Consider the following 57,671-nt stretch of genomic DNA (forward strand, 5'->3'; position numbering starts at 1 on the left):
AATTAAAGTAGATTTTCCAACATTAGGATATCCAACTAATCCAACATCAGCAATTAATTTTAATTCAAGTCTTACTTCTAGACTTTCTCCTTTTTTGCCAGGTTGAGCGTATGTAGGTCTTTGATTAACAGAACTTTTAAAGTGTCTATTTCCAAGGCCACCTAAACCACCATTTAGTAAGACTATTTGCTCTCCTAAACTCGTAAAGTCATGTAAGATTTCATTGGTATTAATATCAATAATTTGAGTACCTATTGGAACCTTTATTTCTAAATTCTCACCTTTTTTACCACTTTTATTTCTAGGTAATCCACAATCACCATTACTAGCCTTTAAATGTGTTTTGCCTTTAAAATGTGCTAAAGTATGAAGATTATTATCACAAATAACCACTACATCGCCACCTCGACCGCCATCGCCGCCATCAGGACCACCTAGTGGTACATGTTTTTCACGGCGAAATGAGCTAGCACCCGCTCCGCCGTTACCAGAGCTCAGCCTAATTTTTATACTATCAACAAACATTACCTAAGCTCCTTTTAATTTAAATTATACTGCAGGATATACAGAAACTTTTTTGCGGTTTTTGTCTTTTCTTTCAAATTTAACAAAACCATCAACTAAAGCAAAAATAGTATGATCTCTTCCCATACCAACATTTGCTCCTGCGTGAGTTGCTGTTCCTCTTTGGCGAATAATAATATTTCCAGCTCTTACAAATTCTCCACCAAATTTTTTAACACCTAAACGTCTACCTATAGAATCTCTATTATTTTGAGTTGAACCTTGACCTTTCTTGTGTGCCATTGTATTTCTCCTTACGCTTTAATTTCTTTTACTACTACGCGAGTAAATTGTCTTCTAAAACCTCTTTTTAATTTAGAGTCTTTTCTTCTTCTTTTCTTAAAAATTACAACTTTTTTATCTTTTCCTTCGTTGATAACTTCAAGAACAACTTTCGCTCCACTAACAAAAGGGGTACCGATTTTTAATTCTTTATCGTTAACAGCTAAAACATCTGTAACTTCTACGATAGACTTTTTCTCTGCTTCAAAGCGATCTAACTTTAATTCGTCGCCAACACTTACTTTGTACTGCTTACCGCTATGTTTAAAAATAGCATACATAATTCATCCTTTGTAATTTAGTAAGTCCCATCAAGCACTTTAAATATTAGAAATTTAAAGATTTAAATAAGCTTAAATGAGTTGTAAAAAGCGAATACTATCAAAAAATCATTAATTTTTATTTAAAAATTTATTTTTTTTGCTACACTAATGCTATTTTTAGTTTAAAAGGAAACAAAAACATGAGTTTTGAAGGAAGAGACGAACTAGTTAATTCTAGTATTAATTATTTTGAAAAATATACACACAAATTTATTAATAACATACAAGCTTATTATAGAAGCGAAGGCAAAATTTTATCAAAAAATTGTGAAGATGCTTACGAAGAATTATTTTCTATGTTACTAACAAAAGATTTTAGTATAGAAAGAGGTAAGGAATTAGCCAAGACAAAAGACTTTGATAGAGCTTGCTTTTTTGAATTTTTATTAAAAACTTATATAGATTTTTCTAAGCATATTATGAATAATGGATTAAACAATAAATTAGTTGTTAATCTCGCCTTTGCATTAGAAAGATATGGTTCAATTTTTTGCACAATTTGTCACGATTCTACGACTGCACAAAGTTCAATTAATGTATTTTCAGCAAGTAGTTCTGGTGGATTTTTTATACACGAGAATTTTATAGATACATTTAAAAAAATGTATTCTGTAGGAGAAAAATTAGAATTTTTAAATCTTTATAATGGTGTTCCTGTTAGAACTTACGGAGAAATTTTACAAGTTGAAGATGCGAGTATAGTTGTAAAAGTTGATTTAATGCAAATTTTAGCTATGAAAGAAGAAGATTGCGCTTATATAGTTCAAAATCAATATTTGCAAAAAAATATTAAAGCAAATATTTTATCTGTTAATATTGTAAATTGCACGGTAACTTTAAATAATTTTGAAAGCCAACCATATATGCACGCATTAAAAAGAGCATATCCTAGAGTGCATCCTAATGAATTTACTAAAATAGCACTAACTCATGAAGATGGAAGGGTTGCTAATGGAAAATTATTTGATATTTCAGAGGGTGGAATTGGTGTTGTTTCTAATGAAGATGTAGGATTTAAAAGAGGTGATATTTTATCATCTTATATTTGTTTACATATGCCTCATTCAAATGAAGCAGTTGAGTTTAATTTAAAATTTAAATTAGTTGTTTTAATTGTGTATCAAAATGCTTACAGATATTGTTTAGAGATTTTACCAGACCAAGAAGATGCTAAAAAAATTCAAGAATTTGCAAGCAGAAGAGTAGAAGAAACTTTAGTAGAGCTTAAAAATCAATTAAGCCTATATAAAAGAGATTAAGATATGAATTTTATTACATTCATAATTGATTTGTTTACAAATAATAATTTAATTTGTATGCTAATAGCCTATTTAATAGGCTCAATTCCTTTTGGATTAATATATGCTAAAAAATTTGCGAATGTTGATATTAAATCTCAAGGTTCAAAAAGCATAGGAGCTACAAATGTATTAAGAGTTGTAAAACAAGTTAATCCAAAATTAGCTAAAAAATTAGCAATAGCTACTATGTTAAGTGATTTTTTAAAAGCTATGCTTCCAATTTGTATTGCTATGTTTTTAGATATAAGTGAAGCAACAATTTGGGCTATGGCAGTTCTTAGTGTTATAGGACATTGCTATAGCATATTTTTAAGCTTTAATGGCGGTAAAGGCGTAGCTAGTGGGGCTGGAGCTTTAATACTATTAGTTCCTTATTCTGTAATTATAGGTCTTATTTTTTGGCTAATAATCGGAAAAGTATTTAAAATATCTAGCTTAGCATCATTAATAGGATTTAGTATTGGAGTAATTAGTGCAGAATTTTTATACCCTAATATTAGTATTAATTCTCACGCACCAATATATTTAATATTATTTTTTGTGTTCTATAAACATATACCAAATATTATTAGATTGATTTTTAAAGACGAATGCAAAGTCATATAAAAATAAAAACAAAATTTAAATGTATAATAGGCTTATTGGAATTTGAAAGATTAGAAAAACAAACAATAAGCCTAAAAATAAATGCAAAAGCTGATAGTTTTTTAGACTATGCTAAAGTAACTAAATTATCAAAAAAATATTTAAAATCAAAAAAATTCTTTACCTTAGAAAAAGCTAATAAAAAACTAGCAAAAAAAATAAAAATCAAATTTCCACAACTAAAAAAAATAAAAATTGAGATTATTAAATTAGAGATTATGAAAAATACAAAACTTAGTGCTAAATACAAAAAAAAATATTAAAATAACTTTAAAAAAACTTGAATATTTGCTTAAATTGTGTTAGCATAACCTTAATTTTACTTTAAGGAAAAAAAATGCGTATTTTAGTAGTGGAAGATGAAATATCTTTAAACAAGACACTAGCCGAAGGTTTAACTGAATATGGCTATCAAATAGATGCGTGCGAAAATTGTAAAGATGCTGAATATTATATCGGTATTAGAAACTACGATTTAGTATTGACAGATTGGATGCTTCCTGATGGTGATGGCACTGACTTAATACATGTTGTAAAACATAAATCTTCAAGAACTTCAATCATAATTTTATCTGCAAAAGATGATAAAGAAAGTGAAATAAGCGCTTTAAAAGCAGGTGCTGATGATTACATTAAAAAACCTTTTGATTTTAATGTATTATTAGCTAGAATTGAAGCAAGACTTAGATTTGGTGGGTCAAATACAATTAAAATTGATAATTTAGAAATAGACCCAGATGAAGAAAAAATTACTTATAAAGGTAAAGAAATTGAATTAAAAGGTAAACCTTTTGAAGTATTAACCCATCTTGCAAGACACTCTGATCAAATAGTATCAAAAGAACAATTATTAGATGCAATTTGGGAAGAACCTGAACTTGTAACTCCTAATGTAATTGAAGTTGCAATCAATCAAATTAGGCAAAAAATGGATAAGCCTTTAGGTATCTCAACTATTGAAACAATAAGAAGAAGAGGCTATAGATTTTGCTTTCCCAAAAAAGCATAAGAAATAAATTTTTCTTGCAACTAGCATCTACTATTACGGTGCTAGTTGTTATTTTTTCAGTTCTGTCGTATCAAATTCTAAAAATTAATATAATGCAAAATGAATTTGATAATTTAATCAAAAATGCTATTAGTATTATTGAAGTGAATAATAGTTCAAACTTTATTATTTTTAAAGACTATAAAATAATTCATTTAGATAAAAAAACTATGAAACCAAACTTTCAAATAATCAATGAAAATGATAAAAAAGTCTTGATTTTAACATATCCTTACAATGAATTTGGGGATTATATAATATTAAAAAAAGATATAAGTCAATCAATTAAAATTCTTGATACTATTTTTATATCTTTATTTTTAATAATTATTATTGCTATTAGTTTAATTATTTTTTATTCATTATTTTTATCAAGAATATTATCAATGCACCTAAAAGAATTAAGCGTTAAAGTTAGTAGGTTTGATGATAACTTTACAAATAGATTAGATTATAAAAACTATCCATTAGAGTTTAAAGAAATCATAAGTAGTATTAATCACTTAATTACTAGAATTCAAAACTATAATATGTCTCAAAAAGAACTATTTATAGGAATTGCTCACGAATTAAAAACTCCTTTAGCAGTTATAAAAGCTAAAAACGATGTAACGCTAATTAAATCAAGAGATAGTGAATATTATATTCAAACCATTAAAAACTCTAATGATAGCATAGATAATATCAATAAAATCATAAATGAAATTCTTAAAATTGGCAGATTAGAAGGTGCGCAATTTGAAGAGCCAAATGAAATAGACTTAATTGATTTTATTAGACAAGAAAGCAAAAATTTTAGCCTATTAGGCTCAAAAACAGGACAAAAAATAGAACTTAATCTAAACCCAAATGAATTAAAGATAAAAATACAAAAAACCTTATTCTCACAAATTTTACAAAATTTTATTCAAAACGCATTTAAATTTTCTCAACCAAATACAACAATAACAATTACAACTTTCATCAATAATATGACTTTTTATCTATATGTAGATGATATGGGTTGTGGAATTAGTGAAGATAAAGATTATTTTGCACCATTTAAAAGATTTGGAGATAAAGAAGGCGTTGGATTAGGACTTTATTTATCAAAATCAGCTGCAACCGCACTAAAAGCTGAAGTATCATTAGAAAATAGAAAAGATATGCAAGGAACAAGGGCTATTTTTTCTATGAAAATCAAAAAAAATTAAGAGAAGAAATATGGCAAAAAAAACTGCAATTATTGATTTAGGTTCAAACGGAATTAGAATGGCAATATATGAAAAAACTTCAAGATATGGTTTTTATATATTAAACGAACAAAAAGTTAAATTTCGTTTGGCACAAGGTGCTTATGAACAAGATAATGTATTGGTAGAAAAACAAATCAAAAAAGCTTACGAAATAATAAAATATTTTAAAACTCAAGCACTTAATTTTAAGTGTAATAAAATATTTTGCATAGGAACATCAGCTCTAAGAGATGCAAAAAATAAAGCTGATTTAATTAACCTATTAAAAAAAGATTTAAAACTCAATATCAAAACTTTAAGTGGAATGGAAGAAGCATATTTAAGTGGTTTTGGAGCTATTAATTTACTACCTAAATTAGATGAAAAATCAATTTGTTTAGATATTGGTGGTGGTAGTGCTGAATTGTGTTTGTGTGAAAATACAAAAGTAGTTAAAACTTTCTCGCTTGACCTTGGAACGGTGAGATTAAAAGACTTATTTAAAGACAAATTTAATAAATTAGAAAAATATATAGATAATTATTTAGAGCAAATCCCTGATGATTTTAAAGCTTCTATCTTAATTACAATAGGTGGCTCATTAAGAGCTATTAGTAATGCTATTATGGAAAAAAATAATTATCCTTTAAGTCAGGTTCATGCTTTTTCTTATCAAGTAGATGAAGAAAGTGAATTTATAGAAAAAATTATAAATTGCAAAAATTCAGAACTTAGCTCGCTAGGAATTAAAAAAGAAAGACACGATACCATTAAAATGGGTGCTTTAGTCTTTTATAAAATAATTAAAAAATTAAAAATTAAGCAAATAATTACAAGTGGTGCTGGAGTTAGAGAAGGAATATTTTTAAAAGACTTATTTAAACACCACAAAGGATTTCCAGCCAATTTTAATCCGAGCTTAAAAAGTCTTGAAGATAGACTAATTAAATACAAATCAGGCTCACTGGTTAGTAATGTTACAAGATTATTTAATACTTTAAATGAAATTCATTATGTTGATAAAAAATATCTAAAACACTTAACTTATGCAGCAAAACTCATTGAAACAGGTTTATTGCTTAGTTATTATTCAAACCATAAACATAGTGCTTATTGTGTTTTAAGTGGTCTAAATTTTTGTATAAAACACGAAGATAAAGCACTAATAGCAACTATAATAGAACAACACGGCAAAAAAATAAATTATGAGAATTTAAAATTAAAAAAATTATTGCCAGATGAAAATACCATATCTTGGCTTAATTTTATTCTAGCATTTTGTAATGCTTTAAATAAGGCTAAAGAAAACGAAATTTGTGATTTTTCTTATAAAAATAAAACTTTATATATAACAAAAAATACAAATAATTTCATTATGCAAGAAGCTATTAAAAAGATTAGCAAGCCAAAAAGTTTTAATGTATATATAAACAATGAAGAGATTTAACTCTTCACTAATTATTTAATAGAATTAATAGTCTTTAAAATATAATTTTTTGAGATTTCAAGTTTTTCTTTTTCATCTTTATTTAAGTCTAATTCAAGAACTTTTTTAATACCACCCTTACCCACTACAACCAATCTTGAATAAGCTAAATTATCTTGAGTAAAACTAATAGGTGTGATTAAATTCTCATCATCTTTAATAGCTTTAATAATTCTTGCAATTACACTTCCTATTCCAAATTCTGTTTTACCTTTTACTTTAAAAATTTCTCCACCCTTAAAGCGAACTCTGTTTTCAATCTCATCTAAATTAAGGTTAAACTCATTAATATTTTTACCGCCCACAAAGGCATTGCTCTTATAAAAAAACTGCGTATCTCCATGCTCTGCTAGCATAAAAGCATTTATATTTTTATAAGAAATTCCTAATTTATTAGCAATTTCAATCTTAAGCCTTGCACTATCAAGCGTTGTGCCTGTGCCAATTACTTTAAAAGCATCTAAGCCGCTTAATTTTTGAGCGTAATAAACAATGCTATCATTTGGATTTGTAGCTATTAAATATATACCATTAAAGCCCTTTAAGGCATTAATAATTTCTTTTAAAGGTTCATAATTAGCCTTAAGTTCAAGCGTTCTATCAGGCTCGATACAAGTTGTATATGCTAAGACAATAAGGTCACATTTTACTAATTCTTCTATCTTGCTAACAGCAAAAATTTTAGAATTTGAATTGGTATTTTCAAGACTATCTTCTAAATCAATCTTACTTGCGTTTGCTAAGCCATCTTTAATATCGTATAAATAAAGCTCGTTTGCTATATTTTGACTACTTAGCATAAAACTTGCAGCCGAACCAACGGCTCCAAGTCCAATAATTCCTATTTTCATTTTAATAAACTCTTAAATAATTCAACGCTATCAAGCTGCTCCCAAGGATAACTTGCAACTCCAACTTGCCCGTAAGTCGCAACATCAGCATAAGAAAATCCAGCTTTACTAGGCTCATCTAATCTAAATTTTTCTTTAATCCATCTAGGAGTTAATGCAAAATTTCTTTCAACAAATGCACTTAAAATATTATCATCAACACTTGCATTTGTCCCCATACAATCAACATTTACGCTAATTGGTTTTGCAATTCCTATTGCATAGCTAATTTGCACTATACATTTTTTAGCTAAGCCACTTGCAACTATATTTTTTGCTACATATCTAGCTGCATAAAGCCCACTTCTATCAACTTTTGTGTAATCTTTTGAGCTTTGTGCACCTCCTCCTATTGGGCTATATCCACCAAAACTATCTACTATTAATTTCCTTCCCGTTAAGCCACTATCGTGAAGGCTTGAGTGATTTACATATCTTCCTGTTGGATTAATATAAATAATGCAATCATCTTTATTAAATAGCTCTTTTGGTAAGCCTGAATTACAAATTAAATTCATAATTTTTGAGCGAACTTCATCAAGACTTAGGCTACTTACGCTTGGAGCTGAAACTACTATTGTATGGATTTTTTTAGGCTTACAATTTTCATAATTTTCCTTGCTCTCATAGTCAATTGTAACTTGAGTTTTAATATCAACTCCAAATTCATGTGGATTATTTAGAGCATATTCATATACTTTATTACAAATCATTCTCGCATAAAAAATCGCAGCAGGCATAAATTCAGGTGCTTCGCTACTTGCAAAGCCAAACATCATACCTTGATCACCCGCTCCCATTTCTCCATCACTTTTATCAACGCCTTGATTAATATCATTACTTTGCTCGTTTAATAACACTTGCACTTTAACATCACTTGGGTGTAAGCATTCAGCCTTGCTAAAATGAGAATTTTCTTTATAACCTATTTTAATTAAAGCGTTTTTAACTACTTCTTCATATTCACTTTCACTAACCTTTAAATTAGATTTAATCTCTCCACCAATTATTACATTCTTTCCAGCGACAAAAACCTCACTAGCAACGCGAGCATTTTTATCATAATTTATATGCAAATCAACAATGCTATCAGCAATGATATCAGCACATTTATCAGGGTGTCCTGCACTTACTACTTCACTTGTAAATAAATACATTTATTATCCTTTAATAATTAAATTTTGCCTAATTTTAGCCTTTATAGTTAATGTTTTGTAAGATAGATTTGCTATATTTTTGCCTTTTTAAGGAGATATTATGAGCGTCTTAAGTTCAATGATTAAAAGATATAAAAGTACTAATTTAATTATAAAAATTATGATTGGTATTGTTGTAGGTGTTTTTGTTGGAATTTGTATTCCTAGTTTTACTGATTATACTTCTTTATTAGGAGATTTTTTTATAGGTGCTCTAAAAGCAATTGCTCCGATATTAGTATTTATTTTAGTTCTTAGTGCAATCTCTACTAGAGAATATGGAAATGGAACTAAAAAAATAAAACAAGTAATAATTTTATATTTAATAGGAACTTTCCTAGCTTCTGTTTGTGGTGTTGTTGCTAGCTTTTTATTTCCTACAAAACTTATATTAGAAATACCAAATAATATTGATTTAACCCCGCCAAGTAGTGTTGCTATGGTATTTAAAGATTTATTATTTAAAATGATAGAAAATCCAGTAAGTGCATTAGCTAATGGAAATTATATTGGAATTTTAACTTGGGCTATAGCTGCTGGAATTGCACTTAAAACTTGCTCAAAAGAAGTAAAAAAAGTATTTATAGATATTAATGAAGGCACTATTAAAATTGTTGCTTTCATAGTTCGTCTAGCTCCTATTGGTATTTTTGGTCTAGTAAGCACAAGTGTTGCTAAAACTGGTGTAGAAACTTTAGCTGATTATGTTTTATTACTATTAGTATTAGTTGGGACTATGCTATTTGTAACATTTATAATCAATCCATTAATAGTATTTGTAGTTACTAAGAAAAATCCTTATCCATTAGTTTGGGTTTGTATAAAACACTCTGCAATTTATGCGTTTTTTACAAGAAGTTCAGCTGCAAATATTCCTGTAAATATGGCACTATGTTCAAAAATTAATGTTGATAAAGAATTATATGGAGTATCAATTCCACTAGGTGCTACAATTAATATGGCTGGAGCTGCTGTTACTATTTCTGTTTTAGCACTTGCTGCAGTTCATACATTAGGACTTAATATTACTTTTACAAACGCTATACTACTTAGCTTTTTAGCTGCATTTGCTGCTTGTGGAGCTAGTGGGGTTGCTGGTGGCTCACTTTTACTTGTTCCTTTAGCGTGTTCGTTATTTGGGATAAATGATGATATTGCTATGCAAGTAGTTGGGGTTGGCTTTATAATTGGAGTTATTCAAGATAGCGTTGAGACTGCTTTAAATAGCTCTACTGATGTGCTATTTTCTGCAATTTGTTCTGATACTAAAATAGATTTAAGTAGGGTATAAAATGGAATGGAATTTAAGCATAATTTATAAAAATAAAGAAGAATTGTATAAAATTTTAAAAGATTTAGAAAATCAAGCAAACGATTTTGCTTTAAAATACGAAAATAATTTAAAAAATGAAAAAGAATTTGAAAATATCATTTCAAAATTAGAAAGCATTTATAATGAGTTAAGCCGTGCCGGAGCTTATGCGTATTTACATTTTGCAAAAGATAGTGCAAATGGAGCGTTTTTACAAGAAATAAGCACAATTTGCACTAATATTGAAAGTAAATTGGTGTTTTTTGAAATTGAGTTTTGCGAATTAGAAAACGCACAAGAAATTGCAAATAATTGTAAAAAATATTCATATATGCTAAATAATTGGCTAAAAGCTAAAAAATATCAATTAAGCAAAAGCAACGAGCAAGTATTTATGAAAATGAATATAAATGGTAAAGAAGCATTTTCAAGATTATTTGATGAATACTTAAGTAATATTACCTTTAAACTTGACTTAAAAAAAATCAGCGAAGAAGAACTATTAAGCAAACTTTATAGCCCTGATAGAGCTTTAAGAAAAAGAGCAGCCGATGCACTTACAAAAGGACTTAAGAAAAATATAAAAACTCTATGCTTTATTTTTAATATGATTAAAAATAATCACTTAAGTGAATGCGAGCTAAGGGGCTATGAAAATCCTATGCAAGCAAGGAATTTGAGTAATCAAATTGAAGATGAAAGTGTAAAAAGCCTAATAAAAGCAGCCGAAAATAATTATCATTTAGTAGAAAATTATTACAATAAAAAGCGTGAAATTCTAGGTCTTAAAGAATTAAAAGACTATGATAGATACGCTCCACTTTATGATGATATTAGCAATGATTGGGATTTTGAGAAATCTTGTAAAGTTGTAAAAGATACTTTTAATAAATTTAGCCCAAAATTTGCTGAACTTATGCAAAAAGCACTTGATAATAAAGCTCTTGATGTATACCCTGCTAAAAATAAGCGTAGTGGAGCATTTAGCTATGGCATCAATCCTCAACCATTTGTAATGCTAAATCATACAAATAATAGAAGAGATTTATTCACTTTAGCACACGAATTAGGGCATTTAATCCATCAAAGTCTAGCAGGAGAAAATCTAGGGTATTTTAATGCAAATACTCCGCTAACTACAGCTGAAACTGCTAGTGTTTTTGCTGAAATGCTAGTTTATGACGCTATTAAAGATACGCTTAGTCCTAAGGATAAAAAAGCACTTTTAGCAAGTAAAATTGAAGATATATTCGCAACATTTTTTAGACAAATTAATTTTACAAATTACGAAATCGCTCTACATAATCACGAAGGCGAATTAAGTGTTGATGAGTTTTGCGACTTATGGCTAGCTGAAGGGCAAAAAATGTTTGGTAGTAGCGTAAAATTACGCAAAAAATACAAATATTGGTTTAGCTATATCCCACATTTTATCCATTCGCCGTTTTACTGCTACGCGTATTCTTACGCACAATTATTAGTTTTAGCATTATTTGGGCTTTATAAGAGTGGAAAATGTGCTAATTTCGTAGAGCTTTATACAGAATTTTTAGCAAGTGGTGGAAGTCGCTCTCCGGCTGAATTGGTAGGACTTTTTGGACTTGATTTAAATAGTGATGAGTTTTGGCAATTAGGAATTAATGAAATTGCTAAAATGGTTAAGGAATTTTGCGAATGAATTATTTAGATAGACTAAATCCTGCTCAAAAACAAGCCGCTACATTTGTAGATGGAAGTTTATTAATCTTAGCTGGTGCTGGAACTGGCAAAACCCAAACAATGATTAGCAGATTAGTCTATTTAATAAGTGAAGTTGGAATTAGCCCTGAATCAATTTTAAGCCTTACATTTACAAATAAAGCCGCAGCTTCAATGAAAGAAAGAGCTATAAAAATGCTAAATGAAATAGGCTATAGTAATAATTTACCAATTTTAAGCACATTTCATAGCTTTGGAATGGAGTTTTTAAGTGAATATATAGAATTATTAGATGGAAGAAGAAGGAAAAATTATAGACTAATTGATACTGATGATAAAAAGGCTATGATTAAAGAATTTGTTTTAGAAAAAATTAGAAAAACTGATATAAATTTTTTAAGTAAGGATAAAAAAGATAAAGAAATCTTAAAAGATGAAAAAGAGTTTTTAAGAAATAAAACCAACGAAGCTATGGCTTATATAGATAGGGTTAAAAATACCTTAGAATTTGAATTAGAAAATGAAAATCACGAAATATATTTAGATTATGAAAAAGCTTTAGAATACAATAATTTAATAGATTTTGATGATTTAATAATTCTGCCACACGATATTTTAAAAAACAATCCAACAACAGCTACAAAAATTAGCAATCAATATTCATACATAATGGTAGATGAGTATCAAGATACTAATTTAGCTCAATTAAAATTATTAAAATTATTATGTAAAGCCCATCAAAATATCGTTGTAGTTGGAGATGATGATCAAAGTATTTACTCATTTCGCCACGCAAGAATACAAAATATATTAGGATTTTCTGATGATTTTCAAGACGCAAAAATCATTAAATTAGAAGAAAATTATAGAAGCACAAAAACCATATTAAATCACGCAAATAGCTTAATAGCAAACAATAAAACAAGATATGGAAAAGAGCTATTTACAAATAATGAATTTGATATAGATATTACTAAATTAGAAAATTATTATGAAGTAATTTACGAGATTAAAAGTCTTATAGAAAAAGGTGTCAAGCACAATGAAATCTGTGTTTTATATAGAATGAATATGAGCGGAAATTTCATTGAACCTAGATTAATTAGTGAGAATATACCTTATAAAGTTATTGGTTCTGTTCCGTTTTTTGAAAGAGCGGAAATTAAATTACTCATAAATTATCTAAGACTTTATGTGGATTTTAACGATAACTTGGCCTTTAAAAAAATCATCAATATGCCTAAAAGAAAATTTGGTGAAAAAGCCTTAGAAAAATTAGAGAATTTATCTAAAAAACCATCTTTATTTGAAAGTTTAAAAGATAATTTAGATAGTTTTAAAAATATTGAAATTAAAGAATTTATAGAGCTTTATACTACAACTCAAGATAAATTCGCTTTATTTTTAAATAAATTAGCTTCTCTTGAAGTTCATAATTTATTTGATAATCCAAAATCAAGAGCTGAAAACTGCTCGGTATTTTTTGATATTATCAAAAGAGAATGCGGCTTTAATGCTGATATTGCTAAGCTTACTAATTTTTTAAATAAAATCATCTTACAAGAGCAAATAATAAAAGAAAATAATAACGCAATTAATCTTATGACTATTCACGCTAGTAAAGGATTAGAATTTGAATATGTATTTTTAATTGATTGTGATGGTGGCAAAATGCCTTGCACTTTTATGGGTATTTTTGATATTGAAGAAGAGCGAAGATTAGCTTATGTAGCGATGACAAGGGCAAAACATAAATTCTATTTACAATATGATTATACAAATCCAAGTATTTTTGTAAATGAAATTATGTATAAAAATACTAGCAATACTACTATAAATAATTCTACTAATGAATTTAAAGTAGGAAATGCAGTAAATCATAAATTATTTGGTAGTGGAAAAATACTTGCCATTGAAGGCAATTTAATTAGCGTAAATTTTCAAGGAAAAATTAGAAAGCTCAATAAAGACTTTCTAAGTTTAGCTTAAATAATATTAGTATTTAAACTAATATTATTTATAAATCTCTTTAAAATTCTTATAAAAATTAGCAAAAGTTTTATTAGCTATATTTTCTCTAATCTCACTCATTAAATTTAAATAATAATGCAAATTATGAAGACTTGCTAAGCGAAAAAATGTAATCTCTCCAGCTTTAAACAAATGATGAACATAAGCACGGCTGTAATTTCTACAAGTATAACAAGAGCAGTTTTTATCAATTGGCTCATTATCATCTTTCATAAAACTAGCCTTTATATTTATTTTGCCAAAACTTGTAAATAATGTGCCATTTCTAGCATTTCTAGTAGGCATAACACAATCAAACATATCAACCCCACGAGCGACATTTTCTACCAAATCAAGCGGAGTTCCAACCCCCATTAAATATCTTGGGCGATTTTGTGGCATTTGTGGGGCTAGTTTTTCTACCGTTTCATACATTAATTCATTTGGCTCTCCAACGCTTAACCCACCAATTGCAAGTCCATCAAAATAATATTCATTTTCAGCATCTAAAATACCTTTTAAACACTCACTTCTTAGCGTATGATTAGTCCCACCTTGAACGATAGCAAAGATATTTTGCTCTCTTTTTAATTCATTTGTATAAAGCTTTTTAAACTCGCTTTTATAAAGCTCTTTTGAGTATTTTTGAAGCAAGGTAATTTCATCTGTATTTTGAAATTCTTTTTTCATCTCAAGCGAGAGTTTAGCCCAATAAATAGTGCGTTTAAGACTTGCTTTAATTCTTTCTTCACTAGCAGGTAAAGCACATAAATCATCTAAAACCATACAAATATCACTATTTAATAAATACTCCGTTTTTAAAACACTTGCAGGTGTAAAATGATGTAAGCTCCCATCAATGTGGCTTTTAAAGGTAATTCCATCATCACTATGTTTTGTATTTTTACTTAGTGAAAAAGCTTGAAATCCACCACTATCAGTTAGAAAGCTTCCATTAAATTTAGTAAAATTATGTAGCCCGCCGTGTCTAGCTATCAAATCAGCACCTGGTCTTAAATAAGTATGATAAGTATTTGCTAGGATTATTTTTGCTCCTAGTCCTTGCATATCAGTTGCATCTAGGGCTTTTACGCAGCCTTGAGTTCCTACTGGCATAAAACAAGGAGTATTAAATTCCCCGTGAGCTGTGCTTACTTTACCAAGCCTAGCATTATTATCTGTTGAATATAAATCAAATTTCATTATAATTTTCCTTTATAAAATGGAGTTGTTATGAAAAAAATATTAGTTTTAGCTAAGGTTTGTGTTGCAAATCACTTCTTAAAAGAACTTGCAAAGTTTAAGGATAGCACAAAAGAATATATAATCGTTTGCCAAGATGATATTAATTTTAAGCATAGTTTTACTCATATTAAAATTGACCCTACAAATGCTGCAAGACTTAAAAATTATGTAAATAATAATCTTGAACTTGTATATTTATTATTTGATAATGATTTAGATACAAGGCTTGCTTATGATGCTATAAGATTTATTGATAAAAGAGTAAGAATTGTAGTATTATCAAACAATAAAGAATACGAAAATGATAGCTTTTGCACCCTTATTAATCAAGAAGAAATGACTACAAATCATTTAATAGATATTTTGCCAAATATGCCAATGATAGCAAGAGATATTGGTCTTGGAATTGGCGAGATTATGCAAGTATTTGTTCCTGTTGGCTCAATTTATGCAAACAAACATATAAATGCAATTGCGCAAGAATTTTATAAAATCGCATTAATTTATAGAGATAATGAAATAATTTTACCAAAACCTGACACTCAAATTCTAGCAAATGATGAGCTAGTTTTAGTAGGTGATCCAAATATTTTAAATCTAATGTTTTCAAGGATTAAAGGTCAGGTAGGACAATTTCCTAGCCCTTATGGAGATAGTATTTGCGTTGTAATTGATATGAAAATTGATGAAAATATAGACAATTTAATCAATACAGCACTTTTATTACACGCTAAATCTAATAGTTCAAGACTAATTTTTTATGTAGTAAATCCTACAATAAATAAAGACCTAGAAAAATTAAAGAAATTAAAAAGAAAGACAATAATAGTCCATATTAAATATGAAGATATATCGGTAAATAATGTAGTTTTAGAGTTTTGTAATATGTATTCTGGACTATTTATTACAAGTAAAGAAATTTTTAAAAAAAATATAGCAACTTTTTATGATAGTTCTATGCCTGTTTTAAAAATAGGAACAATAGATTTTGCAAAGCTAAATACTATAGCTTGCATAGGTTCAGGCTCTCTTAGAGTGGAGAATTTAACATCTACTTTATTAGATATTTCTTTAATACTTAATTTAAATGCAAAAATGATGTATTTTGATAATGCAAATCCTGTAAGTGATGATTTGATAGAACATATAAATATGCAATCACAATTTTTTAATAAGAATTTAGAATTAGTAGAATACAAAAGCAAAAACCCATTATTAGAGTTAAAATTTAATCCATACATAATACATTGTTTAGGATTTGAAAAGCATATAATCAAAACGAATACTTTAAAATATTTATCTAATGATTTTTCAAAACTTTACGAAATACTAGATGATAATTATCAATTATTCATACCAATAGTTTAAAACTTCTAGGAATTTAAATCATTTTAAATTCCTAAAAATTAATCACAAATTTTTATTAATTTTTTTCATACATTTTTCTTCAAAAATTTTTATCATAAATTTAATTTTTTTTGTATAATATTTTTTTATTTTTTAAAGGAGAAAAAATGAGTGCAAAATCTTATGTAAATGAAACACTTGAATTAATCAAAACTTATTCATCTAGACAACCTATATTCTTACAATGTGCAACTGAAGTTTTAAAATCAGTTACACCATTACTAGAAAGCAACAAGCAATACGAACAACACGCAGTATTACAAAGACTAGTAATGCCAGAAAGAACAATTATTTTTAGAGTTGTATATATTGATGATAGCGGTAAAGCTCAAACACATTTTGGCTACAGAGTTCAATTTTCTAGTGCTCTTGGACCTTATAAAGGTGGTTTAAGATTTCACCCTACAGTAAATCTTGACATTTTAAAATTCTTAGCATTTGAGCAAATCTTTAAAAACTCTTTAACAGGACTTTATATAGGCGGCGGTAAAGGTGGGGCTAATTTTGACCCTAAAGGCAAAAGCGATGCTGAAATAATGAGATTTTGCCAAGCATTTATGAGCGAACTTAGCAAACACATAGGCTATTCAACCGATGTTCCTGCTGGAGATATTGGTGTTGGTGCTAGAGAGCTTGGATATATGTTTGGAGCTTATAAAAAAATTACTTCTAAATTTGATGGAACTTTAACAGGTAAAAAAATTAGCTGGGGTGGTTCATTAGTTAGAAAAGAAGCTACAGGATATGGAACGGTTTATTTCTCAAAAGAATTGCTAAAAGAAAAAGGCGAAGGCTTTGAAGGAAAAACTTGCGTAGTTTCAGGTAGTGGAAATGTGGCTATTTATACTATTGAAAAACTTTATGAATACGGAGCAAAAGTTGTTGCAGTAAGCGATAGCGATGGCTATGTTTATGATAAAGATGGAATTGACTTAGACCTTTTAAAAGAAATTAAAGAAAACTTAAGACTTCGTGTAAGTGATTATGCTAACCGCAAAAAAGGTGCAGTTTTTGTATCTAAAGTAAATTATGAAAAAGGAACAAACGGAATTTGGAGTATTCCTTGTGATTATGCTTTCCCTTGTGCAACACAAAACGAACTTAGCTTAATAGATGCGAAAAACTTATATAAAAATGGCTGTAAATTAATCGCTGAAGGTGCTAATATGCCTTGCACACTTGATGCACAAAAATTTATTTTAGAAAACAAAATATATTATGCACCAGCAAAAGCAGCAAATGCTGGTGGTGTAGCTACAAGTGCGCTTGAAATGCAACAAAATGCAAATATGACTTCTTGGACATTTAACGAAGTTGATGAAAAATTACATAAGATTATGAAAGATATTTACGCTAGAACTGCAAATACTGCTAAAGAATTTGGATTTGAACACAATTTATTAGCAGGAGCAAATATTGCAGGCTTTAAAAAAGTTGCAGATGCTATGATAGACCAAGGCTATATTTAAGCCGAAAAGCCCTATTTTTAGGGCTTTTTTTACAAACTTAATATTAACTTTCTTTTATTATTATTCTTTCTTCAAAATCAAAAAATCAGGTTAAATATGAAAAAAATTATATATGTAAGTGCTATTAGTTCTTTGATTTATGCAAATACAATAAGTGATATTGAATTTAAAGGTTTATATCACTTGTCAAAAGAACAAGCCTTAAAGGCTGTGGATTTAAAAATTAATGATGAAGTTAATATATATAAGATAAATGATGCGGTTAAAAACCTTTTTTCTTATGGATATTTTGATGATATTTATGTTGATGAAAATAATGGAAAGCTAATATTTAATGTTGTAGAAAAACAATTCATTGCAAAAGTAAATATCAAAGGAACTTCAAGTAATGATAAAAAGCAAATAGAATCGTTTTTAAGTATTAAAAAAGGCGAAGCTTATAATGATAGAAAAATAGAAGAAGCAAAAGAAAAAATAATTCTATACTACCAATCTCGTGGATTTTATGATAGTGTAGTTGAAGTTGATACTCAAGAGCTTGAAAATAATGCTGTTGTATTAAATTTCAACATAAATAGAGGCGAAATCATAACAATTAAAAAAGTTAATTTAATAGGTGCTAAAAAATTAGACTATAGTGATTTTGACCCTGTAATAGCAAATAAAGAAAAAGAACTATTAGGTTGGTTTTGGGGATTTAATGATGGTAAATTATACTCAACCGAACTACCAAACGACCCTGCTAGAATTAAAGATGAATATATGAAAAAAGGCTATCTTGATGCTAATGTATCAAATCCTTATTTAGAAGCTAATATGCAAACTTACAAAGCAGAATTAACCTATTATATAAGCGAAGGTAAACGCTATAAAATAGAAGAAATCACAATAGAAAACCCACTAGAAAATGAAGTGAAATTTAACTTAAGTGATTTAAGAAGCAAAAAAGGAAAATATATTAATTCAGAAAAAATTCGTTCTGATATAGAATTAATTAAAACCAAATTCCAAGATAAAGGATATGCTTTAGCAGAGGTTTATCCTGATATTGCTAAAAATGATGCTGATGGAGTTGTAAGAATTTATTTTAGAGTTAATCTAGGAAATAAATACAATATTGGTAAAGTAATAATTAAAGGCAATGATAAATCTTTAGATAAAGTAGTAAGAAGAGAATTATTCTTAACCGAAGGAATGCAATTTAACAAAACAGATTTAAATGATAGCATTATAGCACTTAGAAAAACCGGTTATTTTGAAGAAGTAAATATCACTCCAAAACCAAGCTTTACGGGAGATATTGATTTATTAGTAGATGTAAAAGAAAAATCAACAGGCTCAATTACTGGTGGTATTGGTTATAGCACATCTGATGGATTCTTAATTAACGCATCTGTTAGCGATAGGAATATCTTAGGTAGCGGAATGTATGGTGGGATTAATTTAGAAAAATCAGATAAAGATGTAACTGGTAAAATATTTTTAAATAATCCTAGGATATTTGATTCTAAATACTCAACAGGCTTTGATATATATAGCTACAAAAGAGATTGGGATACTTACGAAGAATACAATAATGGTTTAGAACTTAGCATTGGTAGAGAATTAGCTAGATTTTGGGGAATTGGAGCTATTTATAATTACGAGCAAAGTGATTTAAGAAAAGCAACTATTGAAATGATTGCAAGTGGTGAAAAATTAGGCAAATCAAGAAAATCAGCTATAACTCCATATTTATATTTTGATAATACTGATGATTTTTACTTACCAAGAAGTGGTATTTATAGTAGAGCAGCATTTACTTATGCAGGGCTTGGGGGAGACCAAAAATATAAAAAATTTGCCTTTGATTTTAAATATTATAAAGGTTTAAAAGAAGATTTTGACACCGATTTAATTTTTAGATTTAGAACATCATTTAATAAATTATTTAATTATAAAGATACACCAATTAACTCAAGATTATATCTTGGTGGTTTAAGAAGTGTTAGGGGATATGAAAGTGATAGCATAACTCCAAGGGGTATTGGATATTATGATATAAATACTCATACTAAAGTAGATAAATTAGGAAACGGAGTTATTGCTTATCCTTACGATAAAGGTGGAGCGATTTCACTTAATTCTAGTGTAGAAATCAATTTCCCATTAATTAATAAATTAAAACTTCGTGGTTCAATTTTTTATGATTATGGTATGATAGGCGAAAAAAAATTAAATGAGATTAAAAGACAAAGTGCAGGAATTAGTCTTGATTGGAGCACACCAATGGGACCATTAGTGTTTGTATTCTCAAAACCTATTGATAAAAAATCAGGGGATAAAACAAATACATTTGAATTTAGCATAGGAAGTCAATTTTAGGAGATAAGAATGAGTTTTGCAGATATTTTTAAAATTAGAAGAACACAATCAAAGCCAAATGAAGCACCAAATCACTGGGTAAAATGTGATAATTGTCATGCTTTAATGTATTATAAAGAAGTTGCAAGTTGCTTTAATGTATGCCCTAAGTGTGGCTTACATATGAAAATAAGCCCTAATGAAAGAATAGAAATGCTAGTTGATGAAGGAAGTTTTATTGAATATGATAAAACTTTAAGAGCTAATGACCCATTAAAATTCGTAGATTCAAAAAGCTATAAAAAACGCTTAAACGAAAGCGAAGAAAAAACAGGCAGAACGAGTGCGGTAATTTCAGGAGAATGCAAAATCGGTGGAATTGGCGTTCAATTATGTGTGTTTGACTTTTCTTTTATGGGTGGTTCGCTAGGAAGTGTTGAAGGCGAAAAAATCGTTCGTGCAGTTCAACGCGCTATGCAAAAAAAAGAAGGACTTATAATAATTAGTGCAAGTGGTGGTGCTAGAATGCAAGAAAGCACATATTCACTTATGCAAATGGCTAAAACATCAGCTGCATTAAAATTACTTGCTAGAGAAAGACTTCCTTACATATCAATTCTAACTAACCCTACTTTTGGTGGAGTATCAGCGTCTTTTGCTTGGCTTGGAGATATTGTAATTGCTGAACCTATGGCACAAATTGGCTTTGCTGGTGCTAGAGTTATTAAGCAAACTATAGGAGCTGATTTACCTGAAGGATTTCAAAGTGCTGAGTTTTTATTAGAGCATGGACTTATTGATTCTATTGTTCCAAGAGCTAATCAGCGTGAATTTTTAAGTGATTTTTTACGATATTTTAAATGAATATAAATATTTATTTTATTCAAAAAAAATTAGAAAAATTAAGCGAATTTGAAAATAGATTTATAAAATTAATAAATCAATTTTCAAAACTTAATCTAAATAATGTATTTTCAAAACAAATCGCAAAAGCACAAGATTTGGGCTCAAATGAAGCTAGAATAGAATATGCAAAAGCTTATATGCCTTATAAAAAAACTTTTAGTATAGCTTTAAGTGAAAGGGGCAAGAGCATTGATAGTATTGAATTTGCTAAGTTATTGCAAGATAAAAATGAGATTAATTTTTTTGTAGGTGGAGCTTTTGGATTTAATGATGAGTTTTTAAATGAATGTGATTATGTATTGAGTTTTTCAAAACTTACATTTTCACACGAAATTGCAAGGATTGTATTGTTAGAACAAATTTATAGGGGTTTTTGTATAAATTCAAATCACCCTTATCATAAGTAAAGGATTGTTATGAAAATTAGAAATTTTTTAATTTATTCTATTTTATATTTAATGTTAATTGGACTTATTATTGTTATATTTTTTAATGATTTATTTAACTCTACAAGAGTAATTAATTTAGGAATTTTCAATTTTCAAAAAACATTTGAATTTGATAGCTTTACTTGGGTTTGTATGCCACTTGTTATATATGTTATATTTGCATTACTTTATTTTTATTTTTCATTTATTTCTTTTCATTTTTCAACAAAAAGACTTATTAAAGATGGTAAAAAATTTGAAATGTTTTTAGAAGATTTAGTTTTAGATAAAAAAAATATTTACAAGTTTAAAACAAAAGAATTTCAAGACGCTAGTGAATTAGTAAAATCACTTTATTACAATCAAGCAGGAACAAGTGCTGATAAATTAAATAATGTAATAGCTATAAAAGCAATGGTTGAAAATGGAGAAATCTGTGATTTAAAACCATTTAAACTATCTAAAGACAATACAATTTATTTAAAAAACGAAGCAAATAAAGCTAAAAATGATTTAAATTACGCTTATAACTTACTAAAAAATCAAGAAGAAATTCAAGATGAAATCAGCCTAAGTGCTTACAATAATCTAATTTTAAACGGCATTTATGCAAATATTAAAACACTAAAAATTCAAAAAAGCAAAGAAGATATTAAAATCCTTTTAAATAGATTTGCTAATGATGATTTAAGTCTTAGCAATGCTGAATTAGAAGTTTTAATTTTTAATGATAATTTTGAAGAAGGCGAATATTTAGATTTTGCAAAAGAATTATTTGCAAAAATTGAGCCAAATAGCCTAAAAGCAATCTTTTTAAAACTAAAAAATGAAAAAGATAACGCATTTAGAGCGTATTTATATATACTTGCAAAACTTGCGCTATTTGATGAATTAATAGAAGAAATTTATGGTAGCGAAGCTGATTTAGAAGATTTTAAATTAATTGTATTTTTAAAAGAACAAGGTAAAACTTACGATGTTGATAAACTTATTTGCTAATTCTAAGCCATTATTTCTAGCACCGATGGCAGGTCTTAGCGATCTTGCCTTTAGAAGACTTGTTAAAAGATTTGATTGTGATGTAACAATTAGCGAAATGATTAGTTCAAACGCTCTTGTTTATGAGAGTGAAAAATCTTTAACTATGTTAGAAAAAGATAAAAGCGAAAGACCTTTCATAGCTCAAATTGCAGGCTCAAATAAAGAAATTATAAAAAAAGCAGTTGAGATTATAAATAAAGAAGAAAACATTCACGGGATTGATTTTAATTGTGGCTGTCCTGTAAATAAAGTTATTAAGCAAAATGCAGGTTCAGCACTACTTAAAGATTTAGATAATCTAAAATCACTCCTAGATATTATAAAAACCAATAATAAAGTAGGCACAACAAGTGTTAAAATAAGACTTGGTTTTAATGAGTGCGAAATAGAAAAAATAATAAATGCTTTAAACGAATTAGAGCTAGATTTTATAAGTATTCACGGAAGAACTAGAGCAGGAATGTATAGTGCTAAGGTAGATTATAATGCTATAAAACTAGCAAAATCTTTAGCAAAAACCAAAATAATTGCAAACGGCGATATATCTTATGAAAATCATCAAATGGTATTAGAACAAACCAATGCTGATGGGCTTATGATAGGAAGAAATGCTGTTGGAAATCCTTGGATTTTTTCTCAAATTAAGGGTAAATTTAATGAAATTAATAAAAGCGAAATCATACTTACACATTTTGAATTTATGTGTGATTTATACAAAGATTATGCTTGTTCGTTGTTTAGAAAACACTTGCACGAATATTCAAAAGGCTTAGCAAATGCGAGTGAATTTAGAAATGAAGTAAATAAAATTAATGAGCCTAAAATTATGCTAAATACGATAAAAGAGTTTTTTGATGCTACAAATTATTAAAAACCTTGATTTAGTTGAATATTTAGATGAATTATTTGCTTTATTTGCTAGAAATAAACCTTTATTTATTGAAGGGGATACTAATTTACACCTAGCAAGAATTAATGAATTATGCGAATATGAATTAAAAGAATTAAAAAGCGTAAAAGATTTAAGCAAAGCATTAAATCATCTTAGCAAAAAAGGCATTTTACACCTTGATGAGATAGAAGAATTTGTAAAGATTTTAAATTATTTTAAATACTTATTTCAAATTCCGTTTTCAAATTCTTTTAAAAAATACCTTGAAAAAATCATAATTCCTAATGAAATTGAAAATATATTAAAATATTTTAAAGACGATGTATTTGATGAAGAAAAAGATGAGCTTTTACAAAGTATAAAAATCAAAATCAAAGAATTAAACCAAAGCATAAATCAAAATCTAAGAAGCCTGTTAAACTCAAAATCACTTGAAAGCTATTTAATAGATACTCAAATACATTTTATATCAAATACTGAATGCTTATTGGTTAGGGGCGGATTTGCTAAAGTGCTTGATGCTAGTATTGTTGCAAGAAGTAGTGGTGGTGGATTTTATGTAGAACCTAGCAGTATTTTAAACTACAAACAAGGCATAAAAAGATTAGAAAATGAAGCCGATGCTAAAAGATTTGAATACGCAAAACAATTTAGTGAAATTTTATCTAAGCATTTATTATTTTTAAAGTTTATAAATAAAGAATTTGATTTAATAGATAGCTATATTGCAAGGGTTAATTTTGCTAAAAAGAAGGATTTAAACTTCATAACTCCAAGTAATGATGATAAAATTATCTTAAGTGAGTTTTGCCACCCCGCTTTAAATAATCCAAAACCCGTTAGCGTAGAGTTTAAAGAGCAAGTTTTATTAATAACAGGTGTAAATGCGGGTGGAAAATCAATGCTACTTAAAAGCATTTTAGCTGCTAGTTTTATGACAAAATATCTAGTTCCTATGAGAATTAATGCAAACAAATCTCACATAAGCACTTTCAAAGAATATATAAGCATTATTGAAGACCCGCAAATGGCTAAAAATGATATTTCTACTTTTGCAGGAAGAATGTTAGCATTTGCTAAAATGAATGGTAAGAAAAATTTCTTATTAGGGGTTGATGAGATTGAGCTAGGAACTGATTTTGAAGAAGCGAGTTCATTATTTTTTACCCTAATTTGTGAGCTAAAAAAACACGGAAAACTAATAATTACCACCCATCACAAACGCTTAGCAATGCTACTTGCTAAAGAAGATAAAGTAGAATTATTAGCAGCTTTATATGATATTAAAAATGAGCGTCCTAAATATGAGTTTTTAGCGGGAATTGTAGGCAAATCATACGCATACGAAACAGCTTTAAGATATGGAATAAGTGCTAGTTTGGTTGAACTTGCTAGAAAAAGCTCTAGCGAAGCTGAGCAAAATATAAATGAAATGCTAAATAAAAACTTAGAACTTGATGCAAAACTTAAAATGCTAATTGCAAACAACGAAAAAAAAGAAAATAAATTAAACAATCTCTTAGAAAGCCTAAAAGATAAAGAAAATAAATTAATTGAAGAATACAAAAAACGCAAAAATGAACTAGAAAATGAATATTTTAAAGCAATAAATGCAGCTAAAAAAACTCTTGATTTTTCTGATTTAAAAGACAAACAAAGACAAATTAATGCAGCAAATGTATTAAAGCAGCAAATAAAACCAGAAAGCGTTAAAAGAGAAGAATTTAAAATAGGAGATTTTGTAAAATACGAAAAAATTAAAGGCAAAATCATAGCTTTAAATAAAAATATAGCAACCGTGCAAACTGATATGCTACAATTAAAACTTGATATTTCAATGTTAAAAAGAAGTGGCGAAACTCCTAAATCAAATTCTAGCAAAGTAACTTATGAAAAAAGTGTAAGTAATGCTAGCACTAAATTAGATTTGCATGGATTAAGAAGCGAAGAAGCTATTGAATTATTAGATAAATTTATTTCAGACGCACTAATAATTGGATTTGATGAGATTATCGTATATCACGGCATTGGAACAGGTCGCTTAGCTTATGCTGTGAAAGAATATTTAAAAACTAATAGGAGTATAAAAAGCTTTTGTGATGCACCTGCAAATGCTGGTGGATTTGGGGCTAAAATTATAAGATTGTAGGTTGAAAAATGGAAAACAAGGATTTTAAAAAAATAAAAAATATTTTATATTTATTAATTGGTGTTTTTGTTCTACTTAATTTTTATCTTTTTATGGATTCTAGAAATTATGTTAGATTATTTACAGAAAGCTACTTACATTCATTAGTAAATAAAGAAGAATTTAAATCTTCTAAAATATTAAGCGAATTTATCGTTCAAGACAATAAAATTATCTCAAAAAATGATAATAGTCCTAAATTAAGTGAATTAGAAATTAAAGAATTAGTAAAAAATAATAGTTTTTACGAAGCTATAAAAGTAGATAAAAATCAATTTGACATAAGATATTATGAATTAATTAATGGGGCTTATTATGGCTTTAATAACCAATTTTATCTTACAAATTCTAGATTTTACCAATTTTACATACCTGTGCTTTTAAATATTTGTTTTTTTATTTTAATTTATAACTTATATAAACAAAAAAATCATATCTCAACACAATATCAAAGAAGTATTAGCACATACACTAAAAGAATAGAAAAACTTGAAATTGAAGCAAGTATAGACCCACTAACTCAACTAAAAAATAAAAGAAGCTTGGAAAAATCAATCGTTCTTATGAAAAATCCAAAATTATTATTAGTTGATATTGATGAGTTTAAAAAAATTAATGATTATTTTGACGCTAATACTGCTGATGATTTATTAAAACATATTGCCTTAATTATGAGCGATTTTGCTGATGAAAACCACTTAGAAGTCTATAAGCTTGATGGGGATTTGTTTGCACTTTTAGAAGATAGTATTGAAGATGAACAACGATATGAAGAATTAGTAACAGAGCTTATGCAAGAGCTTAAAAATAAAGATTTAACAATAGAGTATAATCACCAAATAGCTAGCATAGTTTTAACGCTTACAATGGGACTTTGTTTAGAAAATGAAAACACCCTTAAAAAAGCATTTATTGCACTAAAAAGAGCAAAAAGAGATAATAAGAATTTCGTTTGTTATTCTAAATTTATAGATGAAGAAAAAGAATATTTCCATCAACTAAGCACAGCAAAATCAATTCAAAGCGCAATAGCAAAAGATGAAATCTTACCTTTTTTCCAACCTATTTTTGATAAAGATAAAAACATTACTAAATTTGAATCTTTAGTAAGAATTGTCAAAAAAACTCCTGAAGGAACTGATGTAATAACTCCAGGTGCTTTTTTAGCAGTTTCAATTAAAATGAAACAATACGAAATTATTGAAAATTTTGTGATAGAAAAAGTTGTTCAAACTCTAGTTGAAAATCAAGACATTGTTTTATGTGTAAATCTTGGCGGAAGAGATATGATTGATAGTGCTAAAAATAATAAATTCATAAATCTTTTAAGAAGAACAGGGGTTGCTAATCGCTTAATTATTGAAGTATTAGAAGATGAAAATATTTCACAAAATGAAAAAATAAAAGACTTTTTAAAAAGAATAAAAGAATTAGGCTGCAAAATAGCAATAGATGATTTTGGTAGTGGATTTAGTAATTTTTCATATTTATTAGAATTAATGCCTGATTATATTAAAATAGATGGAAGTATTATAGAAAAAATTACAAAAGATGAAAAAAGTGAAAAAATAGTCAAAACTATAGTTTTATTCTCAAAATCTCTAGGTATTAAGACCGTTGCAGAATTTGTAAGTACAGAAGAAATATTTAAAAAATGTATCGAAGTTGGTGTAGATGAGTTTCAAGGATTTTATTTAGGAAAACCAAGTCCAACTTTTACTCAAGAAGAAATTGATTTAGACTTTTATCATTTAAAGGAAAAAAATGCTTAAAAAATTATTTATAGACCTTTTAAAAGAAGCTAGTGTTACTCCTGATGCTAAGAATTGTTATAAAATTACAAGTGAGTTTTTATCTAATTTTGATAATGAAATCCTAGCTATAAATAATACTACAAATCAAATCTTAAGCAAGGAATTTAACAAAGTTGGTTTGCATATTTGTTTTTGCGGACATATTGATGTAGTTCCTAGTGGAAATGGCTGGGAAAGTGAGCCATTTTTACCAACTATAAAAGATGATTTAATAATAGCGCGTGGCACTCAAGATATGAAAAGTGGCGTTGCAGCATTTTTATATGCAATTAAAGAATTTAGCAAAAACAATATTAAAAATATAAGAAAAATCAGCATTGTTTTAACAAGTGATGAAGAAGGCGATGGTAAAGATGGAGTTATCAAGGTTTTAGAAGAATTAGGCAAAAGAAATGATTTGCCTAATATGTGCATAGTTGCCGAGCCAACTTGCGAAAAAAACTTCGGTGATAGCATAAAAGTTGGTCGTAGGGGTAGCATTCACGCAAACATAAGAATATTAGGAACTCAAGGTCATGCAGCCTATCCATCAAAATGCAAAAATCCCGTTCATTTAGGGGCTTCATTTTTAGCTAAAATTTCAGGATTTGATTTAGATAAAGGCAATGAGTTTTTTGAGCCAAGTAAAATAGTAATTACTAATTTAAGTGCAGGAATTGGTGCATCAAATGTAACTCCTAGTGAGTTTAAAATTATGCTAAATGTTAGAAATTCTCCACTTACAAGTAAGCAAGATTTAGAAGATTTTTTAAGAGAAAATTTAAAGAATTTAGATTATGAATTAGAAATCAAACAAAGTTCAGAGCCGTTTTATACAGACGCTAATTCAATACTTGTAAAAACTCTTAAAAAAGCCTTAGAAAATCAAGGTATTTTCAATACTAGCTTAAACGCAAAAGGCGGCACTAGTGATGCTAGATTATTTGCAAAATACGGCGTTTTAGTCTGTGAATTAGGCGTGGTAAATGATAAAATCCACGCAGCAAATGAAAGTGTGCCTTTTAGTGAAGTTGTAGCTTTAAGCAATACATTTTTAGAGTTTTTAAACTTAATGGAGGCAAATAATGTTAATTAATAGCGAAATTGAACTTATTAAAAAAGAATTAAATGATGATTTAGGTAGGGGAGATTTATTCTCACAACTTGAAAATAATGAAATAATAAAAGCAAATCTTAAGGCTAAAAGTGATGGAGTTTTTGCGGGAGAGCCTTATTTTAAAGAGATTTGTAAAATGCAAAATATTGAATATGAATTATTTATAAAAGATGGACAGAGCTTTAAAAAAGGCGATATTTTAGCAAAATTTAAAACCTTAAAAACTACTTTATTAATGAGTGAGCGAACCATACTTAATTTTATTCAACACGCATCAGGGATTGCTACAAAAGTTGCTTCAATGAAAGCTTTAATAAAAGATTATAATGTAGCTTTGCTTGATACTAGAAAGACAAGACCTGGATTAAGAGTGTTTGAAAAATACGCAATTCGTTGTGGTGGTGGGCAAAATCATCGTTTAGGTTTAGATGATTGTATAATGCTAAAAGATACTCATTTGCTTGGAGTAAAGGATTTAAAATCTTTTATAAAAGAGCTAAAAAGCAAAATCCCATATTACACTCCAATTGAAATTGAGTGCGATACAATTGAACAAGTAAAGGCTGCTTTAGAAGCTAATGTAAATGCGATTTTACTTGATAATATGAGCCCTAGTGAGTGTGCTAATATAGTAAAATTAAGAGATAGTTTAGGCATTAAAGTTATCTTAGAAGCTAGTGGGGATATTAACGAAAACACCATAGTTGAATATGCTAAAAGCGGAGTTGATGTAGTAAGTTCAGGCTCAAATATTTATAAGGCTACTTGGGTTGATTTTTCTATAAGACTTGGTGAGTAATTATGGCTGATGATGCAGAAAAGACAGAAGAACCCACAGATAAAAAGATAGAAGACGCCAGAAAAGAAGGAAATGTCGCTAAAAGTCAAGATGTGGCAGCACTTATAACTCTTTGCGTTGGTTTTGGCTTTGCTTTATTTTGGGTTTATTTTCTGCACGAAAGAATTACGGCTTTATACATTTATTATCAGAGTTTAATAGGTAGCGAAATTGATAATAAATTGCTTTATAAAATAGGTATTAAAACCCTTTTAGAGCTTACATTAATGGTATTACCACTTGCTATTGCAATTGCTATTGCTGGAATTATTGCAAATGTTATGCAAATAGGCTTTAATTTTACACTCAAACCCATAATGCCTAATTTTGGCAAAATCAATCCAATCAAGGGCATTAAAAATATAATTTCAATGAAAAAGCTAATAGAATTAGTAAAAATCATTCTAAAAGTTAGCGTTATTTTCGGCATTGTTGGGTATTTTATATATAGCTTTTTGCCAGGACTTAGCCATTTAGCAATTTTGCCACTCATTAAACAAATGGAGTGGTTAAGAGATAAAATCATAATCCTTTTTGCAGCTGTTATATGCTCATTTTTAGTATTTGGAATACTTGATATTTTTATAGTTCGTTTTCAGTATTTTAAAGGACTTAGAATGAGTAAGCAAGAGATTAAAGATGAATACAAGCAAATGGAAGGAGACCCGCAAGTAAAGGCAAAAATCAGACAAATTCAAATGCAAGCAGCAAGAAATCGTATGATGCAAGATGTCCCTAATGCTGATGTGGTAATTACCAACCCAACTCATTACTCAATCGCAATTGCTTATGATAGGACAAAGCATAAAGCCCCTGTGGTATTAGCAAAAGGAGTTGATAATATCGCCTTTAAAATCCGTGAAATAGCACAAAAACACGATATTCCAATATATGAACAAAGAGAATTAGCAAGATCTCTTTATAAGATTTGTGAAGTAGGAGATGAAATCCCTGTAGAATTATATAAAGCAACGGCTGAAGTCTTAGGCGTAATTGCTAGAATGAGTAGAAGATAATTTAAATTCTTTTTAAACACAATACAAAATATAAGCACCAAAAATCTTTATAAAATCAAAAAAACAATATCGCCAAATATAATTTTGAAAAATACTTTTAAATAGTTTTAGTAGCTATTTAATAGTCATTTCAACGCTCCAATAAAAATTATCTACTCCAATAGCTTCAACAATACCACTTCTTTTCATAATTTCTTTAATATCAGGTGAAACTCCTGCAATAAATACGGGAATTTTTCGCTTTTTAATGGCTTCTATTACTTCAAGAAAGGCACTTGCTCCTGAAATATCCATATAAGTTGTCCCTCGCATAGAAAATATAATCGCTGTTTTATAATTTATTCTGCTAGTTAATTCTAAAATTTTATCCGTATTAGAAAATATAATAGCTCCCATTATATAAATTACTTCAGCTTGTTTTATATGTTGTGGTAAAGGAGAATTTAAATCAGTAAATTTCTCACTATCAAAATAATCAAATTTAATTTTTAAGTTTGAAATCTGAACCATTAAAAGCATTAAAGATAAAATCACGCCTATTAAAATTGCAATTGTTAAATCAAAAATAATAGTTGCTAACATAGTTGCAAAAAACTGAACTAAAGCACCTTTAAATCTATTTTTAAAAAAATATTTAATAGTATGCCACTCATTCATTCTAAATGCAGTTACAAATAAAATTCCAGCTAACGCACTAAGTGGAATTAAACTCATAATCGGTGCTAAAACAAGCATAGATACTAATAAAATTATAGAATGAAATATACCAGTAAGCCTAGTAACAGCACCAGACTTAATAGCTACGCTAGTTCTAGCAATAGCAGCAGTCGCAGGAACTCCACCGCAAAAAGGAACTAAAATATTGCCTAAGCCTTGAGCTATTAATTCTCTATCGCATTTAAGTCTAACACCAACCATTCTACCACCACTTGCACCACATAACAAGCTCTCTATCATACCCAATAAAGCAATACTTATTGCAGGAGTTATCAATTCTTTTAAGTGCAAAATATCAAAATCACTAAAAGCAAACCTATCATCTAAGATTATGTTAGTAGGAATTACCCCTATTCTTTGAATATCTAATGAAAAAATTATACTTATTAATGTAGCGACTATCAATGCAATTAATGAAGCAGGAGCGTATTTTTGGTATTTTTTAGGATAAGCCAACATAAAAACTACTACGAAAATACATATAAAAACTGAAATATAATTAATATCTAAATCCATTTTAAAATAGTTTATTGTTTTTTCTAAAGTTGTAATTCCACTAGCTTTAACACCTAATAAATTATCAATTTGACCTAAGGCAATAATAACAGCAATTCCTGAAGTAAAACCTGTAATTACAGGCATAGGAATAAATGCAATCACTCTACCAAAATGAAATAATCCTGCAAAAATTAATAATAATCCAGCCATCAAAGTAGCCACAAAAACACCTGTTAGTCCATATTGAGTAGTTATGGCAATTAAAATAGCAGCCATTGCACCGGTTGGACCTGATATTTGATAATAAGCTCCACCAAATAACGATATTACAAACCCAGCTAAAATAGCAGTAATAAGTCCTGAAGCTGCACTTGCCCCACTACTAACACCAAATGCAAGCGCTAAAGGCAGAGCAACAGCAGCAACCGTAGCACCAGCCATTAAATCTTGTAATAATTTCATCTTGTTATATTCGGTAAATTCCAGTCTTAAATCTTGAAAATAGCTTTTCATCAAAACATTCCTTAGGTATATTTTGTTAATCATATCAATGATTGTTTTAAAACTAGCTTTTAATACTAAATCGTAATTTCTAATTATTCTATTAATACTATGTATAATACTATAACCCCCCCCCAACCACTCTAAACAACATAAACAATACTTTAAATTAAAAACTAAAAAGCAATTAAAATCTCATTCTAAAAACAACCTTCACTAACTACTAAAAACAATTAAAAACACACCATAATAAAACAATCTCAAACATAATCACTAAACATAAAAAGCTATTTTTATTAAAAGAATTTAAAACTTATAAATACTTTATAAAAACATTAATTATATTAACTCTTAAAAATACAACTAATATTTTATTTAATAGTAAAAACATAATTATCACTTATAATTTAAATTACTTATTACTATAAGAGTTATTTTAAAAAGATAATATATATGCTATCAAATATCACACCACTTTAATAAGTATTATAATTTATATAAAAATAGCTTTAAACATAACTACAAGCTAAATAAGTAAAAATAAGTATTTTTAAATAAATTCAAATATCATTAAAAATATAAATATTATTTATAAGTTTTAATCTAAAATAAATACACAAGTAAAACCTAAAATAATACTAAAAACTACATATATTAAAAAGATTTAAAAAAATAATTTAAAAGATAGATAAAAAGAATAAAAATGGTGGGCCTAACAAGACTTGAACTTGTGACCTCACCCTTATCAGGGGTGCACTCTAACCAGCTGAGCTATAGGCCCTTAAGAAGTAGAATTATTGTTATCTTATTTCATTTCAACCTTTGATATCCAAACAAGCTCTCAAGAGCTCTTGAAATATTTATTATTACTCTTTAGTGTGAGTTAAAGAGTATGTACTCTAGAAAGGAGGTGATCCAACCGCAGGTTCTCCTACGGTTACCTTGTTACGACTTCACCCCAGTCGCTGATTTTGCTGTGGGCGGTAACTAGTTTAGTATTCCGACTTAAAGCACAATCAACTCCCATGGTGTGACGGGCGGTGAGTACAAGACCCGGGAACGTATTCACCGTAACATAGCTGATTTACGATTACTAGCGATTCCGGCTTCATGCTCTCGAGTTGCAGAGAACAATCCGAACTAAGACATATTTTATAGATTTGCTCCACCTCGCGGTATTGCTTCTCATTGTATATGCCATTGTAGCACGTGTGTAGCCCTGGGCATAAGGGCCATGATGACTTGACGTCGTCCACACCTTCCTCCTCCTTGCGAAGGCAGTCTATTTAGAGTGCTCAGCCGAACTGTTAGCAACTAAATACGTGGGTTGCGCTCGTTGCGGGACTTAACCCAACATCTCACGACACGAGCTGACGACAGCCGTGCAGCACCTGTCTCTAAGTTCTAGCAAGCTAGCACCCTCGTATCTCTACAAGGTTCTTAGGATATCAAGCCCAGGTAAGGTTCTTCGCGTATCTTCGAATTAAACCACATGCTCCACCGCTTGTGCGGGTCCCCGTCTATTCCTTTGAGTTTTAATCTTGCGACCGTACTCCCCAGGCGGTATGCTTAATCCGTTAGGTGCATTACTGAAATGACTAGCATTCCAACAACTAGCATACATCGTTTAGGGCGTGGACTACCAGGGTATCTAATCCTGTTTGCTCCCCACGCTTTCGCGCCTTAGCGTCAGTTAAGTTCTAGCAGATCGCTTTCGCAATTGGCATTCTTAGTAATATCTACGGATTTTACCCCTACACTACTAATTCCATCTGCCTCTCCCTTACTCTAGAATAGCAGTTTTGAATGCAGTTTAATGGTTAAGCCATTAGATTTCACATCCAACTTACTACTCCGCCTACGCGCCCTTTACGCCCAGTGATTCCGAGTAACGCTTGCACCCTCCGTATTACCGCGGCTGCTGGCACGGAGTTAGCCGGTGCTTATTCTTACAATACAGTCAGTATTCTTCTTGTAAAAAAGGAGTTTACGCTCCGAAAAGTGTCATCCTCCACGCGGCGTTGCTGCTTCAGGGTTTCCCCCATTGAGCAATATTCCCCACTGCTGCCTCCCGTAGGAGTCTGGACCGTGTCTCAGTTCCAGTGTGTCTGATCATCCTCTAAGACCAGATATGCGTCATAGCCTTGGTAAGCCATTACCTTACCAACTAGCTGATACAATATAGCCCTATCCCTTACCGAAAAACTTTCCCACCCTAACTTATGTTAGAGCGGAGTATAGAGTATTAGCACTCATTTCTAAGTGTTGTCCTCTTGTAAGGGGCAAGTTAGCTATACATTACTCACCCGTGCGCCACTAATCCGTCTAGCAAGCTAGACTTCATCGTTCGACTTGCATGTGTTAGGCACGCCGCCAGCGTTCACTCTGAGCCAGGATCAAACTCTCCATAATTTAAATGATTATTTTTTAATCTATGAAAAATTAAAAAATAAATAAAATAATGAAGTGAATGATTTAAAACTTATATATAAGAAAGTTTTAAATGGCTCTTGATCACTTGTTTAGATATCAAAGATTGACGTTGAAATAATTGATATATTTAAAATTAACAATAAAACTATTTAAAATAACGATTTGCTAGAAGCAAATAAAAAGCTTGAATTATATGTTATTAAACTTAAAAAACACTTAAACATAAAAATATTTTTGGAATTTAGGGATTAATGATTGAAATATCCTAATTTAGACACTTTTTAGCTAAAAATAATATTAAAAAACTAAAATAAACATTTTTTAAGGAAGTAATTATGAATATTTTATTGCTTGAAGATGATTATTTATATGCTACTAGTATTTGTGAATATTTGCAAGATTTAGGATTTAGTGTTGATGTTTTTAGTGATGGCGACTTAGCCTGTAAAACTATCGCAAATAAATTTTATCATCTTTATATACTTGATATAAAAGTAATAAATACTAATGGCTTTGATGTATTAAGTTATATAAAAAGCTTAAATATTACTAACCCTATTATGATGATGACTTCAAGAACTGATATAGCAAGTATTAAAAAAGGATATGAGCTAGGCTGCAATGAATACCTTAAAAAACCTTTTGAACTAGATGAATTAAAATATAGAATTAAAGAATTATTAAAACAATTTTTTAACACTCAAAGTAATGATACAATCACAATTTCAGGCGAGTTTGTATATGATTATATTTCTAAAAGTCTTAGCAAAAATAAAACTCTAATAGAGCTTACTAGTAAAGAAATCACATTGATTGAATATTTGTTAAGCAATAAATCAAGTTATGTAAATGTAAGCAGTATTTATGAATATGTATGGGGGGGGGCAAATGAAGAATTTGAAACCAATGGCTCAAGCGATGTAAGAGTATATGTAAAAAGAATTAGAGCAAAAACTTGCGATGATTTTATAATATCATCTAGAGGACTTGGCTATAAAATCAATGTCTAAGCAAACAATACTATTAACCCTTATAGCTTTAGTCATATCAATGTTAGCTATAAATATATTGAAATTAAGTGTAGCTAATGATAAAAACTCTACGCTATTAGAACTAGCAAGTTATATAAATAAGGATTTAAATAACTTAAAAGATATAAAAATATGTATTTTCAATAATGAAGAAATTTTAAAATGCGAACTTGATATAAACTATATAAAAGATGATTTTATATATAAAACTCATAATTCTTTGCTTTATTACAAATTCCAAAAACAAATAAACAATACAACATACAATGTGGTGCTATCAAAACCTTGCGTTTATAACAAAAGCATAATCAATGCTGCTATAGTGTTTGGTGGGGGAACTTTTATATTATTTGTTTTAATTTACTTAGTTTATAAAAACAATATCAAAAGTTTAATTTGGTATAAAAACACTATGAATACATTTTTTTATGATGCAATGCACGAGTTAAAAACGCCATTGGGTATAGCCTTATTAAATGCTGATATGTTAGAAAGTAATAAATATCAAAAAAGAATTAAAGCAGCACTAAATCAGATGAAAACAACATATGATGATGTAGGATTTTATATAGAAAATCCAAATGCTAAATACCCACTAAAAAATATTAATTTTTCTAATTTTTTAAAAACAAGAATTGATTTTTTTAATAGTATTGCTAGTATGAAAAGTGTGGAATTTCATTTAGAAATCACTAATGATTTATATGTATTAATCAGCGAAGTAGAGTTACTAAGAATTGTAGATAATAATATTTCAAATGCAATTAAATATACAAAAGTTAATTCTAAAATTACAATATCTTTAAACCAATCAAATGAAAAAATAATTTTTATAATACAAGATGAAGGAATTGGCATAAAAGATACAAAAAGAATTTGGCATAGATATGCTAGAGAAGATTTAGCTAAAGGTGGATTTGGCTTAGGTCTTAATATAGTAAGAAATATTTGCAAAAAATACGATATTGTATATGAAGCATTTAATTATGAAAAAGGAGCAATTTTTAAATACTCTTTTAAATCATAATTTTTTAATTTAATCTTAATTTAAAAACTAAAAAATATAATTAATTAACTTAAAATCTTAACTAAAAGGTATATAATGAAAAAAGTTATTATATCACTACTTGTAATATCTAATCTTTATTCTTATGAATATACAAATAAAGTTCATCCTTTCGGAATGTATTTTGGAACTCAAAACCATAAACAACATACAGATATAGATTTAGCTGATTGCGTTATAAATAATACAAGAAATAATGATAAAGGCAGAAGCGCTTGTTTTCAACTTTATCAAATCTTTAACATAGATGATCATTTTAATAGAACTGATGCTGAAGACGAGCAAAGAATTATTGTAAATTGGGGATTTAATTGGGATTATGCTTGGGCTAAACTAGATTATCAAAATAGCATTGTAAAAAAATTTGGCTCTTTTAAAGGCAATCAATCATCTCATCATACCGATTCAAGAAGATTTAGAGAAAATGTATTTTGCGTAAATTACGAAGATAATGCAGCGGGAACTAATTATAATCCTAATAATTACGATGATTTTATTTCTCATCAAAACTCAAAACCTAAAAAGCTAGATAGTGTAAAAAATACTGAAATTACTTTTCCAATGAAATCTTATTTTTATGATGAATCGTATATTCAAGATGTATTTAAAGAATTTGAAGTTAATACAACAGGCAAAATCATACTTTTAGCAAGTAGCAATAATGATTCAATTTTTAGCTATTTTTTAAGCGAACAATTACTAAATAATGAAAAAAACTCAAATGCTTATAGATTTGCAAATACCTATCTAGGCTATCAGCACGGCTCAAGCACAACTTCTGATAGCGAAAACGCATACAATGATTTTGTAAGATTTATGAAAAGCAAAGGTTGTAGATTAAATCCTGACCAAGGATTTGCTAGCGGAATACCTTTAACGCTAGATGAGAACGAAGTAGGTGCGACCTTAACTGATAATGCTTATTATACAAATGATGAATGCGCTAAATATTCAGAACAATTTTTCTTAAAAAATAATGCCTTGTATTCTCCTAAAGAATTTTTAAAAGGTAATGCTAAATGGGGATTTTTAAATAATCAATATTTCGCACAAAATAAATCAGGACTAAGCAAATGCTACACATTTAATATGGAATATTACGATGGATATTACTTTTCTAGCAATGGATATTACAATGAAAAAAGTCAGTGGAAATCAAACGAATATAAAACCTATGATATAAAAGCTTTAAGGCTTAGGAATTTCGTTTATAACAACAATCAAGCACTTGCAAATGCTAAATATATTCAAAGATTTTCTCCTTACATAGATACAACACAAGAAAGAAGTATTTATAGTATTCATAAAACTAGAGATGGAGCAATAGGCGAAAAAGCAATATATAAAGAAATCAAAAATTCAAAAGATTGTATAATCAAAGTTGCACCTGGATTATTTGATATACGAAAAGAATGTAAGAATTCAAAATACAAACAAAACGGCATAAGAGAAAGAGCTGGAATTATGCCTAAAGATATAGGTAATCAAGAAAATATAAGCACAAAAATCTTTAGCCTACATTTAAGACCAACTTCATTAAAAGAAGAATATAAATACTATAAAGATAATATGAAAAAATACACAGCAAGTCCAGGGGATTTATACGCTCATTTAAAAAATCCAAAATATTTTACATCTACAGATATTGTAAATTGGGGTAAAAATTATGGAGATGGGAAATTCCCTGCTGATACAATTGTAGGAATTTATAAAAATAAGCCTGAAATTAATGCTAATTTTAAATTCTTATTCTATCCTGACGCAAATAGCACTAAATTTAGTTTAATTTCAAAAGATTTAAATCCAGCAGGCAGTGCAAAGGTAGGAGATAAAACATATCCTATATTTAATAAAATTCCTGAAGTTCATATAACCCCATTTTATAATGGTCAAAACTTAGAAAAAAGATATGATTATACAAAGACTAAAGATGGAAATTATATAAAATGTTGTGATAAAGATTTAAGCAAATATTATGTAGATTTAAGAGTTCAAATTAGCACTTTAGCAAAAAATGGAAATGATTACACTATAAAATCAAAGCAGCCAAGTGTGATTTATTATGAATTAGATTTAGATTACGCTAATTCAGAAAACTTAGAATACTTCATAAGAGAACTTAGCTTTAAATTAAAAGAACCATCGTTAATAGAAATTACAACAGAAAGAATTTACGATAACGATAAAAGACCTATGTTTGAAGTAGATAGTAAAAATATCATAAAAGGTGTTAGTGAGACTGCAGCATTTATTTTAACAGATGAAGAAATAGTGCAAAAACAACACTATTTTGGAAGTATTTGGAAGATATTAAATAGAAAACCTAGTCTAGGAGAAGATTTAAGACCTAGTATTAAAGATTTAAATGATAAAAAAGCAAAAATAGCTAATGATACATATACAAGAATGGTTGGAGATAATGTATATATAGGTTTTGTTCATGCAGCTGATAAAACTAGAATTAGTTTCTTTTCTAATACTGCAAGTGTAAATCACGATGATGGAAGAGCTACTAAGGTTTTAATATACGATAAAGATGATTTTAGAGTAAATCCTGATAATCAAATGATGGGAGATTTTATAATTGAATTTATCAATATAACTCCAGGTCGCCACGATATTTGCTATACTCAAAAAGATATGCAAGGTAAATTATTAACCCCTACTCCAATATGCAAAAACTTTATGGTAAGACCAGCTGAAATAAAAATAAATGATTTTGTTACTAAAGCAGGAGAAGGATTAAAAAAACCTTTACCAACTACTCTTAAAGCAAGTGTATTAGATACTCAAGATAGAAAATTAAGTCTTAACTCAAATATAGGAATCAAAGAAGCTAAATTAAAAGTTACAAATAGCAAAGGTAGTTTTTATACATTTGATTTAGAAACAAGTGCTTATAACAAAATTAGCCAACTAAATCCTATTAATTTTAAACGCAATAATAAAGATTATAGTTTTGATATGGTAATTGCTTATCCTTTTGCTGGAAGTGGAATTATTGAGTTTAAAGACAATGATTTTGTAGGAAGTGATATTACTAATAAAAAATGTGAAAATACTGGATTTTCAAATACAATCAACGCTAATGGAAAAATATCTTGCCATATATTAATTAAGCCTATTAATGCTGATTTTACTAGCTCATCTACTACGAATTTAAATAATATAAAAACATCTGGTGGTTTATCTGATGCTGTTTTATTTTCTGATGAAGTTATAGGACAAAGCGAAGCTGATTTGGGTAAATGTTCTGGTATAAATTGTGATTTTACACATTCACTAAATATACCTGTAAATATAGAAAATAAAGGCTCAAGTTCTGCTAATAGTTTAGAATATGTATATAAGTATTTTCCTAGCGATATTGATATAGATTTTGATTTAAATTTCTTAGATAATAACGATACTCAAGCTAGTAGTAGATATAGAATTTATACAAATAAATTAAGTATTAAAAATATGAATATCACAAATCAAAAAATCAAAATGACTTTAAGTGCTAGCAATACTACACTAAATGCAATTTTTGATTCAAAAATGCAAAATTTAGATAACGAAGTCAATAAAAATTTAAATACTCTAAGTAGCGTTGCTAAAAAATACGAAGCAAGTCCTGATGATTTAGAATTTATTACAAAAATAGGCTATACAAAATTCCAAAAAACAAATGACTTAGCACCTAGTAAAGACATTTTAAATAAGCCTGATGTAAATGAATTTAATCTTGATACTACAAGTAGCATAACAATAGATAAAGGAACTCCTGTTAATTTTACAAAAAATTATCCATTTATTTTTGCTTATGCAATGTATAAAGATACTAAAGCAGATGCGGGTAAAAAATATAAAAAATTATTACCGAGTGATTTAAAATTAAAATATATAAATACAACTGGTAAAATTAGCGAATTATACACAAGCGCAACTACTAGCGGGCATTATTATCTAAAACCAATTGCTGATATTATTAATAATATTTCTTTTACAAGTGATTACAATTCTAATATCAAAAAACTTACCGATGGAAGTATTGAACTTGAATTATCAAGTGATAAAAAAACTAATGAATATATAAAAGATTTAATTAGAATGCACTCAAATAGCGAAATTAGTGCAAAAGAAAGCTTTAGCGTAGAATACACTAAATAATTTTTTAGGAATTTAAAATAAATCAAATTATTTTAAATTCCTTTTAATTTTTAATATAAAAATGCCTTTTTATAATTCTTACTATTTTTTAAGTTTGTATGTTTATAATTTTAGCTTTATTTTTTACAAGGAGATTTTTTGGACCCCAGTTATACGGCATTAATGCTGTTTTTAGCATTGTTTTGTGTTTTTTTAAATGGATTTTTTGTATTATCTGAGTTTAGTATTGTCAAGATTAGAAAAAGTAAGTTAGAAGAATTTGTAAATCAAAAAAGAGCTAATTCAAAACTAGCTTTAGAAATGTATAAAAATTTAGATACTTATTTATCAGCTACTCAATTAGGTATTACTTTAAGTTCTTTGGCTCTTGGTTGGTTAGGAGAAAGTTCTGTCGCTGTTTTATTAAATAAAATTCTATCAAGCTTTGATGTAAATCCTATAGCAATACATAGTATTTCTGTTGCTATTTCTTTTATATTAATTACACTACTTCATGTAGTTTTAGGAGAAATTGTTCCAAAAAGTATAGCAATTGCAAAAACTGAAAGCATAGTTTTATGGATAGCAAGACCACTTTATTTATTTAGAATAATTTTTGCACCTTTCATAGTTACATTTGATTTCTTATCTTTATCTATATTGAAAATATTAAGAATAAAAACAAACGAGCACGCAGCTCACTCTGAAGAAGAAATTAAATTCATAGCAAGCGAAAGTCAAAAAAGTGGCGTTTTAGATGAATTTGAAACCGAACTTATACAAAATGCTGTTGATTTTAGTGATATTGTAGCAAAAGAAATAATGACTCCTAGAAGAGATATGATTTGCTTAAATAAAGTTAATTCATACGAAGAAAATATAAAAATAGTTCATGATTATAAACACACTAGATTTCCTTTTATAGATGCTAGTAAAGACAATGTTTTAGGTATGATTCATATTAGAGATTTATTAGATAATCAAAATAAAGATTTAAATGAATGTGTAAGAAAAGTTCTATTTGTCCCAGAAAATATTAGTATTTCAAAGGTTCTTGTTCAAATGAATAAAGAGCAAATTCATACAGCCATAGTAATTGATGAATATGGTGGAACAGCTGGGCTTTTAACTATGGAAGACATTATTGAAGAACTTGTTGGAGATATAAACGATGAGCATGATAAAAAAGAACAAGATTTCAGAAAAATTAACGATAATGTTTATATAGTAAATGGAAGACTAGATATTGAAAGTGTTGAAGAAATTCTAGATATTAAATATGATGATGAATTAGAAGAACTTACAATTGGTGGTTATGTCTTTAATCGTTTAGGACATGTTCCAAGTGAAAAAGAAAGATGTGAAGATGAGCATTGTTATTATGAAATAAAACAAATGCAATCAAATAGTATAAAATACTTAAAAATAATCAAAAAAACAAAGGAAAAACTATGAATAAATATAGATTAATTACTAGAAGTGATATGGATGGACTTGTATGTGCTGTTTTGCTTAAACATATGGATTTAATAAGTGATATTAAATTCGTTCATCCAAAAGATATGCAAGATGGAACAATAGAAATTACAAATAATGATATTGTTACAAACTTACCATATTGTCCTAATGCTTATTTAGTGTTTGACCATCACGAAAGCGAAAGTATTAGAAACGGAAAAGCAGATAATCATATAATTATTCCAGATGCACCAAGTGCTGCTAGAGTTGTTTATGATTATTATGAAAAACAAGGCGTAAAATTTCCTGAAGAATGGCACGATATGATGGTAGCTGTTGATAAAGCAGATAGCGCTCAATTTTTAATGGAAGATGTACTTGAGCCTAAAGGTTGGGAATTCTTAAGCTTTTTAATGGATAGTAGAACTGGACTTGGTAGATTTCACGATTTCAGAATAAGCAATTATAACCTTATGATGGATTTAATTGATTATTGTAAAAATCATAAAATTGATGATATTATGAAATTACCTGATGTAGTAGAAAGAAGCGATTTATACATTAAATACGAAAAAGAATTTAAAGAACAACTAAAAAGATGCTCTAAAGTTTATAAAAACCTTGTTGTTTTAGATTTAAGCAAAGAAGAAATCATTTATCCAGGTAATCGCTTTATGATTTATGCACTTTATCCTGAATGCAATATATCAATTCATAAAATCTTAGGATTTAGAGGTCAAAATATGGTTTATGCGACAGGTAAAAGTATATTTAATAGAACTAGCAAAACAAACATAGGTGAGTTAATGTTAAAATACGGCGGTGGCGGACACGAAGCTGCTGGGACTTGTCAAGTTGCTCACGAAAATGCAGATATTGTATTAAATGAATTAATTGCCAAAATTAACGCTGATGGTTAATCTTTCTTGCTCGTTTTAAATTCTTATATATTTAAAACGAGTTTTCTAATAAAAATCAAAAAAATATAAAAACTATAAAAAACAAAATTGGAAAAATTATTTGAAGTTATGAAATGGTGCTTAGGGGGAGACTCGAACTCCCGACCTCCGGCTTATGAGACCAGCGCTCTAGCCAGCTGAGCTACCTAAGCGTGAATAAAAAAAGCAAATTATATATATTTTTGCTTAAAATTTTATAAAATTAAAAATATTTCTAATAAATTGCGTATTAAACTTGCCAACTATGCTATTTAAAAACTAATTTTGCTATATTTTTACACAAATACTAATATTTTTTTTGTTTTTTAGCTAAATATTGTTTTTTTATTGTAAAATAGGGCTTTTAATCAATATTAAGGAGTTTTAGATGACTAAAGCAGATTTTATTTCATTAGTTGCTGAAAAAGCAGAAATTACTAAAAAAGATGCTACAACTGCAGTAAATGCTGTATTTGAAGCACTAGCTGAGTCTTTAGAAAAAGGTGAATCAATTCCATTTAATGGTTTTGGAACTTTCTCAACAACTGATAGAGCAGAAAGAACTGCAAGAGTTCCAAGCACAGGTAAAGAAATTAAAGTTCCAGCAACTAAAGTTGTTAAATTCAAGGTTAGCAGCGTGTTAAAAGAAAAAGTTGCTGCAACAGCTTGCAAAACTGGTAAATGTGGTAAGAAAAAGAAATAATTACCCAATTTAGTGGCGTTTTTAATGCCACTAAATATATATTTTTTTAGTATAAATACTCAACGCTTTTAATTCTTTTTTCCCAATTTTATAATAAATATATTTTAAGTAGTTTTTAATATCATCATTACTAATTTTTCTTGTATTTGAATAATAATCTAAAATATAATTAGGTATTTTTATTCTTTGATTTGCAGTTAGATTTTTTCTTATAAAAGGTTTTAAAATTCTTTTTGCACTATTATGATTTTTAATACTTGAAAACCTTGCAAACATAAAAGGCAATTTAGTTAATTCATACCATTTTTCACACATATCAATGTATTTTTCTTTATTATTTACATATTCTTTTAGTGCCTTATCTCCAATAATTACTTTACCATTTAATTTTAAAACCTTAGCTAAAGCATTTGAAGTGGCTGATTCTTTATCATTTTGTGCATTTGAGTTCTTTTCAACTAATACACTTAATACCTTTTTGTTAGCGCAAATTCCTATATTTAAATTCTTATATTTTGACCTTTTACTTTCAATACTAGAAATAATTGCGCAATCTAATCTTTTTTCTTTCAATGCTTTATTTAATTTTGCAGGAACATCTTTTTTATACTCTATGCTTTTTTTTACATAGCTTGGTAATTTTGAGCTTTTTAAATAAAAATGCAGTGGTAATAAATTAATATAATCAATCTTTCCGAATATCATTTTTACTCCTAAATAAAAATAAAAATGCCACTAATATAACTAAATAATGCAATGTTTCAGGAATTTTCACACTTAAAGAATAATGAAATGCCGCTAGTAAAAACACAAAATTAGAATAATTTAAATACTTTTTATAAAACATTAAAATCATAAAAATAAATGCAATTAATCCTAAAAGATTTCTTATTGCAATAGTATTTGTAAATAATATTTTTATATTAAATTGATTATCTACTATAACAAAATTTAAAAAATGCAATATTGCAAAAAATCCAGCTAATTTACCAAAAAACTTTATAAAAACTAAGAATTTATTATGTAAAGCAATACTTAAAAATAAAGATATTAAAGCAAGTTGCCCACTTGCTTTATAAATATCTTTTACATAATCATATCCTAATAAAACAGATGATATAAAATACCCAAAAGACACTAAAACTAAAAGAATTTTAATTACAATAATCATTAAAAATTCTTTCTTAAATCTAAATCTTTATATAAATACCCAACTTCTTCTTCATAACCATTAAATAATTGAGTATCTTCTTTAAAAAAGCTACCTAAAACCCTATGAGATGCTTGAGACCATCTAGGATGTGGGACATTTGGATTAACATTTGCATAAAAGCCGTATTCATTCGGATTGTATTTTTCCCAAGAGCTAACAGGTTGCTCTTTAGTAAATTCAATTTTAGCAATTGATTTAATATATTTAAAACCATATTTCCAAGGAACAACTAAGCGAATTGGAGCTCCATTTTGAGCTTTTAATTTTTCTTTATAAAGTCCTGTTGCAAGTAATGTTAGCGGGTGCATTGCTTCATCTAATCTCAATCCTTCTACATAAGGATAATCCAATACTCCATTAAATCTTTGATCAGGAAAAATATCAGGGTCATATAAACTTGTAAATTTAACAAATTTTGCTTCACTTGTTGGCTTTGCAAGATTAATCAATTCTCTTAATTCAAATCCTTGCCAAGGTAAATTCATACTCCAAGCTTCTACGCAGCGTAGTTTATAAACCCTTTCAACAATTTTAAAAGCTGATAAATCAGTTAAGGTCATTGGGTTTTCACACAAACCACCTATCTCAATTGAAATAGCTTTATCATTTAAGCTTGATTTGCTAGCTAATCTTACGCATTCGCTTTTGTTTGTGCTAAACTCATAAAAATTAACATAATTATAAGCATATTCACTATCACTTGGAACTAAATCAAGATTAGTTTTTGCTAATTCTTCAGCTATTGCTTGGCTTGAAACTATAGTTCCTGCACCTAATTTTAAAAAATTTCTTCTATTTAAATAATAATTTTTATCTGTTACCATTTTTTCTCCTTATTAATTTTTAATTCTAGGTAAAAAAAATAAATACTTATTATGAAAAATCTGTTAAACTTCGCAAAATTTAATTTAAAGGAAAAAGTATGGCAATTAAAGCTGATTACATCTGGATGGATGGACAAATTATTAACTTTGCTGATGCAAAAGTTCATTTTTTAACTCACTCATTACATTATGCTAACGCAGTATTTGAAGGAACAAGAGCGTATAAAACAGAAAATGGTATGGCTATTTTTAGATTGCAAGATCACACTAAAAGATTATTAGAAAGTGCAAAAATCACTGCAATTACTCCACCATTTTCACAAAAAGAATTAGAAGATGCTCAAATTGAATTATTAAGACGCAATAATTTTAATTCAAATACATATATTCGCCCTTTAATTTTCTTAGGCGATGGTATTATGGGAATTTATCATGCAAAAGCTCCTGTTAGAGTAGGTATTGCAGCTTGGGAATGGGGTGCTTATTTAGGAGAAGATGGACTTAATAAAGGTATTAAAGTATGTTGTTCATCATTAATGAGAAATAGCACAAAAGCAAATTTCAATAAAGCAAAAGCAAGTGCAAACTATCTAAACTCAATGATGGCTAAATATGAAGCTATTAATTCAGGTTTTGAAGAAGCTTTAATGTGTGATGAAGAAGGATTTATAGCAGAAGGCACAGGCGAGTGCTTTTTCATGGTTAAAAATGGCGTATTAATCACTCCACCAAATGATTATGCTCTAAAATCAATCACTCAAGATTCTGTTTTAAAAATTGCAAAAGATTTAGGTATTAGTGTAGAAAGAAGAAGAATTAGTAGAGATGAAGTTTATGTTTGTGATGAAGCATTCTTTACAGGAACAGCAGCTGAAATTACTCCTATTAATTCACTAGATCATAGAGTAATAGGAAATGGGGCTCGTGGAGAAATTACTAAAAAAATCCAAGATGCTTTCTTTGATATAGTATATGGAAGAAATGAAAAATACGCTTCTTGGCTAACTTATATTTAATTTTTTAGAGCGAATTATCGCTCTAAACTTTATAATATATAGAATCTAAAATAAGAATTTGATTTTAACTTTTAATTTTATTAACAATAAGACTATCTTTTATAAAATCTTTTTTCTAATTATAAACTTATACAATGTAAAATGCTTTCTTTATCAATTAACAAGGAGTATAAATGCCAGCAGATTTGAATGATTATTTCAATAAAAACAAAAAAAATGACAATAAAAAAACAGATTTTAATATTGATTTTAATTTTAAAGGTTTTGGTAAATTTAACGGAGTAATAATTGCAGCTGTTGTTATATTTTTAATAGTAGTAATAGCTAAGCCATTTGTAGTTGTAAATTCAGGACAAGTAGGTATTAGATCAACTACTGGTAAGTATGATCCGATAGCTCTTCAACCTGGTTTTCACTTTATAATCCCGTATTTTCAAAAAGTTTTAATTGTAGATACTAAAGTAAGACAAATAAATTATGCTAGCGTTGAAGGTGCTAGTGAAAGAACTTATGGTAGAGAAAGCATAATCAATAAAGAATCAATCACGGTTGTTGATGCTAGAAACTTGCCTGTATCAGTAGATATAACAGTGCAATATCGCTTAGATGCAAGCAATGCACCTCAAACCATAGCTCAATGGGGACTTGATTGGGAAAATAAAATTATAGACCCTGTTATTTTAGAAGTTGTAAGAAGTGTAGTTGGAAAATATACAGCTGAAGAATTACCTATAAAGCGTAATGAAATCGCTGCTTCAATTGAACTTGAATCAAGAAAAAGCATAGACGCTCAAGATAATAAACCTGTATTACTTGAGAGTGTAAAACTTCGTGGAATAATACTGCCAACGAATGTTAAAGAGCAAATTGAAAAAGTTCAAATAGCTAAACAAGAAGCAGAGAGAACAAAATACGAAGTTGAACGCGCAAATCAAGAAGCACTTAAAAAAGCTGCACTTGCAGAAGGTATAGCAAAGGCTGCGATTATTGAAGCACAAGGTAAAGCAGATGCACAAAAAATAGAAGCAGACGCACAAGCTTATGCGAATAGAGAAATCGCAAAAAGTATAAGTAAAGAATTATTAGAATTAAAGCAAATTGAAACCCAAAAAGAATTTAACGAAGCTTTAAAGGTTAATAATGATGCTAAGATTTTCTTAACACCTGGCGGAGCTGTGCCTAATATTTGGCTAGATAATGCAAGCACAAAAAAGACAACCAGCCTTAATAATTAATGCAAAAATTATTAGATACTATTCATTTTTATCTAGCGAATTTCTATGCCCAAGATTTAATTCTTCTTGGGCTTTGTTTTTTATTTTTTATAGTGATTTTAATTCTTGCGATTTTTTTAAGAAAATTTCCAACTTTCTCAATATTTTTAATCATAGTAGGTATTGTTTTAGAATTTGTATTGTTTTTTATTGGAGAAAACTATATAAATGCTACATATCGTCCAGCAGAACTTGAAATAATCAAAAATGATAAATTAATTTTCAGCGATAATATATATTTAGATTTTAAATTGCATAACAAATCTCAAAGAGATTTTAAAATATGCAAAATTAAATTCAATATAAAAAAAATCAGCAAAAATAACTTAGAACTAATCAAAAATACCTTAAAACCATTAAAAACAACAGAAATTATTTTAAAAGATATTCCAAAAAATTCATACGAAAAATCTTATTTATTAATACCTAGTAATGTTAAAAAATATACAATTGATACTTTAATTACTTGTTTTTAGGAGATATTTATGTATTTATCACAATTTCATATCTTTGTAATATTTGCAGCTTTTGTAGTTTATATATTTTCACAATTTTTAATTATTTATTTTTTTAAAGAAAAAAACAAACTTTATACCTTTTCTTTTACACTCATAATTTTTGTATTGATTTTTGGATATTCAACTCTTCTTACCATAGATAGCTTTTTAAAAAGTGTAGAATTAAGAAATCAAAAAGACTATAAATCAGCAAATGAAGTAGTAATTAGTGGTCAAATATATAATAATGGAAAAGTTCCTGTAAAAACCTGTGAATTAAATATAGGAATAATAAACCTTGGTATCAAAAAAGTAGATGGAAGTATATTTGATTTAAGCAAAGGCTTTGACCCATTAAAACTTAATAAAATTCGCAATTTTTACTCTCACGATTTTAAAATAGAAGGGATTATCAATGAAAACGCATCAAAAAGCTTTAAAGTAAGTGTCCCTTATCCAAAACATTTTGAAGATTATAAATTAAGATATATTTTAAATTGCAAGTAATTTCTTGTGATTTAATATTCTTTTATTATCTTAACTAGCGTTAATAATACTTGCCGCGAATATAAAATAAATATTTTTGATTCTAAATTTAAAAAATCAAATATTAGATTTAAATTCTTTTAAAATATTTGTGAAATTAAATAAATAATTTATATTTTTTAACTTGTGAATTTATTAATTTTTAGCTTTTTTTGTTTTATCAAATAACTAATTTTATAAGCAATCCCCTAAATCGGGGCAATGTTCTCTAACCAAAAGAAAATCAACTATCTAAAAATAATAAAATTAAGTTTCAATCCCCTAAAGCGGGGCAATGTTCTCTAACACTACAAGAGTGTGATATGAATTACTTAGCATTCTGTTTCAATCCCCTAAAGCGGGGCAATGTTCTCTAACAGAAGACGAAGAAGATTTAGATTTAACACAATTAGATTCAATCCCCTAAATCGGGGCAATGTTCTCTAACATACGCTTGGTTGTATTTTACTTGGCGTGGTTGAGTTTCAATCCCCTAAAGCGAGGCAATGTTCTCTAACAAAAAATCAAAAACAGCAGAGAATGTGGCTAAATAGTTTCAATCCCCTAAAACGGGGCAATGTTCTCTAACAAAACGCACTAGAAAACGAGCTAAAAACAAGTGCAAGGTTTCAATCCCCTAAAACGGGGCAATGTTCTCTAACCCTTAATTTTCCCATACTTTGTAAAAGAACTAAAATAAAAAATCATTATAAATATCCTTAATTAATGCCTAATTATCAGCAAATAATTTTAATACAATAAATTTTTTAGAAAATGCCAAGCAAAAGTTAAATTTCACTACTAAAACGCCTATTTCATCATAAAAATTTTTAATTTGCTTAGCATTTTCTGATTTTAAGAAATTTTTAAAGTCTAAAAAGCCCATAATTAGGGCTTTTAAATCTTAAACAAAAATTAATTTTAGAAAATGCCAAGCAAAAATTCACAAAAACCCATAAAATTAAAATATTTAAGCTAATTTTAAGCATAAAACTAGGTAAATGCGAGATGGTAAAATGGGGTTTAGCATACTAAATTAAATTCTTTTAAAATTTCAATAGGATTAATTAATTTAAATTAATAATGCAATGAATAAATTAAGTTAAAAGATAAAATTCTAATTTTAAATTTCATAGTATTTTAAAAAGCCTATAAATTATTATTCAAAAAAATATATAAATTATAATGCTAAAAATCAAGTAATAAAATAGAAATTTTATGAGTTTTAATGACAAAATATGATATTTCGGCAAGAATTTAATTAAAAATTTTAGTTTTTAAAATCCTAATTAAAATTCTTATAATTTTATAAATTATATCTATATTTGCAGCCAAAAAAATCAAAACAAGGCTCTTCATCAATAGCTCTATTGGTATTGCCACAATTGTCTATTTCTATGCTAGATTTTAATTGATGAGTTATGTTAGCACTATCTGTTCTGGTATATAAAAACTCTAAATATCCATTATTTATCTTAAATCCTTCATTAAAAAATACAATATCAAAACTATAAGGAGTAGATAAAAATAATGGTTTTTTTAATAGTTTTGGTAAGTTTGCTAAATAATTTTTAGTGTTTATTTTGTGTTGTTGTAATTTTTCTAAATCAAATAATTTTAAATCATTAAATTCCTTAACCTCATCAAGGGTATAAAAATAAACTCTGTCTTTTTCATACTTATTAGCTATATTTTTATAATAAACTATAGTTTTATCTAAAAAATCATTAGTAGCTATTCTTAAAAGCTCGTCTTTACTTAAAATCTTATTTTCTTTTACACAATATCCTTGCAAGTCTTTTTCATAATTGCTTTTAAAAACATAACTAAAATTATTAAAACTAGAATAATCAACCACAGGTCTAATAAAAAACATTTCAAAACTAATAATTATTAGGCTAATGGTTAAAAAAGTTTTGAATTTTAGTTTTTTTATTTTTTTTGATAAATAATAAAAATAAGATTGTAAAAATCGCTAAAGATATTAAAGGAAAAGTAGCATAAAGAATTTTAAAGGCTTTCCATATAAAATAAAAAAACCCATAAATTACTGAAAGAAAAATTGCAATAGCAAATAATATAATTAATAAAATTTCCATAATTACTCCCTTAAATTAGGGAGCTTTTTATCTATCATCGTCAAGTTTAAAATTATTAACAAAATCAGCATTATTAATAGTTTCAACACTTCTTCCGCCAAAACCTATATGAGATTGCGGAATTTCTTCTAGCATTACCACTATTCTCTCACGCTTTTTGCCTAATTTTGTTTCAAAATAATTTGTTAAATCACTTATTATTTCTTCGCATTTTTCTTTATTTGGCATTGGTGCTGCTAATTTTACATTAATTATTGGCATTTATTCTCCTTTGTAGATTTTTTTAAGATTGCTTATTTTAGCAGATGAATTTAACATTAAAAAATCAGCTATTATAAAACTTAGCATAGCTTTTAAGACAACAGCTCCACGAACACCTACGCAAGGATCGTGCCTTCCATAAATTGCATCTTTTATTAGACTAAAGTCTTTATTTAACATAGTTTGTTCTTTAAAAATTGATGGAGTTGGCTTAAAATGAGCTTTAATATAAATACTCTCTCCTGTGCTAATCCCACCGATAATTCCACCACTAAAATTATGTCTAGTATGTAAAAATAAAGGTTTATTAATATTAGTTTTTGCTACTTTAAATGACTTAAAATTAGGGCTTTGTTTTAAAATAGAGCTATTTTGATTTTGCATTAATTCATCATTGCTAACACCTAAAATCTCATCATTTGCAAAAGAGCCATTCATTGAGCTAAGCTTTCTTCCTGCTCCAATTTCAACGCACTTTACAGCATTTAATCCCATAAACGCACTAGCAATTCTAGCATCTAATTTATCATAAAGCCCATCTCCAAGCCCTGCCATTACACCAAATGCTGCTACGCTAACACTTGCACCTACGCTATCATTATTATTTTTTGCCTTTGTGATTTCATCTTTAAATAATTCTTTAAATAAATCATCACCTAAAGCATTAAAATCTTTTTCTAAAGCCCTTTTATACTCTTCTTCGCTGAATTTAAACTCATCTAAACTAACACCACCTACCCCACAAATACTAGCATAAGTTCTAATGTTAAATTCTTTTAATATTAAATCAGCAAAAGCACCTGCAATAACCCTTGCTACACTTTCTCTAGCACTACTTCTACCACCGCCACGATAATCAAAATGCTCGTATTTTGCATAATATGTAAAATCAGCGTGTGCAGGGCGTAAATGCTCTTTATAATCTTTACTTCTTGTATTATTATTTTCTACTAACACACAAATTGGAGCACCTGTGCTAATATCATTAAATACTCCACTAATAATATTAACTTCATCAGCTTCTTTTCTAGGAGTGCTAAATGCTCCACCACCCTGTCTTAATTTAAGCAAGGAATTTATATAATCAGTATCAATTCTAACCCCTGCAGGATAGTTATCAATAACCACTCCAATTGCTTTTCCGTGACTTTCTCCAAAAGTGCTAAATTTTAAAAATGTTCCAAAACTATTCATCTTCTAACTTCTCTAACGCTAATTTAGCAGCACTTTGCTCTGCTTCTTTTTTGCTATTACCAATTGCTTTTGTAAATAATTCATCATTTAAAAAAAGCCCTATTTCAAATTCTTTTTTATGATCAGGCCCTTTTGTGTGTAAAATCCTATATTCAGGAGTTTGAGCCATTATTGCTTGGGTTTTTTCTTGTAATTTTGTTTTATAGTCTTTAATTAATTCTATATCAATCTTAGGAAAAACTTCATTTAATATCTTAGAGCCAACAGCACAAGCAATCTCATATCCACTTTCTAAATAAATTGCACCTATTATTGCTTCGTAAGCATCTGATAATAAGCTTGGTTTTTTTCTTCCGCCGTTATTTTCTTCAGATACTGATAATTGCAAAAACTCTCCAATTTCAAGATAACTAGCAATTTTTGCAAAAGACTTTTCATTCACTAAAGCTGCTCTTAATTTGCTTAAATCCCCTTCACTATAACGAGAAAAATCCTTGTATAAAATATTTGCTACTATCAAATCAAGCACCGCATCACCTAAAAACTCAAGCCTTTCATTATGAGTTTTGCTAAAACTTTTATGAGTTAAAGCCTGATTTAATAGGGTTTCGTTTTTAAATTTATATCCTAGTTTTTCTTCAATTTTATGATATTTTGAAATTCTTTTTTCTAGCACTACATTAGCATTTATAGTGTTATTTTCATACTCAAGTGCCATACTTCTAGCTAGTTCATCACACATTTCATTGTATTTATCACCATTATGAGCTTTAACCCAAATTGCATTAATATCGTGGATTTTGCTAACTTCTAAATAACTCTTCCATAATTCAACATTTTTTTTGCCTTTAAAATCAGTCTTAACCCAACCACTAAGCCATTCATTAATACCCTTAACTACATATTGACTATCGCTATATAAATCAATCTTGCAAGGTTCTTTTAAGCTTTTTAAAGCGTTAATACAGGCACTTAATTCCATAATATTATTGGTTGTAAGCTTATCTCCGCCACTATCTTTAATGATTAAATCATTATCTATAATAATCCAAGCCCAACCCCCTGCTCCAGGATTTTTAAGGCAACTCCCATCAGTATAAATCGTTAATTTTTTCATATCCTTATCCTTAAATTAGCTTGCATTGTATCACACTTAAAACACTGCGAACAAAACGGAGTGTAAAAAATAGATTGTGAAGAGCAATTTTTACATAAATAAAATTGACTGATATTATTTGGATTTATTGCTTCATCATCAATTTTAATTTCTTTAAAACTTTTAGTATTAAAGCTTTTATAATTATTTATAAATTCTAAATCTTTTTCATAATCTCCTAAAACGCACAAACATTTATAAACTTCTTTGCATTCATTGATTTCATTTAATTTAAAATGAATATATCCAAGGCATAGTAGTGCTAATTCATCTCTAGCACGAGATTTTAAAATCTTTAATAAATTTTGTTTAGCATCGTTTAATAATCCAAGTCTTAAATCACAAACAGATAATAAGTATAATAAATCTTTATCATTTGCAAATTCATTTAATAAATTAATCAAAACATATTTGCACTCTAAAAACATTGAAGCTTTAAAAAATCCATTAGCTAAATTAAGCCTTTCATCAAAACTTAAACTACTTAAATACTTAGGCTCAATTGCATTAAAATTAGCAAGATATTTTTTAATATTTTTATTAGTTTGATTTTCTTTTAAACTTGCAAAAATTATTTGAGCTAAAGCAATAATTAAAACAAGGCTAATTAAAACTAAAATTCCAAAAATAGGATTTCTATAATAGCTAAGTATTAAATCCACTAATATCCTTTAAATAAAATTAATTAATTATACATATAATACTTTTATGATTACAAACGAGAGCATTCAAAGATTAAAAGATAGCATTAACATTGTTGATTTGATTTCAAACTACATTCCCGTGCATAAAAATGGTGCGAATTATATGTGCGTATGTCCGTTTCACGCTGATAAAAATCCTAGTATGGCTGTTCGTGAAAATGAAGGATATTTTCACTGCTTTGGGTGTGGAGCGAATGGTGATGCTATTAGCTTTATGCAAAAATATCATAATTTAGAATTTATAGAAGCAGTAAAAGAATTAGCAAATATTTATGGCTTTATTTTAGAAGATGATAAAAAAACAAAAATTATTCAAAACAACGACGCTTGTAAAATACTCAACGAATATTATATAAGTGAATTAAATATCCGTGGGAATTTGATTGCCTATCTTGAAAAGCGAAAAATCACAAGGGATTTAAGAATTAAGTTTAATCTTGGCTACGCACCAAGTGCAAATGATACTTTAAGGATTTTGCAAAAATCAAATATAGCTTTAGAACAAGCATTAATAGAAGGGGTAGTTAAAAAAAATGATAATGGAATTTATCCATCTTTTATAGAAAGAATTACTTTTCCAATCTACGATAATACAGGTTATTTAGTAGGTTTTGGAGGACGCACATTAAATCCACAAAATCCTGCAAAATATGTAAATTCTCCCGCTTCAAAACTATTTGATAAAAGTAGTATATTTTACGCTTATCATCTAGCAAAAAATGATATTAATAAACACAAAAGAATGATAATTTGCGAAGGCTATATGGATACAATAAGTCTTCATAAAGCAGGACTTACATATTCAGTAGCAGTGCTAGGAACTGCACTAACAGAGCAGCATTTAAAATTAATTAAAAAAGATTGTTTTGTATCTTTATGCTTTGATAAAGATGCAGCGGGAAATGCAGCTGCTTTTAAAGCAGGAGTTTTATTGAGTAAATTTGGCTACAACGCCGAAGTAATAAGGCTAAAAACATATAAAGACCCAGGCGAATACATTGAAAATAATGAAGAATTAAAGCTAAAAACCGAACTAAATAATACTATTAATATAATTAGTTTTTGTATTGAATATATATTTAAAAAAGAATTGAATTTAGATTATATAGACAAATTAAGCATAAGCAAAATTGAACCATTTTTAATCAAACAAGCATATTCAGCCGTGCTAAATTACACCAATACTATTGATAAATTTTTAGCCAATACTCATCTTAAAATATTTTGCGAAAATTATGGGCTTGATTTTGATTTATTAAACGGAATAAAAGCAAAAGTAATAGATAAAAAACCACAAGCTAAACAAACTCAAAGCAATTCTTTAGAAGATGCGATAATTTATTTTTTAGCTATTTCAAAAGCTAATTTTAATATTCTTATTTTAAGAGAATATTTTCATAATAATTTAATTGATGATGTATTAAATAAAAACTACGCAAATGCTAATATGCTAGAGTTTTTAAACAATATTCACCCTACTAAAAAAGTAGATAATATCTTAGTATTTTTTAATAATTTAGCCAATTATTACGCAAGTTGTAATATCCTAAACGCCTTGCTTTTTAAAAATTACGCTAAAGAATTAATAAAAAATCATAAATTAATTCATAGTAATGATGGTTTAAAAAAGGCTTATCATTGCCTAGTAGAACTAATAGCAAATCATAATAAGCAATTAAGCGATGATGAAAGAGCAAGGCTTAAAGATAATATAAGAAAATTAGGAGAATAAATGAAAGCATTAGCTTTATTTAGTGGTGGTCTTGATAGTATGTTATCAATCACTACCATTGCAAAGCAAGGAATAGAAGTTGAAGCTATTCACATTGATACAGGGTTTGGCGGAAAGAATTTCGCCCTTTTAGAGCGTCGTGCAAATATGGCTGGAGCTAGTTTTAGGGTTGTTGATATTAGTAGTAAATACTTGCAAGATGTATTGTTAAATCCAAAATATGGCTATGGAAAAGCTATTAATCCTTGCATTGATTGTCATGGGTATATGTTTAAAACTGCTCTTAGTATGTGTGATGATTTAGGTGCTTCTTTTGTAATTAGTGGAGAAGTGCTAGGTCAGCGTCCAATGAGCCAAAGAGCACAAGCATTAAATAGTGTTGCAAAACTTAGCGAAGATTTAAATAATATCATTTTACGCCCACTTAGTGCAAAATTACTAGCACCTACTATGCCTGAACTTAAAGGCTGGGTTGATAGAGAAAAATTATTTGATTTTAGTGGTAGGGGTAGAACTAGACAAATGGAACTTGCAAAAGTTTATGGTTATAGCGATTATGAAAGCCCTGCTGGTGGGTGTTTGCTAACCTTACAAGCATATAAAAACAAAATCCAAGATTATCTAAAATACAAAACGCTAGATAGTAAAAACGCTGAATTGTTAAGATATGGAAGACATTTAAGACTGCCAAATGGTGCTAAAATGATAATTTCAAGAAATGAAGAAGAAGGTCTAAAAATCTTAAAATTATTAGATAATGAAGAGATAAAAATGAGCGAAATTAGAACTGATTTAATAGGTGCTATTTCTTTACTTGACAATGACGCTAGTTTAGAAGATATTAAACTTGCTTGTTCTTTAGCACTTGCATATGCAAAAAATCCTACTAATAAAGATTGTGAATTTATGCAAAATAATTATTTTGCTAATGCACTTAGCAAAGATGATGCTCAAAAATACTTTATAGTTTGATGAAATTCTTATTTGAAATTCTAGAATTTAAAATAAGAATTTCAAATTCTAAGATTTTATATAAGTATCAAAATAA

Annotated in this window: 49 protein-coding genes, 2 tRNA genes, 1 rRNA gene and 1 pseudogene (1 of these 53 only partly in view); 33 read left to right on the forward strand and 20 right to left on the reverse strand. The window is 28.1% G+C overall.

Going from position 1 to position 57,671, the window contains the following annotated elements; translation table 11 throughout:
* The 3 genes in view from obgE to rplU are tightly spaced (at most 24 nt apart) and all read right to left on the reverse strand, a layout consistent with a single transcriptional unit that may run on beyond the window.
* Window positions 1-525, reverse strand: partial view of a GTPase ObgE gene (gene obgE, locus AVBRAN_RS07985; protein WP_239802999.1) — the 5' portion only. The gene continues 468 nt to the left of window position 1, outside the view; 525 of the gene's 993 nt are visible here — the first part of the coding sequence; the start codon lies at window positions 523-525; the stop codon falls past the left edge of the window.
* Window positions 526-549: 24 nt separating this feature from the next.
* A complete protein-coding gene (gene rpmA, locus AVBRAN_RS07990) occupies window positions 550-807 on the reverse strand; it encodes a 50S ribosomal protein L27 (RefSeq protein ID WP_214117382.1) in 258 nt (85 codons plus the stop codon).
* An 11-nt stretch (window positions 808-818) separates the two neighbouring features.
* Window positions 819-1,127 (reverse strand): 50S ribosomal protein L21, encoded by a 309-nt coding sequence (rplU, locus tag AVBRAN_RS07995; RefSeq protein ID WP_214117383.1) that lies wholly within the window; start codon window positions 1,125-1,127, stop codon window positions 819-821.
* Between the two features lie 182 nt (window positions 1,128-1,309).
* Between rplU and AVBRAN_RS08000 the strand changes: the two genes are divergently transcribed.
* From AVBRAN_RS08000 to AVBRAN_RS08025, 6 genes are all read left to right on the forward strand, one after another.
* Window positions 1,310-2,428: a PilZ domain-containing protein gene (locus AVBRAN_RS08000; RefSeq protein ID WP_214120243.1), complete on the forward strand. Its 1,119-nt coding sequence runs from the start codon at window positions 1,310-1,312 to the stop codon at window positions 2,426-2,428.
* A gap of 57 nt (window positions 2,429-2,485) precedes the next feature.
* Window positions 2,486-3,076 (forward strand): glycerol-3-phosphate 1-O-acyltransferase PlsY, encoded by a 591-nt coding sequence (plsY, locus tag AVBRAN_RS08005; RefSeq protein WP_239803732.1) that lies wholly within the window; start codon window positions 2,486-2,488, stop codon window positions 3,074-3,076.
* Complete coding sequence (locus AVBRAN_RS08010) at window positions 3,061-3,378, forward strand: dihydroneopterin aldolase (protein WP_214117386.1); 318 nt, start codon at window positions 3,061-3,063, stop codon at window positions 3,376-3,378. The genes plsY and AVBRAN_RS08010 overlap by 16 nt, the downstream gene beginning before the upstream one ends.
* Window positions 3,379-3,452: 74 nt before the next feature.
* On the forward strand, window positions 3,453-4,124 hold the full coding sequence (hsrA, locus tag AVBRAN_RS08015) for a response regulator transcription factor (RefSeq protein WP_214117387.1): 672 nt from the start codon (window positions 3,453-3,455) through the stop codon (window positions 4,122-4,124).
* Window positions 4,125-4,216: 92 nt separating this feature from the next.
* Window positions 4,217-5,356: a HAMP domain-containing sensor histidine kinase gene (locus AVBRAN_RS08020; protein WP_214120245.1), complete on the forward strand. Its 1,140-nt coding sequence runs from the start codon at window positions 4,217-4,219 to the stop codon at window positions 5,354-5,356.
* Window positions 5,357-5,366: 10 nt separating this feature from the next.
* Window positions 5,367-6,824 (forward strand): Ppx/GppA phosphatase family protein, encoded by a 1,458-nt coding sequence (locus AVBRAN_RS08025; RefSeq protein WP_214149695.1) that lies wholly within the window; start codon window positions 5,367-5,369, stop codon window positions 6,822-6,824.
* Between the two features lie 11 nt (window positions 6,825-6,835).
* Here the strand turns inward: AVBRAN_RS08025 and AVBRAN_RS08030 are convergent, their stop codons facing one another.
* Both AVBRAN_RS08030 and metK read right to left on the reverse strand, forming a co-directional pair.
* On the reverse strand, window positions 6,836-7,714 hold the full coding sequence (locus AVBRAN_RS08030; protein WP_239803000.1) for an L-lactate dehydrogenase: 879 nt from the start codon (window positions 7,712-7,714) through the stop codon (window positions 6,836-6,838).
* Complete coding sequence (gene metK / locus AVBRAN_RS08035) at window positions 7,711-8,910, reverse strand: methionine adenosyltransferase (protein WP_214117391.1); 1,200 nt, start codon at window positions 8,908-8,910, stop codon at window positions 7,711-7,713. The genes AVBRAN_RS08030 and metK overlap by 4 nt, the downstream gene beginning before the upstream one ends.
* Before the next feature lie 100 nt (window positions 8,911-9,010).
* Between metK and sstT the strand changes: the two genes are divergently transcribed.
* From sstT to AVBRAN_RS08050, 3 genes are read left to right on the forward strand one after another with little or no spacing between them, the layout of a single operon-like run.
* Window positions 9,011-10,240 carry a serine/threonine transporter SstT gene (gene sstT, locus AVBRAN_RS08040; RefSeq protein ID WP_214149693.1) on the forward strand — a complete coding sequence of 410 codons (1,230 nt, stop codon included), beginning with the start codon at window positions 9,011-9,013 and terminating at the stop codon, window positions 10,238-10,240.
* A 1-nt stretch (window position 10,241) separates the two neighbouring features.
* Window positions 10,242-11,939, forward strand: a complete 1,698-nt coding sequence (locus tag AVBRAN_RS08045; RefSeq protein WP_239803001.1) for a M3 family oligoendopeptidase — start codon at window positions 10,242-10,244, stop codon at window positions 11,937-11,939.
* Entirely contained in the window at window positions 11,936-13,948 is a 2,013-nt protein-coding gene (locus AVBRAN_RS08050) for an ATP-dependent helicase (RefSeq protein WP_239803002.1), read from the forward strand. The genes AVBRAN_RS08045 and AVBRAN_RS08050 overlap by 4 nt, the downstream gene beginning before the upstream one ends.
* A 24-nt stretch (window positions 13,949-13,972) precedes the next feature.
* Here the strand turns inward: AVBRAN_RS08050 and AVBRAN_RS08055 are convergent, their stop codons facing one another.
* Entirely contained in the window at window positions 13,973-15,172 is a 1,200-nt protein-coding gene (locus AVBRAN_RS08055) for a tRNA guanosine(34) transglycosylase Tgt (RefSeq protein WP_214117395.1), read from the reverse strand.
* 30 nt (window positions 15,173-15,202) lie between these two features.
* On the opposite strand from AVBRAN_RS08055, the gene AVBRAN_RS08060 reads away from it, so the two are divergent.
* From AVBRAN_RS08060 to flhB, 12 genes are all read left to right on the forward strand, one after another.
* Window positions 15,203-16,582 carry a TrkA C-terminal domain-containing protein gene (locus AVBRAN_RS08060; protein WP_214117396.1) on the forward strand — a complete coding sequence of 460 codons (1,380 nt, stop codon included), beginning with the start codon at window positions 15,203-15,205 and terminating at the stop codon, window positions 16,580-16,582.
* 146 nt (window positions 16,583-16,728) lie between these two features.
* Window positions 16,729-18,090, forward strand: a complete 1,362-nt coding sequence (gdhA, locus tag AVBRAN_RS08065) for an NADP-specific glutamate dehydrogenase (protein WP_214117397.1) — start codon at window positions 16,729-16,731, stop codon at window positions 18,088-18,090.
* A 96-nt stretch (window positions 18,091-18,186) separates the two neighbouring features.
* Complete coding sequence (bamA, locus tag AVBRAN_RS08070) at window positions 18,187-20,454, forward strand: outer membrane protein assembly factor BamA (RefSeq protein ID WP_239803003.1); 2,268 nt, start codon at window positions 18,187-18,189, stop codon at window positions 20,452-20,454.
* A gap of 9 nt (window positions 20,455-20,463) precedes the next feature.
* Window positions 20,464-21,297 (forward strand): acetyl-CoA carboxylase, carboxyltransferase subunit beta, encoded by an 834-nt coding sequence (gene accD / locus AVBRAN_RS08075; RefSeq protein WP_214117399.1) that lies wholly within the window; start codon window positions 20,464-20,466, stop codon window positions 21,295-21,297.
* Window positions 21,294-21,746 (forward strand): 23S rRNA (pseudouridine(1915)-N(3))-methyltransferase RlmH, encoded by a 453-nt coding sequence (locus tag AVBRAN_RS08080; RefSeq protein ID WP_214117400.1) that lies wholly within the window; start codon window positions 21,294-21,296, stop codon window positions 21,744-21,746. Before accD ends, AVBRAN_RS08080 begins: the two co-directional genes overlap by 4 nt.
* A gap of 9 nt (window positions 21,747-21,755) precedes the next feature.
* Entirely contained in the window at window positions 21,756-22,766 is a 1,011-nt protein-coding gene (locus AVBRAN_RS08085; protein ID WP_239803004.1) for a hypothetical protein, read from the forward strand.
* Entirely contained in the window at window positions 22,744-23,679 is a 936-nt protein-coding gene (locus AVBRAN_RS08090) for a tRNA-dihydrouridine synthase (RefSeq protein WP_214117402.1), read from the forward strand. Before AVBRAN_RS08085 ends, AVBRAN_RS08090 begins: the two co-directional genes overlap by 23 nt.
* Complete coding sequence (locus tag AVBRAN_RS08095; RefSeq protein ID WP_239803005.1) at window positions 23,663-25,849, forward strand: endonuclease MutS2; 2,187 nt, start codon at window positions 23,663-23,665, stop codon at window positions 25,847-25,849. The genes AVBRAN_RS08090 and AVBRAN_RS08095 overlap by 17 nt, the downstream gene beginning before the upstream one ends.
* Window positions 25,850-25,941: 92 nt before the next feature.
* Window positions 25,942-27,660, forward strand: coding sequence for a GGDEF domain-containing phosphodiesterase (locus AVBRAN_RS08100; protein WP_239803006.1), 1,719 nt, complete (start codon window positions 25,942-25,944; stop codon window positions 27,658-27,660).
* On the forward strand, window positions 27,653-28,777 hold the full coding sequence (dapE, locus tag AVBRAN_RS08105; RefSeq protein WP_239803007.1) for a succinyl-diaminopimelate desuccinylase: 1,125 nt from the start codon (window positions 27,653-27,655) through the stop codon (window positions 28,775-28,777). Before AVBRAN_RS08100 ends, dapE begins: the two co-directional genes overlap by 8 nt.
* The gene (gene nadC / locus AVBRAN_RS08110) at window positions 28,767-29,597 is read left to right on the forward strand and encodes a carboxylating nicotinate-nucleotide diphosphorylase (RefSeq protein ID WP_239803008.1); all 831 of its coding nucleotides are present in this window, start codon (window positions 28,767-28,769) and stop codon (window positions 29,595-29,597) included. Before dapE ends, nadC begins: the two co-directional genes overlap by 11 nt.
* Window positions 29,597-30,652: a flagellar biosynthesis protein FlhB gene (gene flhB, locus AVBRAN_RS08115; RefSeq protein ID WP_214117411.1), complete on the forward strand. Its 1,056-nt coding sequence runs from the start codon at window positions 29,597-29,599 to the stop codon at window positions 30,650-30,652. Before nadC ends, flhB begins: the two co-directional genes overlap by 1 nt.
* A gap of 114 nt (window positions 30,653-30,766) precedes the next feature.
* Here flhB and AVBRAN_RS08120 read toward each other — a convergent pair whose 3' ends face one another.
* From AVBRAN_RS08120 to AVBRAN_RS08130, 3 genes are all read right to left on the reverse strand, one after another.
* Window positions 30,767-32,380 (reverse strand): SulP family inorganic anion transporter, encoded by a 1,614-nt coding sequence (locus tag AVBRAN_RS08120; protein WP_214117407.1) that lies wholly within the window; start codon window positions 32,378-32,380, stop codon window positions 30,767-30,769.
* Window positions 32,381-33,072: 692 nt separating this feature from the next.
* Window positions 33,073-33,149 (reverse strand) — tRNA-Ile (locus tag AVBRAN_RS08125).
* Between the two features lie 122 nt (window positions 33,150-33,271).
* Window positions 33,272-34,780: ribosomal RNA gene (locus AVBRAN_RS08130) — 16S ribosomal RNA — on the reverse strand.
* A 356-nt stretch (window positions 34,781-35,136) separates the two neighbouring features.
* Between AVBRAN_RS08130 and AVBRAN_RS08135 the strand changes: the two genes are divergently transcribed.
* The 5 genes from AVBRAN_RS08135 (at window position 35,137) to AVBRAN_RS08155 (ending at window position 43,407) form a co-directional block, all read left to right on the forward strand.
* Window positions 35,137-35,811 carry a response regulator transcription factor gene (locus AVBRAN_RS08135; RefSeq protein ID WP_214118730.1) on the forward strand — a complete coding sequence of 225 codons (675 nt, stop codon included), beginning with the start codon at window positions 35,137-35,139 and terminating at the stop codon, window positions 35,809-35,811.
* A 40-nt stretch (window positions 35,812-35,851) separates the two neighbouring features.
* The gene (locus tag AVBRAN_RS08140; protein WP_239803009.1) at window positions 35,852-36,859 is read left to right on the forward strand and encodes a HAMP domain-containing sensor histidine kinase; all 1,008 of its coding nucleotides are present in this window, start codon (window positions 35,852-35,854) and stop codon (window positions 36,857-36,859) included.
* A 75-nt stretch (window positions 36,860-36,934) separates the two neighbouring features.
* Window positions 36,935-41,050: a hypothetical protein gene (locus AVBRAN_RS08145; protein WP_239803010.1), complete on the forward strand. Its 4,116-nt coding sequence runs from the start codon at window positions 36,935-36,937 to the stop codon at window positions 41,048-41,050.
* Between the two features lie 162 nt (window positions 41,051-41,212).
* On the forward strand, window positions 41,213-42,484 hold the full coding sequence (locus AVBRAN_RS08150; protein ID WP_214118732.1) for a hemolysin family protein: 1,272 nt from the start codon (window positions 41,213-41,215) through the stop codon (window positions 42,482-42,484).
* Window positions 42,481-43,407, forward strand: coding sequence for an exopolyphosphatase (locus AVBRAN_RS08155; protein ID WP_214118727.1), 927 nt, complete (start codon window positions 42,481-42,483; stop codon window positions 43,405-43,407). Before AVBRAN_RS08150 ends, AVBRAN_RS08155 begins: the two co-directional genes overlap by 4 nt.
* A 114-nt stretch (window positions 43,408-43,521) precedes the next feature.
* Here AVBRAN_RS08155 and AVBRAN_RS08160 read toward each other — a convergent pair.
* Window positions 43,522-43,598, reverse strand: a tRNA-Met gene (locus AVBRAN_RS08160).
* 215 nt (window positions 43,599-43,813) lie between these two features.
* On the opposite strand from AVBRAN_RS08160, the gene AVBRAN_RS08165 reads away from it, so the two are divergent.
* Window positions 43,814-44,128 carry an HU family DNA-binding protein gene (locus AVBRAN_RS08165; RefSeq protein ID WP_214118724.1) on the forward strand — a complete coding sequence of 105 codons (315 nt, stop codon included), beginning with the start codon at window positions 43,814-43,816 and terminating at the stop codon, window positions 44,126-44,128.
* Window positions 44,129-44,158: 30 nt separating this feature from the next.
* Here AVBRAN_RS08165 and AVBRAN_RS08170 read toward each other — a convergent pair whose 3' ends face one another.
* Genes AVBRAN_RS08170 through msrP form a run of 3 tightly spaced genes read right to left on the reverse strand, consistent with a single transcriptional unit; the run spans window position 44,159 to window position 46,165 of the window.
* The gene (locus AVBRAN_RS08170; protein ID WP_214150241.1) at window positions 44,159-44,833 is read right to left on the reverse strand and encodes an MqnA/MqnD/SBP family protein; all 675 of its coding nucleotides are present in this window, start codon (window positions 44,831-44,833) and stop codon (window positions 44,159-44,161) included.
* The gene (locus tag AVBRAN_RS08175; protein ID WP_239803011.1) at window positions 44,814-45,299 is read right to left on the reverse strand and encodes a hypothetical protein; all 486 of its coding nucleotides are present in this window, start codon (window positions 45,297-45,299) and stop codon (window positions 44,814-44,816) included. Before AVBRAN_RS08175 ends, AVBRAN_RS08170 begins: the two co-directional genes overlap by 20 nt.
* Window positions 45,299-46,165, reverse strand: coding sequence for a protein-methionine-sulfoxide reductase catalytic subunit MsrP (gene msrP, locus AVBRAN_RS08180; RefSeq protein ID WP_214118719.1), 867 nt, complete (start codon window positions 46,163-46,165; stop codon window positions 45,299-45,301). Before msrP ends, AVBRAN_RS08175 begins: the two co-directional genes overlap by 1 nt.
* Window positions 46,166-46,263: 98 nt before the next feature.
* Here msrP and AVBRAN_RS08185 point away from each other — a divergent pair, with 98 nt between their 5' ends.
* From AVBRAN_RS08185 to AVBRAN_RS08200, 4 genes are all read left to right on the forward strand, one after another.
* The gene (locus tag AVBRAN_RS08185) at window positions 46,264-47,181 is read left to right on the forward strand and encodes a branched-chain-amino-acid transaminase (protein WP_214118718.1); all 918 of its coding nucleotides are present in this window, start codon (window positions 46,264-46,266) and stop codon (window positions 47,179-47,181) included.
* 173 nt (window positions 47,182-47,354) lie between these two features.
* Window positions 47,355-48,416 (forward strand): SPFH domain-containing protein, encoded by a 1,062-nt coding sequence (locus tag AVBRAN_RS08190; RefSeq protein ID WP_214118716.1) that lies wholly within the window; start codon window positions 47,355-47,357, stop codon window positions 48,414-48,416.
* Complete coding sequence (locus tag AVBRAN_RS08195; RefSeq protein ID WP_214120301.1) at window positions 48,416-48,931, forward strand: DUF2393 family protein; 516 nt, start codon at window positions 48,416-48,418, stop codon at window positions 48,929-48,931. Before AVBRAN_RS08190 ends, AVBRAN_RS08195 begins: the two co-directional genes overlap by 1 nt.
* 9 nt (window positions 48,932-48,940) lie before the next feature.
* Entirely contained in the window at window positions 48,941-49,459 is a 519-nt protein-coding gene (locus AVBRAN_RS08200; RefSeq protein ID WP_214118712.1) for a DUF2393 family protein, read from the forward strand.
* 748 nt (window positions 49,460-50,207) lie between these two features.
* Here the strand turns inward: AVBRAN_RS08200 and AVBRAN_RS08205 are convergent.
* The 7 genes and pseudogenes from AVBRAN_RS08205 to AVBRAN_RS08235 all read right to left on the reverse strand — a co-directional run bounded on the left by AVBRAN_RS08205 (window position 50,208) and on the right by AVBRAN_RS08235 (window position 54,849).
* Complete coding sequence (locus tag AVBRAN_RS08205) at window positions 50,208-50,363, reverse strand: hypothetical protein (protein ID WP_214150243.1); 156 nt, start codon at window positions 50,361-50,363, stop codon at window positions 50,208-50,210.
* A 420-nt stretch (window positions 50,364-50,783) separates the two neighbouring features.
* Window positions 50,784-51,353: a hypothetical protein gene (locus AVBRAN_RS08210; protein WP_239803012.1), complete on the reverse strand. Its 570-nt coding sequence runs from the start codon at window positions 51,351-51,353 to the stop codon at window positions 50,784-50,786.
* Window positions 51,354-51,603: 250 nt separating this feature from the next.
* Window positions 51,604-51,837 (reverse strand): 4-oxalocrotonate tautomerase family protein, encoded by a 234-nt coding sequence (locus AVBRAN_RS08215; protein WP_214118708.1) that lies wholly within the window; start codon window positions 51,835-51,837, stop codon window positions 51,604-51,606.
* A complete protein-coding gene (gene aroC, locus AVBRAN_RS08220) occupies window positions 51,838-53,031 on the reverse strand; it encodes a chorismate synthase (protein WP_214118706.1) in 1,194 nt (397 codons plus the stop codon).
* Window positions 53,024-53,692, reverse strand: a complete 669-nt coding sequence (rnc, locus tag AVBRAN_RS08225) for a ribonuclease III (protein WP_239803733.1) — start codon at window positions 53,690-53,692, stop codon at window positions 53,024-53,026. Before rnc ends, aroC begins: the two co-directional genes overlap by 8 nt.
* A gap of 66 nt (window positions 53,693-53,758) precedes the next feature.
* Window positions 53,759-54,148, reverse strand: a pseudogene (rnhA, locus tag AVBRAN_RS08230) (ribonuclease HI); the annotation flags it as partial.
* Window positions 54,145-54,849 carry a hypothetical protein gene (locus AVBRAN_RS08235; protein WP_239803013.1) on the reverse strand — a complete coding sequence of 235 codons (705 nt, stop codon included), beginning with the start codon at window positions 54,847-54,849 and terminating at the stop codon, window positions 54,145-54,147. The gene AVBRAN_RS08235 and the pseudogene rnhA, both read right to left, overlap by 4 nt.
* Window positions 54,850-54,895: 46 nt before the next feature.
* Between AVBRAN_RS08235 and dnaG the strand changes: the two genes are divergently transcribed.
* Both dnaG and AVBRAN_RS08245 read left to right on the forward strand, forming a co-directional pair.
* Window positions 54,896-56,623: a DNA primase gene (gene dnaG / locus AVBRAN_RS08240; RefSeq protein ID WP_239803014.1), complete on the forward strand. Its 1,728-nt coding sequence runs from the start codon at window positions 54,896-54,898 to the stop codon at window positions 56,621-56,623.
* Window positions 56,624-57,595, forward strand: a complete 972-nt coding sequence (locus AVBRAN_RS08245) for an argininosuccinate synthase domain-containing protein (RefSeq protein WP_214118699.1) — start codon at window positions 56,624-56,626, stop codon at window positions 57,593-57,595.
* Window positions 57,596-57,671: the final 76 nt, after the last annotated feature.

Source organism: Campylobacter sp. RM12651 (assembly GCF_022369475.1).
In the GTDB taxonomy this organism is placed as follows: Bacteria; Campylobacterota; Campylobacteria; order Campylobacterales; family Campylobacteraceae; genus Campylobacter_E.

What these genes read in the sequence shown, in the direction of transcription:
- AVBRAN_RS08205 (WP_214150243.1), bottom strand. Translation starts at nt 50,363, where the DNA reads ATGGGCTTTTTAGACTTTAAAAATTTCTTAAAATCAGAAAATGCTAAG.
- AVBRAN_RS08060 (WP_214117396.1), top strand. Translation starts at nt 15,203, where the DNA reads ATGAAAAAAATATTAGTTTTAGCTAAGGTTTGTGTTGCAAATCACTTC.
- AVBRAN_RS08090 (WP_214117402.1), top strand. Translation starts at nt 22,744, where the DNA reads ATGTTGATAAACTTATTTGCTAATTCTAAGCCATTATTTCTAGCACCG.
- rpmA (WP_214117382.1), bottom strand. Translation starts at nt 807, where the DNA reads ATGGCACACAAGAAAGGTCAAGGTTCAACTCAAAATAATAGAGATTCT.
- bamA (WP_239803003.1), top strand. Translation starts at nt 18,187, where the DNA reads ATGAAAAAAATTATATATGTAAGTGCTATTAGTTCTTTGATTTATGCA.
- aroC (WP_214118706.1), bottom strand. Translation starts at nt 53,031, where the DNA reads ATGAATAGTTTTGGAACATTTTTAAAATTTAGCACTTTTGGAGAAAGT.
- nadC (WP_239803008.1), top strand. Translation starts at nt 28,767, where the DNA reads ATGTTAATTAATAGCGAAATTGAACTTATTAAAAAAGAATTAAATGAT.
- AVBRAN_RS08190 (WP_214118716.1), top strand. Translation starts at nt 47,355, where the DNA reads ATGCCAGCAGATTTGAATGATTATTTCAATAAAAACAAAAAAAATGAC.
- AVBRAN_RS08120 (WP_214117407.1), bottom strand. Translation starts at nt 32,380, where the DNA reads ATGAAAAGCTATTTTCAAGATTTAAGACTGGAATTTACCGAATATAAC.
- AVBRAN_RS08020 (WP_214120245.1), top strand. Translation starts at nt 4,217, where the DNA reads ATGCAAAATGAATTTGATAATTTAATCAAAAATGCTATTAGTATTATT.
- AVBRAN_RS08100 (WP_239803006.1), top strand. Translation starts at nt 25,942, where the DNA reads ATGGATTCTAGAAATTATGTTAGATTATTTACAGAAAGCTACTTACAT.
- AVBRAN_RS08195 (WP_214120301.1), top strand. Translation starts at nt 48,416, where the DNA reads ATGCAAAAATTATTAGATACTATTCATTTTTATCTAGCGAATTTCTAT.
- AVBRAN_RS08045 (WP_239803001.1), top strand. Translation starts at nt 10,242, where the DNA reads ATGGAATGGAATTTAAGCATAATTTATAAAAATAAAGAAGAATTGTAT.
- rplU (WP_214117383.1), bottom strand. Translation starts at nt 1,127, where the DNA reads ATGTATGCTATTTTTAAACATAGCGGTAAGCAGTACAAAGTAAGTGTT.
- AVBRAN_RS08010 (WP_214117386.1), top strand. Translation starts at nt 3,061, where the DNA reads ATGCAAAGTCATATAAAAATAAAAACAAAATTTAAATGTATAATAGGC.
- AVBRAN_RS08025 (WP_214149695.1), top strand. Translation starts at nt 5,367, where the DNA reads ATGGCAAAAAAAACTGCAATTATTGATTTAGGTTCAAACGGAATTAGA.
- metK (WP_214117391.1), bottom strand. Translation starts at nt 8,910, where the DNA reads ATGTATTTATTTACAAGTGAAGTAGTAAGTGCAGGACACCCTGATAAA.
- AVBRAN_RS08000 (WP_214120243.1), top strand. Translation starts at nt 1,310, where the DNA reads ATGAGTTTTGAAGGAAGAGACGAACTAGTTAATTCTAGTATTAATTAT.
- msrP (WP_214118719.1), bottom strand. Translation starts at nt 46,165, where the DNA reads ATGGTAACAGATAAAAATTATTATTTAAATAGAAGAAATTTTTTAAAA.
- AVBRAN_RS08155 (WP_214118727.1), top strand. Translation starts at nt 42,481, where the DNA reads ATGAATAAATATAGATTAATTACTAGAAGTGATATGGATGGACTTGTA.
- AVBRAN_RS08170 (WP_214150241.1), bottom strand. Translation starts at nt 44,833, where the DNA reads ATGATATTCGGAAAGATTGATTATATTAATTTATTACCACTGCATTTT.
- accD (WP_214117399.1), top strand. Translation starts at nt 20,464, where the DNA reads ATGAGTTTTGCAGATATTTTTAAAATTAGAAGAACACAATCAAAGCCA.
- AVBRAN_RS08185 (WP_214118718.1), top strand. Translation starts at nt 46,264, where the DNA reads ATGGCAATTAAAGCTGATTACATCTGGATGGATGGACAAATTATTAAC.
- AVBRAN_RS08175 (WP_239803011.1), bottom strand. Translation starts at nt 45,299, where the DNA reads ATGATTATTGTAATTAAAATTCTTTTAGTTTTAGTGTCTTTTGGGTAT.
- dapE (WP_239803007.1), top strand. Translation starts at nt 27,653, where the DNA reads ATGCTTAAAAAATTATTTATAGACCTTTTAAAAGAAGCTAGTGTTACT.
- AVBRAN_RS08140 (WP_239803009.1), top strand. Translation starts at nt 35,852, where the DNA reads ATGTTAGCTATAAATATATTGAAATTAAGTGTAGCTAATGATAAAAAC.
- AVBRAN_RS08210 (WP_239803012.1), bottom strand. Translation starts at nt 51,353, where the DNA reads ATGTTTTTTATTAGACCTGTGGTTGATTATTCTAGTTTTAATAATTTT.
- AVBRAN_RS08055 (WP_214117395.1), bottom strand. Translation starts at nt 15,172, where the DNA reads ATGAAATTTGATTTATATTCAACAGATAATAATGCTAGGCTTGGTAAA.
- AVBRAN_RS08095 (WP_239803005.1), top strand. Translation starts at nt 23,663, where the DNA reads ATGCTACAAATTATTAAAAACCTTGATTTAGTTGAATATTTAGATGAA.
- gdhA (WP_214117397.1), top strand. Translation starts at nt 16,729, where the DNA reads ATGAGTGCAAAATCTTATGTAAATGAAACACTTGAATTAATCAAAACT.
- AVBRAN_RS08245 (WP_214118699.1), top strand. Translation starts at nt 56,624, where the DNA reads ATGAAAGCATTAGCTTTATTTAGTGGTGGTCTTGATAGTATGTTATCA.
- AVBRAN_RS08150 (WP_214118732.1), top strand. Translation starts at nt 41,213, where the DNA reads ATGCTGTTTTTAGCATTGTTTTGTGTTTTTTTAAATGGATTTTTTGTA.
- AVBRAN_RS08135 (WP_214118730.1), top strand. Translation starts at nt 35,137, where the DNA reads ATGAATATTTTATTGCTTGAAGATGATTATTTATATGCTACTAGTATT.
- plsY (WP_239803732.1), top strand. Translation starts at nt 2,486, where the DNA reads ATGCTAATAGCCTATTTAATAGGCTCAATTCCTTTTGGATTAATATAT.
- AVBRAN_RS08145 (WP_239803010.1), top strand. Translation starts at nt 36,935, where the DNA reads ATGAAAAAAGTTATTATATCACTACTTGTAATATCTAATCTTTATTCT.
- AVBRAN_RS08200 (WP_214118712.1), top strand. Translation starts at nt 48,941, where the DNA reads ATGTATTTATCACAATTTCATATCTTTGTAATATTTGCAGCTTTTGTA.
- AVBRAN_RS08050 (WP_239803002.1), top strand. Translation starts at nt 11,936, where the DNA reads ATGAATTATTTAGATAGACTAAATCCTGCTCAAAAACAAGCCGCTACA.
- sstT (WP_214149693.1), top strand. Translation starts at nt 9,011, where the DNA reads ATGAGCGTCTTAAGTTCAATGATTAAAAGATATAAAAGTACTAATTTA.
- AVBRAN_RS08085 (WP_239803004.1), top strand. Translation starts at nt 21,756, where the DNA reads ATGAAAATTAGAAATTTTTTAATTTATTCTATTTTATATTTAATGTTA.
- AVBRAN_RS08080 (WP_214117400.1), top strand. Translation starts at nt 21,294, where the DNA reads ATGAATATAAATATTTATTTTATTCAAAAAAAATTAGAAAAATTAAGC.
- hsrA (WP_214117387.1), top strand. Translation starts at nt 3,453, where the DNA reads ATGCGTATTTTAGTAGTGGAAGATGAAATATCTTTAAACAAGACACTA.
- dnaG (WP_239803014.1), top strand. Translation starts at nt 54,896, where the DNA reads ATGATTACAAACGAGAGCATTCAAAGATTAAAAGATAGCATTAACATT.
- AVBRAN_RS08030 (WP_239803000.1), bottom strand. Translation starts at nt 7,714, where the DNA reads ATGAAAATAGGAATTATTGGACTTGGAGCCGTTGGTTCGGCTGCAAGT.
- AVBRAN_RS08215 (WP_214118708.1), bottom strand. Translation starts at nt 51,837, where the DNA reads ATGCCAATAATTAATGTAAAATTAGCAGCACCAATGCCAAATAAAGAA.
- AVBRAN_RS08165 (WP_214118724.1), top strand. Translation starts at nt 43,814, where the DNA reads ATGACTAAAGCAGATTTTATTTCATTAGTTGCTGAAAAAGCAGAAATT.